Here is a 55,598-nt window from a genome sequence, read left to right as displayed (position 1 = left end):
CGCCGTCGGGCCCCAGCCGGAGGCGCATTGCAGGGTGAGGGCGAGGCCCAGCGCGATGCAGAGCCCATTAGCGGCCAGCCAGAAGGGCCGGGACGCCCGACGCACGGCGGCCTGCAGCTCGTCCGCGGTCTTGCCCGCCGCCTCGGCGGCGCGATCCGAGATCGGCAGGAGCCAGGGCTCGGTCGGCAGGGCGTGGGCACCGGCCATCTCGTGGGAGCCCGGCAGGCCTTGGAACAGTCCGTTCGACATGTCCGTCCTCCAGATTCGTCCGTGATGTCCCGGCTTACCGGGCCATTCGTTCATCTCCAGTTAAGGGAAGAATATGGCTGATGCAAGGTCACGAGGCCTGTCCGGAGCCTCCCGGACCGCCCGTACGGCGCCGCCAAGCTTCCGCGCGATCCCGTCAAACTTCTGAAACGAAACACTTTTCCAGAGAGCCTGTGACATCGGCGCATCGGAGTACCGATCCGGTCGCGCGGCGGCGATTCCGGATCCGGCCGTTCAGGAAGGCCGGACTTTCCTGAACGAATCCGTTCAGGAAACCGTTCATCCGGCCCCGATCAGCCGGATCGCGGCCTCCCGCTCGAACAGGTAGAGCAGCACCCGCAGCGCCTGTCCCCGCGGGCTCTTGAGGCCGGGATCGCGCTCCACGATCATCCGCGCGTCGTCGCGGGCGGCCTCCAGCAGGGCGGCGTCGCTCTCCAGCCGCGCCAGCCGGAAAGCGGCCATGCCGGATTGGCGGGTGCCGAGCACCTCGCCCTCGCCGCGCAGCTTCAGGTCGGCCTCGGCGATGCGGAAGCCGTCCTCGCTCGCGCGCATCATCTCCAGCCGGGCCCGGGACACCTGCCCGAGGGGCCCCCGGTAGAGCAGCAGGCACGAGGAGGCCTTCGAGCCGCGCCCGACCCGGCCGCGGAGCTGGTGCAGCTGCGCCAGCCCGAAGCGCTCCGCGTGCTCGATCACCATGATGGTGGCCTCGGGCACGTCGACCCCGACCTCCACCACCGTGGTCGAGACCAGGAGCTTGGTCTCCCCGGCGGCGAACCGCGCCATGGCGGCGTCCTTCTCGGGGCCGGGCATCTTGCCGTGGATCAGCCCGACCGCGTCGCCGAAGTGCTTCCGCAGATCGTCGAAGCGCTCGGCCGCGGCGGCGAGGTCGACGAACTCCGATTCCTCCACAAGGGGGCAGATCCAGTAGACCCGCTCGCCCCCGGCGATCGCCCGGGCGAGGCCGGCCACGACCTCGTCGATCCGCTCGGTCGGCAAGGTGATCGTCCGGATCGGCTGGCGGCCGGCGGGTTTCTCGTCGAGGATCGAGACGTCCATGTCGCCGAAGAAGGTCAGCGCCAGGGTGCGGGGGATCGGCGTCGCGGTCATGACCAGGAAGTCCACCGCCTCGCCCTTGGCGCCGAGCGCGAGGCGCTGGTGGACGCCGAACCGGTGCTGCTCGTCCACCACCGCGAGGCCGAGGTCGCGGAACGTCACCGCCTCCTGGAACAGGGCGTGGGTGCCGACCAGGATGTCGATCTCGCCCGCGGCGAGGTCGGCCAGCGTGCTCTTGCGCTCCGCGGCCCGGTCGCGGCCGGTCATCAGGCGCAGGCGCAGGGGGCCGGCCAGCGGCCTCAGCCGCTCGAAATGCTGCCGCGCCAGGATCTCGGTGGGCGCCATCAGGGCGGCCTGACGCCCGGCCTCGACCGCCGAGGCCATGGCGAGCAGGGCCACCGCGGTCTTGCCCGAGCCGACATCGCCCTGGAGCAGGCGCAGCATCCGCCGGGGCGCCGCGAGGTCGGCGCGGATCTCCGCCACCGCCCGGCCTTGCGCGCCGGTCAGCGCGAAGGGGAGGGCGGCCTCGAGGCGCCCGCTCAGGGCGCCGTCGCCGGCATTGACCCGGCCGGCCTTGCGCCGCTGGCGGGCGCGCAGGAGCGCCAGCGCCAGCTGCGAGGCGAGGAGCTCGTCGTAGGCGAGCCGCTTCCGGGACGGCGTCGCGGGCGGCGGCTGGAGCGGGTCCTCGGCCTTCGGCGGCGCCTCCTCGGGGCGGTGCTCGAGGCGGAGCGCGTCCGCGAAGGCGGGCAGGCGGTTCCGCTCCAGCCAGGCCGGGTCCTGCCATTCCGGCAGGACCGGCAGCCGGTCGAGGGCCGCGACCGCGAGCTTGTTGATCGCCCGGGAGGTCAGCCCCTCGGTGGCGCCGTAGACCGGCTCGACGGCGGGGAGTTCCGCGAGGCCCGCCTCGTCCGCGATCCGCGACGGGTGGACCATCTGGCGGGTGCCGTCCCAGAGGTCGATCCGGCCGGTGATGTAGCGGTGCGACCCGAGCGGCAGCATCTTCTCCACCCGGGCGCGGGGCATGCCGAAGAAGACCAGGGAGATGTCGCCGGAGGCATCCTCCACCAGCACCCGGTGCGGGCGCCGGCCGGGCCCGGCCTGGGCCGGGCGGTGCGCCACCACGGTGACGCCGATCGTCACCGGCTCGCCGGTGGGGGCCTCGCTGATCGAGCCCATGAGCTTCCGCGCCACGCCGCCCTGGGGCAGGTGGAACAGCAGGTCCACGACCCGGGCCTCGCGCTCGGGGGTGCCGAGCAGCTTCTCGATGAGCGGCGCCATCTTCGGCCCGATCCCCGGCAGGGCGCGGGCCGGCGCGAAGAGCGGGTCGAGGATGCTCGGCCGCAGGGGCGGGGCGACGGCAGGCGCGGGGGCGGCCTCCGCCGCCGGCGCCTCGGCCGCGTCGGAATCCTTCAAGGCCGGGTCCTGAGTCGCGCGTGCATCTGTCATGGCGGTTCGGCGGACATGGTGCCGGAGGCGCCTTATCATCCGGTGCATCCCGGCGCGCCAGTGCGGCAGGATGGAGACCGAATCCGGAGACCGAATCCATGGCCCGCGACTTCCTGCCGGGTTTCGACCGGCACCGGATCGAGACCGCGCCCGGCGTGACGATCAACGCCCGCTCGGCCGGGTCCGGGCCGCCGGTGCTGCTCCTGCACGGCCACCCGCAGACCCTGTCGACGTGGCTCCACGTCGCGCCGCGCCTCGCCGAGCGGCACGCCGTGGTGGCGATGGACCTGCGCGGCTACGGCGATTCGGCCAAGCCCCCGGGCGGCGAGCGCCACGTCGCCTATTCCAAGCGCGCCATGGCGGCCGACGCGGTGGCGGTGATGCGGGCGCTCGGCCACGAAAGGTTCGCGGTGGTCGGCCACGATCGGGGCGGGCGCGTCGCCCACCGCCTCGCCCTGGATCATGCGCAGGCCGTGGACCGGATCGCCGTGTTCGACATCGCGCCGACCGCGACCATGTACGCGCGCACCGACAAGGATTTCGCCACACGCTATTTCTGGTGGTTCTTCTTCATCCAGCCCTGTCCCCTCCCGGAGACGCTGATCGGGGCCGATCCGGAATACTTCCTGCGCCACCACGTCGAGGGCCAGTCGAAGACCCCCGGCTCGACCCCGCCGGAGCTCTTCGCCGAGTACCTGCGCTGCTATTCCGACCCGGCCTGCCGCCACGCGATCTGCGAGGATTACCGGGCGGCCGCCGGGATCGACCTGGAGCACGACGCGGCCGATGCCGAGGCCCGGATCACCGCGCCGCTGCTGGCGCTCTGGGGCGCGAAGGGCGTGGTCGGCCGGACCTACGACGTGCTGGAGACGTGGCGCGAGAAGGCGACCGACGTCTCGGGCCGGGCGCTGGATTGCGGTCACACCCTCCAGGAGGAGCGGCCGGACGCGGTTCTCTCGGAGCTTGCGGCGTTCCTGGGTTGACGGGCTGCGGCGCCGTGGCCCCGCGTCGCCGGTCTTGGCAGATCCGCTGAAAAGCGCAGATACGAGACGTGCCGGGCTCGCGAACAGCGTCCCCGGTTGATGACTTCGACACCGCCGTCATCGCGAGCGGAGCGAAGCGACCCAGGGTGGCACCACGCTTCCTGACGTCCCGCTGCCCCGGGTCGCTCCGCTCGCGATGACGGGGCCGCGCATCAACCGGAACCTTGGGAAGCCCGACGCCACACTGTCCCGAGTGGGACGCGTCGATCGTGCAGGACACCATGCCGGAGGACACCAACACCGTCTTCGAGGTCGCCGTGGTCGGGGCCGGGGCCGCGGGGCTCGCCGCCGCGCTGGCGGTCGCCCGCGAAGGGATCCCCACGGCGCTGGTCGGGCGCCACGCCCCGGTGGCGGACGGACGGACCGTCGCGCTCCTCGACGGGTCGGTGCGCTTCCTGGACGCCCTCGGCGCCTGGGAGGCGGTGGCGCCGCACGCGAGCCCGCTCTGCACGCTGCAGATCGTCGACGACACCGGCAGCCTGTTCCGGCCGCCGCCGGCGCGGTTCCGCGCCGCCGAGATCGGCCTCGACGCCTTCGGGTGGAACGTCGAGAGCGCCCGCTTGGTCGAGAGCCTGCGCGCCCGCGCCCGGGCGCAGGACAACCTCACCCTGGTCGAGGCGGACGCCGCCGGCGCCGTGCCCGGCGAGGCGGCGGCCCGCGTCGCGCTGGCGGACGGGCGTGCCGTCGAGGCCCGGCTCGTGGTGGGGGCCGACGGGGCCCGCTCGCCGCTGCGGGCCGCCAGCGGCGTCCGCGTGCGCGACTGGACCTACCCGCAGAGCGCCATCACCACGATCCTGGCCCACGCGCGCCCGCACCGCGACGTCTCCACCGAGTTCCACACCCGGTCGGGGCCCTTCACCCTGGTGCCGCTGCCCGGCGGCCACCGGTCCAGCCTCGTCTGGGTGACCGGGGAGGGGGCGGCCCGGCGGCTCGCCGCCCTCGACGACGCGGCGCTGGGGCAGGCGGTGGAGCGGCAGGCCCGGGCGATGCTCGGCGCCATGCGGGTCGACGGCCCCCGCGGCCTCGTGCCGATGCGCGGCCTCGCGGTGGCGACCCCCGTGGCCCCGCGGCTGGCGCTGATCGGGGAGGCGGCCCACGTCTTCCCGCCGATCGGCGCGCAGGGGCTCAATCTCGGCCTGCGCGACGCCGCGACCCTGCGCGACGCGGTGCTGGCCGCCGCCCGCGACCGCCGCGATCCCGGCGCGCGCGCCGTGCTCGACGGCTACGCGCGGGCGCGCCGCGTCGACACGGCCGCGCGCACCGCCGCGGTCGATCTCCTCAACCGCAGCCTGCTCACCGACCTGCTGCCGGTCGACGCGCTGCGCGGTCTCGGTCTGCTGGCGATGACGCAGCTCGGACCGCTGCGGCGCCTGGTGATGCGGGAGGGCGTGCTGCCCCGGATCGGCGCGCCGGAGCTGATGCGCGCCGCGCGCTAGGACCGTTCCCGATCGTCTCGCGCCAGCGGCGCCCCCTTTCCCGCGCGGGAGAGGGGACCCGCGCCTCGTGCGGCACCGGCAGCGACAGGGAGCGGTCGGACGGCGTTTCCCGGAGGCGGCCTCAGGCCCGGCGCGAGCGCCCGGACGCCGCGACCTCGGCGCGCGCCGGAGGGGGCCTCAGAGATCCGGCTGGGCGGCGACGTAGGCGCCGAGCCGGGTCGCGAGATCGACCGGGCCGCCGCCCCGGGCCTCGCCCGAATCACCGATGAGGATCACCGGGATGCCGCGCTCGCGCAGCTGGCCGCGGAGGCGGGCCGCGCGGCGGGCGTAGGCGGGATTCCGGCGGGTGGGCGCCTGGAGCAGCACGGCCGCCGGACGGGCGATTACGGTCAGGACGTCGTCGGCCGCCTCCATCGAGGCGGTCACGCTCGCGTATCCGAGGCTGGCCAGCTCGCCCGAGAGGGACCGGTCCACGGCGCGGACGCCGTCGTCGACCACGAGCACTTGTTGCAGCGCACCCATAAGCTTGAGCGGTACTCCATCCCGGACGGCTTGGAAAGATAGCCGTCACGACAATCCGATGCAGAACCCGCGAAGAGGCGGATCGGATCCGTCGGTTCGTGTGCAGATGCGAGATTATCCGCGCCGCCTGAGTGCCGGATGAACCGGCGATCGTCCGCCGTTCAGGCGGAGGGGACGGTCGCGACGGTGGCGGCGATCGCCGCGACCGCCCCGTTCGCGCCCCCGTCCGCGCGGAGCGGGCGGAAGCCCGTGCTTCGCCACGCCAGGGGGTCCGTCGCCGGGATCGCGCCGCGGGTGAGCGGGGAGGCCGCGCAGGCCGCCCCCCGGCAGGCGAGGTCGCCGTCGGCGCCGGCGGCGAGGTCCAGGAGGTCGCGGGGCAGGAAGGCCTGCCCGGGCTCGGCCAGGGTCGCGGCGAGGTCGTCCGGGCCGGGGCGGGTCAGCACGAGCGCCTCACCCAGGACCAGCGAATCGAGGCGCTGCGGGCCCGCGGGCCCGGCGCCCCGCGGGGTCAGCCGGGCGGGCGCGCGGTGGACCACGTCGAGGACCCGGACGGTCCAGGGCAGCGGCAGGGCGGCGAGGGCCGATTCGACCCGCGCCGGGACCACCAGCCGGGTCGGAACCGGCCGCAGCAGGGCGGCGCGGAACCCGGTCTCGTCGAAGGGCAGAACGGTCTCCAGGCCGGCGCCGGCCGCCAGGGCGGTGCCCAGGCCGGTCACGAGGCCGCGCAGGTCGTGGCCGGGCAGGAGCGTCAGGACCCGCTCGTCCGCGGTCAGGGGCAGCGCGTCGAGATGGGCGGCGACCGCCGCCGCCAGCGCCGCGGCGGTGCGGTAGACCGGCCGGCCGGGATCGCCGCCCGCGAAGGTGACGAGGCCGCGGCCCGGCGCCGGCTCGACCACGCCCCGCTCCAGGGCCATCGCGTCGAGGCTGATCACGCCGTCCGGCACGCTCGGGCCGAAGGCCGCGAGGTAGCGCAGGGCGAAATGGCGCATGGCCGCGCGGGTGAGGTCCTCGGCGGGCCGGCGCGCGCCGCGGCGGCCCTCCGTCAGCACGGCCACGAGGCCCGCGGCCTCGATCCCGGCGGAGAGCTCCGCCTCGTCCCAGAGGGCGGGCATCGCGCAGGGCAGGTGGCCGGCCGCCTCGACGGCGAGGTGGGCGAGGGCCGATTCGGCACCGCCCGAATACCACAGCCCGATCCGGCTGCCGGCCGGGAGCCGCCACGCGGCGATCCCGCGGGCGAGCCGCCCGACGATCTCGGCGGCGGCCGCGTAGGTCCAGGTGATGGACGGGCGCCCGCACCACGCGACCCGGTCCCCCGAATCACGCAGGAGGGTGCGCTGCGGGCCCGCCAGGGCGGCGGCGAACAGGCGGGTCGCGAGACCGTCGGACAGGCGTCCGGACAGGACTCCGGACAGGCCGTCGGGCGCGTCCTCGGATCGCGCGGACGCGTCCGGTGCGGCGTCTTCCGCCCACTCCGCCACCGCCAACGCGCTCAAACCCGCCGCCCCCGCCGATCCTGCAGAACGCCTATCATCTCGGCCCGACAGGGTTAACCGACCGCTAAGAGCGGCCGCGCCGCCGATCGCTGCCGATCGCTGCCGGAGGGCGTCCGGAAGGCCTTCGGCGGCGTCCGGCGGCGCGGCCCGATCACGCGCTCGTGCCTCGCGGCCGCGCAACGTCGCGCTTGCGGCCGGGCGGATGGGAGCCTATCGGGGGCCGGGCGCGGTCGGGACGGTTGCGACAGCTTCCCCGGCCGCGGTGTCATGCCTTCGCCTCATTCGAGGGGAAAGGCAGGCCGCCCGGTCGCCGGGGAGAGGGATGCGCGCAGACGGCGCCCGTCCCGCCCGATGGCCGGACCGATTCATCCGGAGTTCCGGGCGGCGCGCCAACGCGGCGGGCAGCCGGACGCTCCGGCGGACCTGCCGCCAGGCCGGCTCCGCATCCTGCCAGCCACACCACGTCTCTTCCAAGGGGTCAGAGCCGATGTCCTTCACCCGCACCGCGACGCTCGCCCGCGCCGCCCTCCTCGGCCTCGCGGGCCTCGGCCTCGCGGCCGCGCCGGCCCTGGCGCAGCCGAAGAAGCCCGCCGCGCCCGCGCCGGCCGCCCCGGCGCCGACCGCCCCGGGCACCCCCGCGGCCAACACCCCGGCCGCCCAGACGGGCCCGCAGATCGTCGCGGTGAAGTCCGAGCCGAGCCAGGCCGACTGGACCAAGGTCTGCGGCAAGGACCAGGGTTCGGGCACCGACATCTGCTACACGACCCGCGACTTCGTGTCCGACCAGGGCCAGCCGGTGCTGGCCGTGGCGGTCTACGAGATGAAGAACGCCGCTCAGAAGCAGGAGGTGCGCGTGGTGCGCTACCTGCTGCCGCTCGGCCTGCTGCTGCAGCCGGGCATCCGCTTCAGCGTCGACGGCCAGGCGGCGACCGCCGGCCGCTTCGCGGTCTGCTTCCCGAACGGCTGCTTCGCCGAGGCCGGCGGCGTCGATGCCGGCGTGATCGCCGCGATGAAGAAGGGCACGACCCTGAACGTCTCGGTTCAGAACCAGACCCAGCGCGAGGTCACCTTCGCGGTGCCGCTGGCCGGCTTCGGCAAGGCCTTCGACGGCCCGGCCATCGACCCGAAGGTCCTCGAGGAACAGCAGAAGAAGCTCCAGGCGGAGCTGGAGAAGCGCTCCGAGGATATGCGCAAGAAGCTCGAGCAGCAGCAGGGCGCCGCCCCGGCCGCCGGCGCGGCCCCGGCGCCGGCCCCGGCCGCCAAGTAAGCGCCATCGACCCGCCGCGCGGCGGGTCCGTACCGGGGGCCGGGCCGCGAGGTCCGGCCCTTCGCGTTCGAGCCGCCCGGCGACGGGACCTAACGCGTCCCCGGGGTCGCCGAAGCCGGCTGGACGATCAGCACGCGCAGGTCCTGGTCGGGCACGTAGTCCCGGGCCTCCCAGCGGAACGTGGTCGGCCCGGTCTTCCGGATGTCCGTGCGGCAGAAGCTCACGACCGCCTCCGGGCTGCCCTTGTCGACCGTCAGGGTGAAGCGCCCGATCGGCGCGGCCCAGTTGCGCGCCGTGGTGACGATGTAGGGCACCACGGTCGCCCGCAGGGTGCCGCCGGGATCCGGCGCCTTCGCGTGCAGGCGCCGGATCGCCGCGAGCCCCGCCTCGTCCAGGCAGTAGGTCGCCCGGTAGGCCGCGCGAGACGCCGCCTTCGGCTCGAGCAGGTGGAAGCCGGTCACCGGCGCGTAGCTGTGCGTGATGCGGACCTCCTGCCCGGGCGGGAAGGTCTGGAGCCAGTGGAACTTGGCCTCGCCGCGCCACAGCCCCTCGGTCATCCGGTCCGGCGTGTCGGGGACGTCGGGGAAGAGCCCGGCCTTGACCAGCGCGGCCCATTCGGGCGCGCCGATCCGCTTGGCCGCCGCGCTGATCGCCTCGAAGCGCAGCGGGTTCAGCGGCAAGCCGTGACGGCGCAGCAGGTCCGTCACCTCGCGCTCGCCCACGAAGGCGCGCTCCTCCAGCTCGGGCTCGAGGGGCTTGCCGTCCACCGTGACGGTGAAGCCGACGAAGTTCGGGCTGTCGGGCCGGGGCAGCGCCAGGGCCGAGAAGCTGAGTTCCCGCCCGTCGATCGGCGGCAGCGGGAAGGCGATCCGGACCGTGCGCGCCTCCTGAACCTGATTGCGGAACAGGTAGGACACGTCGATCCGGTCGCGGGCGATCGACAGGTCCTCGCTCACCAGCGCGATCCCGGGCTCGCGCCGCAGGACGAGGCCGCCGGCATCGAGTTCGGCCGCGCTGTCGTTGGCGCGCGCCGTGCCCGTGAGCAGGCCAGCGAGCAGGCCAGCGCGCAGGAACGCGGCGGCGAAGCGGGGTTTGGCGACTATCGGGCGGGCTCGTCCGACGGCACGGGCCGTCGCGGCAGACGAGCGCCCGCCGCTTGCCAGGACCTTCACGGACCGGGCGCCTCAGTTCGTGGCGCGGTCGCGCATCCGGTACGCGCCGGCGGCGTCGCGCTCGAACATCTCGGCGATGCCGGCGTGGCGCAGGGCCTCGCCCGACGTGTCGGGCAGGAGGTTCTGCTCCGACACGTAGGCCACGTACTCGGTCTCGGCGTTCTCGGCGAGCAGGTGGTAGAATGGCTGGTCCTTGCGCGGCCGGACCTCCTCGGGGATCGACAGCCACCACTCCTCGGTGTTGTCGAACACCGGGTCGACGTCGAACACGACGCCCCGGAACGGGTAGATCCGGTGGCGCACCACGGCGCCGATCGCGAATTTCGCGGTTCTCAGTGTTACGTCCGACATGGTTCAACCCGTCCAGATCGGACAGATAGGTCCGATGACGGATCGTGTCACCCGGTCGCCGCGGAAGTCGGCGTTTCGGCGGCGCGGGCCAGACGGTCCCGGACGGCGATCGCCTCCGGCAGCGGCCGCCACGGGGCGGTCATCTCGGCGATGCGCCCGGCCGCGTCGAGGCGCCACTCGTCCATCCCGTCGAGCCGGTGCGGGCCGGCCGCCGCGCCGAAGAAGGCGGCGGCGTGCGCGGGGCCTTCCAGGATCGCGCGGCTCTCGAAGGCGTCGACCACCGGCCGGATCGCCGCCGTCCCGCGCACGGGCTCGGCGGCGAGCGGGGTGTTGAGCACGCCCCCCCCTCGGCCATCTGCGCCAGCATGGCGTCCCGGTCCTTCGCCGCCAGGACGGCCGCGAAGGCGCGAACGCGGGTCAGGTCCATCGGAGGTCTCCTACGGGATCCGGATGCCGAGCTCGGTCGCGATCGCCCGGGCGGTGGCCTCGCGCCGGGCCGTGATGTCGGCCGCCGCCGCCCGCACCCGCGCCACGGTGTCCGGGGAGGCCGTGTGGGGCGTGCCGCTGTCGAAAGGGGGCTCGGGGGCGTACTGGATGCCGAGCTGGATGGTCCGCGCGGCCTCCTCACCGCGCAGCGCGGCGGCGAGTTGCAGCGCCCCGTCGATGCCCGCGGTGACGCCGGCCGCGAACACCCAGGTGCGCCCGTCCGCGTCGCGGTCGATCACCACGCGCGCGTCCACCGGCTCGGCGCCGAAGAACGGCAGCAGGTGCACGGCGTTCCAGTAGGTCGTGGCCCGCCGCCCGACCAGCAGGCCGGCCGCGCCGAGGATCAGGGCGCCGGTGCAGACCGAGAGGACGTGGCCGGCCCCGGCCGCCTGGTCGCGGATCCAGCCGAGCACGGCCGGGTCCCGCATCAGGGCCTCCTGGCCCGTGCCGCCCGGGACGTGCAGCACGTCGAGCCGCGGGGCTTCCGCGAGCGTGGCATCCGGCAGCATCCGGAGGCCGCGGACGTCGCGGACGGGCTCCGGGCCCGGCGCGTAGACCCGGTAGGTGCTGTTGGGCACCCGGGACAGGACCTCGAACGGGCCGGTGAGGTCGATCTGGTCCAACCCCTCGAACAGGAGCGAGCCGATCTGCAGGTGGGTGTCGGGCGGGATCATGCCGGGCCTCCGTGGTGGACAGGGTGATCCTAGCGCGTCAGGATCTGGCCGAAATGCCAAAGAGCCCTCGTTTCTCGCCAGAGCCGCCGCGCCCGGTCGAGGTGCTGGCCTTCCCGTCGGTGCAGCTCCTCGACGTGGCCGGGCCGCTCCAGGTCTTCGCCACCGCCAACGAGCACGGCGGCGCCGGGATGCCCTACGCGCCGCGGGTGATCGCGGCCGGCGACCCGGGGCTCACCGCCTCGGCGGGCCTGCGGCTGGTCGCCGACCCATTGCCGGAACCCGAAGCGCCGGTGGACACGCTGGTGATCGCGGGCGGCCCCGGCGTCGTCGCGGCCTGCGACGACGCCGCCCTGGTGGCCTGGGTGCGGGCCCGGGCGGGCCGGGCCCGCCGGGTCGCTTCGGTCTGCACCGGCGCGTTCCTGCTCGGGGCGGCGGGGCTCCTCGACGGGCGGCGGGCCGTGACCCACTGGAAGCATTGCGGGGCGCTCGCCGCCCGCTACCGGCGCGCCCGGATCGAGCCCGACCCGATCTTCGTGCGCGACGGCCCGGTCTGGTCCTCGGCGGGGGTGACGGCGGGCATCGACCTGGCCCTGGCGCTGGTCGAGGAGGATCTCGGCCGCGCGACCGCGCTGACGGTGGCGCGCCACCTCGTGATGTTCCTCAAGCGCCCCGGCGGGCAGGCGCAGTTCAGCGCGGCGCTGGCCCTGCAGGCGGGCGAGGAGCGGTTCGGGCGGCTCCACGCCTACGTCGCCGAAAACCTGGCGGGCGACCTGTCGCTGCCGGCGCTGGCCGCGGCGGCCGGGATGAGCGCGCGCAGCCTGAGCCGGCACTATCACGCGGCGACCGGTCTGACCCCGGCCAGGGCCGTGGAGCGCCTGCGGGTGGAGGCGGCGCGGCGCGCGCTGGCCGAGACGGCGCAACCGGTCAAGCGCGTCGCCCGGACCTGCGGCTTCGGCTCCGAGGAGACGATGCGGCGCAGCTTCCTGCGGCACGTCGCGGCGACACCGCAGGAGTACCGGGCGCGGTTCGGCGGGTGATCACACGGTCTCGCGGCGTTCAAGAGCCGCCAGGATGGTCTCGCGCACGCCTTCAAGATGTTTGTGGATGTCCGCATTCGGGATGCGGAGGAGGGCGAAGCCGAGCGACTCAAGGATTTCGGTCCGCGCGGCATCCCGAGCGATCTCGGCGTCCGTCGAATGCGTCGCCCCGTCCACCTCGACGATGAGTCCGGCCTCGATGCAGGCGAAGTCGATGATGAATCGGTCGATCGGGTGCTGTCGGCGAAACTTCCAGTCGTTCAGGGCGCGGTTTCGCAGGACGCGCCAGAGCTTGGCTTCGGCCGAGGTTTGAGTGCGGCGCAGGTTGCGGGCCTGCGGGATTGACTTATTCACCGCCCGGCTCCGGCAGTTCGGCCGCTCATTCAGCGAATGATTTGGCCGTTCCGCTTGCGTGGGCCTGTCTCGACGAACCTCTCGGATCGGACGTCGACGCTGGCGGCAAAGCGCGACGCGCCCCCTCTCCCGTGCGGGAGAGGGTTGGGGTGAGGGTCGAGAAAGTCCAGGATAGGGCACGCCGTCGACGCGCGTGTAGGCACACGCCTTCTTCGGACAGACTTGATCCCTCACCCTGTCCCTCTCCCGCACGGGAGAGGGGACCCGCTCTTCATCCTGCCGCTGCTGTGCCGCACACGATGCGCCAATCGAGTAGTCCGCACGGGAAAGGCGTATCGCGGGCTCGGTAACCCTCACCCCAGCTTGTACACTGCCGCCAGCTCCGGGTCCTTCGCGGCCACGAGCTTCGCCAGGTCCACGATGACCTTGGCCTGCTTCCAGGTGGCGTCGTCCTGCATCTTGCCGTCGAGCATCACGGCGCCGGTGCCGTCCGGCATGGCCTCGACGATCCGCGCCGCGAAGGCCACCTCGGCCGGGTCCGGCGCGAAGACCCGCTTGGCGATCGCCACCTGGCTCGGGTGCAGCGTCCAGGCGCCGGCGCAGCCCATCAGGAAGGCGTTGCGGAACTGCGCCTCGCAGGCATCGCCGTCGGAGAAGTCGCCGAACGGGCCGTAGAAGGCCTTGATGCCGTTGGCCATGCAGGCGTCGACCATCCTGGCGATGGTGTAGTGCCAGAGGTCCTGCTGGGCGGTGGCGCGGGGGGCATCGCCGGAGGGATCGCTGAGCACCCGGTAATCCGGGTGGCCGCCACCGACCCGGGTGGTCTTCATGCCGCGCGACGCCGCGAGGTCCGCCGGCCCGAGGCTCATACCGTGCATCCGCGGCGAGGCCGACGCGATCGCGTCGACGTTGGCGACGCCCTCGGCGGTCTCCAGGATCGCGTGGACCAGGATCGGCTTCGTCACCCCGTGGCGCGCCTCGAGCTGGGCGAGCAGCTGGTCGATGTAGTGGATGTCCCACGGTCCCTCGACCTTGGGCACCATCACGACGTCGAGCTTGTCGCCGACCTCGGCCACGATCGTGAACAGGTCGTCCAAGATCCAGGGCGAGTTGAGGGCGTTGATCCGGGTCCAGAGGCCGGTGCCGGTGGCGGCGAAATCGGTGGCCTGGGCCATGGCGACGAAGCCCTTGCGGGCCGCCTCCTTCTGGTCGGCCGGGACCGCGTCCTCGAGGTTGCCCAGCACCACGTCGACGGTCCCGGCGAGATCCGGCACGCGGGCCCGGACCTTGTCGTTGTGGGGCGGCACGAAGTGGATCATCCGCTCCAGCCGCACCGGCAGTTCGCGGAACGGGGCCGGCGCGCCGGTGGCGAGGGGCTGGAAGAAGCGGCGGGGCAGTTTCATCGGGTGCCTCTTGTCAGGGCTGGCGTCTGAGCCCCGTTAAGGCAGCTTGGGCGGGCGCGTAAAGCCGCGCCGCGCGGAAGTGATCTCGGACTTTCGTGACGCTCGGGCTTCCGGCCCGGCGCGCCGCAGGGCCCGCGGAGCCTCAGCCCCGGCCGCCCCGGCGCCCGGCGAGGCCGATCCGGTTGAGGATGCCGCCGCCGTCGCCGCTGCCGGCCACCACCACGAGGCGCCGGACCTCGCCCCGCAGGAAGGCCTGCAGGAAGCGGTTGTAGTCGCGGAACGAGACGCAGCCGTTCGAGGCGCCGGGCTGCCGCAGCATGTAGGTGTGGGCCAGCAGGCCGTCGCGGCCGTGGATCGCGGCGCTGCCGCCCACCGGGTTGAGCCGGATCGCCCGGACCCCGTGGAACAGGCGCTCGCGCTCGGTCAGCGTGTAGGTGCCGGGCGGGGTCGAGCCGCGCATGCGCAGGTGGACGTAGCGCGGGTTGTCCATGTGCTCGCCGAGGCCGGAATGGGCCTCCAGCACCTCGCCGGAGGGCAGCGTCACCGTGCGGGCGGTGATGTCGTAGACGGCCGTTCCGGCCACCGAATCGGGCTCCGGGCTGATCCGGGTGCGCGGCGCCTCCTGCGGCAGGGCGTCCGGGCTGGCATAGGCCAGTGCCTGACGGGGCTCCTGGCGGCTGTCCTGGCGGTTGTCCTGGCGGTTGTCCTGAGACGGCGCCGCGGCGCCGACGCCGAACAGCTTCTCGAAGAAGGACGGCTCCTCGGCCATCGCGGCGCGGAACACGTCGCGGGTCCGGGGCAGGGCGCGGCTCGCCACCCGCGCGGGCGGCGCCGGTGCGCGCCGCAGCTCGGGCGGGCGGGCCACCGGCAGCGGCACGAGGGCGGGAACAGGGGCGGGGGCGAGGGCGGCGGGCGTGGGCTCGGCCGCGGCCATCCGGACCGGCGCCCCCGTCCCCTTCTCGCCGGTCCTCTCGCCGGTCCTGTCCGCGACTCTCTCGGCGACTTTCTCTGCAGCTTTGGCCTGGGCCATCCGGACCTGGGCGGCCCGCGCCCGCTCCGCCTGCGCGACCTGCCGGGCGATCTCCCGGACCGCCGGGGACGGGGCGGCGGCGGCGACCTGAAAGCCGGCGACCGGCGGGGTTTCGCCCCCGAAGGCCGTGGCGGTGCCGGCGCCCAGCGCCGGGCTCCGGTCGAGCATCCAGGCGAGGCTCGGCCGCGGCGCCGCCGCGGCCTGCGGGACCGGGACGGCGGCCGGCCCGGCCGCCGCGACGGACTCCGCCTCGGGGCGGGCCGGCCCCTGCGGGTGGCTGAACACGGCCCAGCCGGCGAGGCTCACGCCGGTGAGGGCGATGAGCGTCGTCAGCCGGGCGCGGCGACGGGCGCGCCGCATGGCGCTCGGGTAGGGCGCCCGGGTGCGGACGACCGGGTCGTAGGCGGTCTCGACGTAGCTGGGGCGCGGGGGCGCCGGTCGCCGGGTTTCCGCGCTCGGATACGCGGTCTGGAACGCGGCGAGGGACAACGCAGCCTGGGCCATTCGGGAACTCGCGTACGCGCTTCCCCTAGGCAGCCGCCGCCGTTCGCCCGCGAGAGCCGTTCTCGCGCACGTGGCCCGGGTCACCCGTCTGGGGAGGACATCAACCGTCCACCCCATTAAGCCGTGCTGTGGTTAATCTCCGCTAAAGAGACAGTTTCCGCGGGCGTTCCCGTGTTGGGACACAGCCTCAGGTGGCCCGATTCGGCGCGTCCCCGGCCGCGTCGGCCGCCGGCTCCATCGGCCCGTGCCGGCGCGCGACCAGCAGGCAGAGCAGGGCCACCGGCACGCCGATGAGGGACGTGCCGACGAAGAACCACGCGAACCCGGTCCACTCGATCACGAAGCCCGAGAACCCCGCGAGCAGGCTGCCGGGCAGGGCGCAGAGCGAGGTCAGCAGGGCGTACTGGCTCGCCGCGTGGGCGGTGGCCGAGAGCCGCGACATGTAGGTGATCAGCACGATCGACGCGAAGGCGTAGGCGAAGCCGTCGATCCCGACGGTCAGCGCGAAGGTCCAGAACGCCGCGCCGCCGTGGCCGCCGTGCCAGGCGAGGTAGGCCAGCGCGAGGTGGGAGGCCGAGGCCGTCACGGTGCCGATGAGCAGGCTCGCCATCATGCCGATCCGCGGGATGATGGCGCTCGCCAGGAAGGTGCCCCCGAGCGCGATCCAGAAGCCGAACAGCTTCGTCACCGTCGCGATGTCGGTGTTGGTGTAGCCGAGCGTCTTGAACAGCGGGATCGCCATGGCATTCGAGACGTAGCCGGGCATCCGGAAGCCCGCGACCAGCGCCAGCACCGGCAGGGCGAGCGGCCCGAGCCGGGCGAGGAGATCGCGGATCGGCGCCCAGACGGTCTCGACGAAGCCGCCGGTGGCGGGGGTCTCGGGGACGGGGGGTTCGGGCGCCAGCAGGGCCGCGACCGCGCCGGGTGCCATGAGCGCGGCCATGCACAGGTAGGCCACGCGCCAGCCATACGCGTCGGACAGGTAGAGCGCGCCGGCGCCGGCCGCGAGGTTGCCGATCCGGAAGCCGATCTCGGCCCAGGACGACATCAGCGCCTGCTGCTCGGGCGGCGCGGCGGTGATGCGCCAGCCGTCGATCACCACGTCCTGGGTGGCGCCCGCGACGCCGAGCGCCAGGGAGAACGCCACCGTCCAGGCGAGCCAGTGGGCCGGGTCGCCGAAGGCGACGCCCGCCAGCGCCAGGGCGACGAGGATCTGCGTGGCGACGATCCAGCCGCGGCGCCGCCCGAGCCAGCGGCCGATGAGCGGCGCGTCGTGGCGGTCGAGGAAGGGGGCCCAGAGGAACTTGAGCTTGTAGGCGATGGTGAGCTCGCTCATCAGCCCGATCGTGGCGAGCGGCACCTTCGCCTGGACGAGCCACGCCGACTGCGTCGCGTAGACGAGCAGGAACGGGATACCCTGCGCGAAGCCGAGCCCCAGCACCGCGGCGACGCGCCGGTCGGTGAACAGGGGCGTGAGGAAGGCGCCCGGCGCGGCCTTCACCGGCTCGGGCGCGCCGGTGATCGGCGCCGGGTCTGCCATCCACGCGTCTCCTCAAGCCGCCCCGCAGGATGAGGGGGCTCGCCGGGGCGCGACGCCCCCGCCCCTCACGCCGCCTTCTTCCCCCGCTCGGCGATCTTCACGAGACTGCGCAGCACCTCGGTGGCGGTCTTGAGCCGGGCCGGGACCGTGGTCAGCTCGCGCACGAACACCACGCTCATGTCGGGCCGCACCTTCGCGAACGACGCCTGCTCGGCGACGAAGGCCACGAGCCCCTGCGGGTTGGCGTACGACCGGTCGCGGAAATGGACCACCACGCCCTTCGGCCCGGCCTCGACCTTCTCGACGTTGGCCTTGAGGCACAGGATCTTGATCGTGCCGATCTTGAGGAGCTGCTCCACCTCCGGCGGCAGCGGCCCGAACCGGTCGATCAGCTCGGCACCGAAGCCCTCCATCTCGGCATCGTCCTGGATGGTGGCGAGCCGCCGGTAGAGCGCCAGCCGGACGCCCAGATCCTCGACGTAATCCTCCGGGATCGTGACCGGCGCGCCGAGCGCGATGGTCGGCGACCACGCCTCCTCGGGCACGTCCTCGATGCCGGCCTTGAGCGCGGTGACCGCGTCCTCCAGCATCTGCTGGTAGAGTTCGTAGCCGACCTCCTTGATGTGGCCCGACTGGGCGTCGCCGAGCAGGTTGCCGGCGCCGCGGATGTCGAGGTCGTGGGAGGCGAGCTGGAAGCCCGCGCCCAACGTGTCGAGGCTCTGGAGCACCTTGAGGCGCTGCTCGGCCTGGGCGGTGAGCTGGCGGTTCGCCGGGGTCGTGAACAGCGCGTAGGCGCGCGCCTTCGAGCGCCCGACCCGGCCGCGCAGCTGGTAGAGCTGCGCGAGGCCGAACATGTCGGCCCGGTGGACGATCAGCGTGTTGGCGGTGGGGATGTCGAGGCCGGATTCCACGATCGTGGTCGAGAGCAGGACGTCGAACTTGCCCTCGTAGAAGGCCGTCATCACGTCCTCGAGCTGGCCGGCCGCCATCTGGCCGTGGGCCACCGCGACCTTGATCTCGGGCATCTCGGCGTCGAGGAATTTCTTGACCTCGGCCAGATCCTCGATCCGCGGCACGACGTAGAAGGACTGGCCGCCGCGGTAGCGCTCGCGCAGCAGGGCCTCGCGGATGGTCAGCGGGTCGAACGGCGTCACGAAGGTGCGCACCACCAGCCGGTCGACCGGCGGGGTGGCGATGATCGAGAGCTCGCGAACCCCCGTCATGGCGAGCTGGAGCGTGCGCGGGATCGGCGTCGCCGAGAGCGTCAGCACGTGGACGTCCGCCTGGAGCGCCTTCAGCCGCTCCTTGTGGGCGACGCCGAAATGCTGCTCCTCGTCCACGATGATCAGGCCGAGATCCTTGAAGGCGATGTTCTTCGCCAAGAGGGCGTGGGTGCCGACCACGATGTCGACCGTGCCGGCGATGAGCCCGGCGCGGGTCTGCTTCATCTCCCCCGCCGAGACGAAGCGGGAGAGCTGCGCCACCTGGACCGGCAGCCCTTTGAAGCGCTCGGCGAAGGTCCGGTAGTGCTGGCGGGCCAGCAGCGTGGTCGGGACGATCACCGCCACCTGCTTGCCGGAGATCGCCGCCGCGAAGGCGGCGCGGAGCGCCACCTCGGTCTTGCCGAAGCCGACATCGCCGCAGACCAGCCGGTCCATCGGGCGGCCGGCATTGAGGTCGTCCAGCACCGCGTCGATGGCGTTGGCCTGATCCTCGGTCTCCTCGAACGGGAAGCGGGCGGCGAACTCGCCGTAGAGCCCCTCGGGCGCCTGCAGGGACGGGGCCTTCCGGACGAAGCGCTGGGCCGCGACCTTGATCAGCTCGCCCGCCATCTCGAGGATGCGGCGCTTCATCTTGGCCTTGCGGGCCTGCCACGCGCCGCCGCCGAGCCGGTCGAGGGCGACCTCGGAATCCTCCGAGCCGTAGCGGGTCAGGAGCTCGATATTCTCCACCGGCAGGAGCAGCAGGCCGCCGGTGTATTGCAGCTCCAGGCAATCGTGCGGGGCGCCGGCGGCGTGGATCGTCTTGAGGCCCACGAACCGGCCGATGCCGTGGTCGGCGTGGACCACGAGGTCGCCGGGCTGGAGCGCCTGCACCTCCAGGATCACGTCCTGGGGCCGCTTGGCCTTGCGCTTCTGGCGGACCAGCCTGTCGCCCAGGATATCGCCCTCGGAGACGACGGCGAGTTCGCCCGCGGTGAAGCCCGCCTCCAGGCCCCAGACGGCCACGGCCGCGTCGGTTCCGCGCTTGAGCGCGTAGACGTCGGTGAGCCGGGTGATCGCCACGGGCTTCCTCAGGCCGTGGTCGGTGAGCACGCCGCAGAGCCGGTCGCGGGACCCGTCGGACCAGGCTCCCAGGATCACGTGATGACCGGATCCCTGGAGATCGCGGATATGCGCCACCGCGGCGTCGAACACGCTGGCATTCTCGTCGGCCCGCTCGGGGGCGAAGCTCCGTCCGGCCTTGGCGCCGCAATCGATCACCGCGCGCTCGGACGATTCGGGCTGCGCGAACGGGGTCAGCCGCGCCACGGTGGCGGTGCCGATCCGCTCCTTCAGCTCGTTCGGCGTCAGGTAGAGGGCGCGGGGCGGCAGGGGCTTGTAGGGGGCGACGCCGGGCTGCGGCGTCTTCATCGCGCCCTCGCGGGCCTGGTAATAGTCCTGGACGAGCGCGATTCGCTCGGCGGCGGCGTCCTCCACCTGCGGGTCGAAGACCAGCGGCACGCCGCCGAGGTAGTCGAACAGCGTGTCGAGGTGGTCGTAGAACAGCGGCATCCAGTGCTCGAGGCCGGCGTAGCGCCGCCCCTCGCTCACCGTCTCGTAGAGCCGGTCGTCCCGGGTCGCCGCCCCGAAGCTCTGGATGTAGTTCTGGCGGAAGCGGCGGATGGTCTCCGTGGTGAGCTGGACCTCGCTCATCGGCATCAGGTCGAGCGAGCGGAGCTGCCCGGTTGTGCGCTGCGTCTCCGGGTCGAAGGCGCGGATCGATTCCAGCGTGTCGCCGAAGAAGTCGAGGCGGATCGGGGCCGGCAGGCCGGGGGGCGACAGGTCGAGGATGCCGCCGCGGACCGCGTACTCGCCGGTGTCGCGCACCGTCCCGGTGCGCAGGAAGCCGTTGGCCTCGACCCAGGCCACCACGTCGTCCATCGACACGACGTTGCCGATCGCCGCCGAGAACGCCTCCTTGGCGATGTGGGCGCGGGGCGGGACCCGCTGCACCAGGGCGTTGACCGTGGTGCAGAGGATGCGCGGGCGGTCCTCGGCCGAGCGGGTGCGGGCGAGGCGGGCGAGCGCCGTCATCCGGGCGGCGGCGACCGCCGTCGTCGGCGAGACCCGGTCGTAGGGCTGGCAGTCCCAGGCCGGCAGGCTCATCACGTCCATCTCGGGCGCGACGAAGCCGAGGGCCGCCTGGAAGGCCGCCGAGCGCCCGGAATCGCGCGCCACGTGGACCAGCACCGCCGGCGCGTCGACGGTGGGCGCCAGGGCGCGGGCGAGGTCGGCGAGCGCCAGCGCGTCGAAGCCCTCCGGGGCGTTCGCCAGGACCGGGCTGTCGCCGCGCTTCAGGGCGTCGATCGCCCGGGCGAGCGCGGAGGATTTCGGCAGCGCGAAGCGCGCGACCTGCGGCTTGGCGGCGGGGGGCTTCGGCTGAGGCTTGGCCATCGGGTCTTTCGCGGGAAATCCCGCCGGGCGCGTCAGGGGAGGAGGTCGGGTGGCGTTAGCCGATCGGGCCGCCGCGATAAAGCGTCCCCGCGGTCACGGCTGAACGCATCCTATATGGCGGTTCTGCCGCGGCATGGAACGGCTGTTCGGCCGCGCTTCGGGGACACGCATGGCCGGGCCCAGAGCACCTTGCGGATCAGCCTCTCCCAGGAAGGAAGAGCCGGCCCCATCGTCTTTGCGAGCGCAGCGAAGCGATCCAGCGGCGCCGCACCTTCGGACGTTGCGCTGCCCTGGGTCACGTCGCTGCGCTCGTGATGACGGAGCGCGCGGCATCGGCCGAGAGCTTCAATGGCCGAGAACTCCGATCGGATGAGACGGAAGCCCGCGGCTTACGCCCCTCAGGCGTCCGGCCCGACAATCTCCGCCAGCGCCGCCTCGACCCGGCCGCGGAAGAAGTCCGCGTTGGGCATGTGCTCGGTCATCGCGGCGGCGCGCGCCGTCGCCTGCCGCAGGATCTCGGCGCGGAGCGCCGGATCGGAGCGCTCCATCATCTCCAGCATGATGCGCACCACCAGCTCGGTGGCGATCGACCGGGCCGGGTGATCGTAGTTGGGCTTCGGTTCGTCCATCGCGGGCTCTCTCGACCGGTCGCTCTCAGGAGTGGATCGGCGCGTCGTGCCGGTGGAACGCCCGCACCCGCCGCCAGACCGACGTGTCGTAGTTCGTGGGCGTCTCGACCTCGCCGGTCAGCCACTTGAACAGGTCGCGGTCCGGCACCTCGATCAGCGCCTCGAACTGGTCGAGCTCCGCCTCCGACAGGTCGCCGATCTCGGCATCGGCGAAGCGGCCCATGATCAGGTCCATCTCGCGGATGCCCCGGTGCCAGGCGCGGTAGAGGAGGCGGCGGCGGCGCGGATCGAGGTCGGCGCTCGTGCGGGTGGTGCCGGACATGGATGTCGGACCTCGGCTCAGGGAATGGCAGGGCCTAGATAGGCGTCCGGGTCCGGCGGATCCAGAACGAGGCCGCGGCCGGGCGGGTTACAACCGGGGCGCGAGAGGCCAAAAACGAATTGCCTCCGGCGGGCGGTCCGTTATCTCGGGCTGCAACGCCCCGGACGGGGCGGCGAGCGGGAGTCCAACGATGCCGAAGGCGATCCGGGTCTACGAGTACGGCGGTCCCGAGGTGATGCGCTTCGAGGACGTGCCCCTGGCCGAGCCGGGCCCCGGGCAGATCCGGGTCAGGCAGGCCGCCATCGGCGTCAACTTCATCGACATCTACTTCCGCACCGGCGCCTACAAGTCCCCGCACATGCCCTACACCCCCGGCAAGGAGGGCGCCGGCACCGTCACGGCGGTGGGCGAGGGCGTGACCCAGTTCAAGGCCGGCGACCGGGTCGCCTACGGCTCGGTGGCGGACGGCTGCTACGCCGAGGAGCCGGTGATCCCGGCCTCGGCGGCCGTGCCGATCCCCGACGGGGTCGACGAGAAGACCGCCGCCGCCATGATGCTCAAGGGCCTGACCGTCGAGTACCTGCTGCACCGGACCTACGCGGTGAAGCCCGGCGACACGATCCTGTGGCAGGCCGCCGCCGGCGGCGTCGGCCTGATCGCGTGCCAGTGGGCCAAGCACCTCGGCGCCACCGTGATCGGCACCGCCGGCAGCCCCGAGAAGGCGGAGCTCGCCAAGCAGAACGGCTGCGACCACGTCATCCTCTACCGCGAGGAGGACGTGGCCAAGCGCGTGCGCGAGATCACCGGCGGCAAGGGCGTGCCGGTGGTCTACGACGGCGTCGGGCAGGCGACCCTGATGGGCTCCCTGGACAGCCTCGCGCCGCTCGGCCTGCTGGCGAGCTTCGGCTCGGCCTCCGGGGCGATCACCGGGCTCGACCTCGGCCTGCTGGCCCCGCGCGGCTCGCTCTACGTGACGCGCCCGACGCTCGCGACCTTCTCGTCGAACCGCGCCACCCTGGAGGAGGCGGCCGCCCGCCTGTTCAAGGTGGTCCGCGACGGCGCGGTGAAGATCGCGGTCAACGCCACCTACCCGCTGGCCGAGGCGCAGCAGGTGCACCGCGACCTCGCGGGCCGGGAGACCACCGGCTCGATCGTGATGCTGCCGTAGGGACCGACCGTGACGCCCGGCAACGCCGACCTGCTCCTCGTCGTCGACGTGCAGGTCGACTTCCTGCCGGGCGGGGCGCTCCCCGTCCCGGGGGGCGACGCGGTGATCGGCCCGATCAACGACCTCCAGCACCGCTTCCGGCACGTGGTGCTGATGCAGGACTGGCATCCGGCCGATCACGTCTCCTTCGCCGAGACCCATCCGGGGCGGGCCCCGTTCGAGACCGTGACGCTGCCCTACGGGCCGCAGGTGCTGTGGCCGCGCCACTGCGTCCAGGGCAGCCCCGGGGCCGCCTTCGCGCCGGACCTCGCCACCGACCGGGCGAGCCTGGTGGTGCGCAAGGGGCTGGATCCGCGGGTCGACAGCTACTCGGCCTTCCTGGAAGCCGACCGGGCCACGCGCACCGGCCTCGCCGGGGCGCTCCGGGAGCGCGGCATCACCCGCGTCGCGGTGTGCGGCCTCGCCACCGATTTCTGCGTCGCCTGGAGCGCGCTCGACGCGCGCGACGCGGGGTTCGACGTCCTCGTGGTGGCGGACGCGGTGCGCGGGATCGACGTGGACGGGTCGCTCGCGCGGGCCTGGGCGCGGATGGAGGCGGCGGGCGTCCGCCGGATCGCGGCGGCGGAGATCGGCTGAGGGCGTGCGGGGACCGGGAGGCGAACCGCCGCACGCCGCGCGGGAGACCGGCCCCGCGCCGACGCGTTGGCCCGACATCAGCATCCGACAGGAGCCTGCATGTCATCCAAGCACCCGAAGACCGACACGCCCACGGACGCCGACCTCAAGGGCAATCCCGGGATCGGCACCTCGAAGGGGATGAGCGGCGCCGACCCTGCGGATCTGCAGGCGGATTCGACCTTCGAGGGCGACGTCGACAACGAGACGAAGCTCGATGGCGGCATCGACCCCGACCACCGGCCGCGCAAGAACGCGTGACCGGATGCCCCTGCCGGTGCGGCCCGGGTCGATCTCAGCGACTGCGCGCCGGCGCCTTCGGCCGCTGCGGTGCGGGGGCTGCGGGCCTGGCGCTCGGGCCGCCTGCCGGAACGTAGACCTGGGCCGGGCTCGCGGTGTAGCCCCGGAGCTGGGCCGCGTTGGCGGCCCCGAAAGCGGATGTGCCGTCCGCGCGGGCGGCGCCCGCCGCGAGGGCCGATAGAAGCGCGGCGGCCAGGGCCAGGCGGGCGTGCTTCGGCATCGACAGGGTCCTTGTGTTCGCGCGGGCTCGAGAAACCCTGATCCGGACCGGATCGCTCCGCTCTGCGATCGACCCGGCCTTCCCGACGTGCGGAACCGCACAGGCGCCGTGTCGTGCATGACGGCGGCGGCTCCATCGCTTTCCGGTTGATGCTTCCCCACCGTCGTCGTTGCGAGTGGAGCGAGGCGATCCAGGGCCAGAGCCACGCTGACCGATGTCCTGCTGCCCTGGGTCACTTCGCTGCGCCCGTGATGACGGAGCGTGGGCCTGCCCCGGAGGCCGTGTCAGAGCGCCAGCCCGAGCTGGAGCGGCGCCTCCGGCGCGTCCTGCGCGAAGCCCGACAGCGACACCCCGATCAGCCGCGCGCTGCGGCGCAGGGGGAACAGGCCGGCGAGCAGGTCGAGGCCGATCCGCTCCAGGGCGGCCCGGTCGGCCACCGGCACGGCGAGGGACTTCGCCCGGGTGACCTGCGCGAAATCCGAGAACTTGAGCTTCAGGGTCACGGTCCGGGCGCGCATGCCCTTGGCGTCGGCGCCCGCCCAGACCTTGTCGAACAGCGGCGCCAGCCGGGCGGCCAGGACCTCGAAAGCGGCCGTGTCGTCCGAGAAGGTGGTCTCGGCGCCGATCGACTTGCGCACCCGGTGGGCGCGCACCGGCCGCGCGTCGATGCCCCGGGCGACCGCGTGGTAGTAGGCGCCCGCGGAGCCGAAGGTCTCGCGCAGGCGCTCCGGCGTCCAGGCGCGCAGATCCGCCCCGGTCTCGATCCCGAGCCGCTTCATCTTCGCCTCGGTGACCGGGCCGACGCCGTGGAACCGGCCGATCGGCAGCGCCGCCACGAAGTCCGGCCCCATGGCGGGGGTGATGACGAACAGGGCGTCGGGCTTGCGGTGGTCGGACGCCACCTTGGCGAGGAACTTGTTGTACGAGACCCCGGCCGAGGCGACGAGCCCGGTGCGCTCCAGGATCTCGGCCCGGATCGCCTTCGCCACGGCCGTCGCCGTCGGGAGGCCCTGGAGGTTCTCGGTGACGTCGAGATAGGCCTCGTCGAGGGCCACCGGCTCGATGATGGCCGTGTGCCGGGCGAAGACCGCCCGGATCTCCTCGGAGACCGCCCGGTAGACCTCGAAGCGCGGCTTCACGAACAGCAGGTCCGGGCACAGCCGCCGCGCGGTGGCCGACGGCATGGCGGAGCGGACACCGAATTTTCGGGCCTCGTAGCTCGCAGCGGCCACCACCCCGCGCTCCCGGGAGCCGCCGACCGCCAGCGGCCGGCCGCGCAGCGATGGGTCGTCGCGCTGCTCCACGGAGGCGTAGAACGCGTCCATGTCGATGTGGATGATCTTTCGGAGCGCGACCTCCGGATCCATCGCCGCCTCGGGTCCCGACCAAGTTCCTGATCTGTTCCGAAAGACCGCGCGGGGCGGGCGGGGTCAAGCCGCGCCGGACGCGGCGTCAACAGGAGTCCGGTCCGCGCCCGTCGCGAGAGCAGCGAAGCGACGAGAGGGCAGTGCGACGTCCCCGAGCGCAGCGCATCCCTGGATTGCTTCGCTGCGCTCGCAAAGACGGGGTCTGCCGTCAGGCGACGCTGCCGTAGAGGTCGTAGGCTTCGGCCCGGTCGATCTTCACCGTGACGATGTCGCCGACCCGCACCGGGCGCCGGAACGCGGCGTGGACATTGCCGTCGATCTCCGGCGCGTCGGCCTTGGACCGGCCCCGCGCCACCCCGCCCTCGACGGAATCGACGATGACGGGCAGCCGCTTGCCGACCTTGGCCCGCTGCAGCCGGAGCGCGATGCCGTTCTGGGTCTCCATGAACCGGCGCTTGCGCTCGGCCTTCACCGCTGGCGGCACGAGGTCGCCCAGCGCGTTGGCGGTGGCGCCGGCCACCGGCTCGTACTCGAAGCAGCCGACCCGATCGAGCTTGGCCTCCTGCAGCCAAGCGAGCAGCTCCTCGAACTCGGCCTCGGTCTCGCCGGGGAAGCCGACGATGAAGGTCGAGCGGATCGCGAGGTCCGGGCAGATCTGCCGCCAGCTGCGGATCCGGTCGAGCTGGCGCTCCTGGTTGCCGGGGCGGCGCATGCGCTTGAGCACGGAGGGGCTCGCGTGCTGGAGCGGCATGTCGAGGTAGGGGAGCACCTTGCCCTCGGCCATCAGCGGGATGACCTCGTCCACGTGCGGGTAGGGGTAGACGTAGTGCAACCGCACCCAGGCGCCGAGCTCGCCGAGTTCCCGGGTCAGGTCGTAGAACTTCGCCCGGACCTGCCGGTCGCGCCACGGGCTCTCGCTGTAGCGGATGTCGACGCCGTAGGCGCTGGTGTCCTGGCTGACGACCAGCAGCTCCTTCACGCCGGCCTTCACCAGCTTCTCGGCCTCGCGCAGCACGTCGGCGGCAGGGCGGCTGACGAGGTTTCCGCGCAAGCTCGGGATGATGCAGAAGCTGCAGCGGTTGCTGCACCCCTCCGAGATCTTCAGGTAGGCGTAGTGGCGCGGGGTGAGCTTGATCCCCTGCGGCGGCACGAGGTCGAGGAATGGGTCGTGGGCCGGCGGCACCGCCTCGTGGACGGCCGCCACCACCGACTCGTAGGCCTGGGGCCCGGTCACCGCCAGGAGGTCGGGGTACTTCTCGCGGATCTCCTCCGGCTGCGCGCCCATGCAGCCAGTGACGATGACGCGGCCGTTCTCCGCCATGGCCTCGCCGATGGCCGAGAGCGACTCCGCCTTGGCGGAATCGAGGAAGCCGCAGGTGTTGACGATCACCACGTCGGCGCCGTCGTGCCGCCGGGCCAGCTCGTAGCCCTCGGCGCGCAGATGGGTGAGGATCCGCTCGGAATCGACCAGCGCCTTCGGGCATCCCAGCGAGACGAACGAGATTTTCGGGGCGGCGCCGAGAGCGGGGCCGCGGGGAGCGGGCGTGGCGGTCATGGCATTCGGGTCGGACAGTCCGGCGGGGCGATCGGCCGCCCGGCGCACGGGACCAGGATTTCGGGGTCGCGCTCCTATACAGGCTCCCGCGCCTCCGCGCGAGGCCGGCCGCCGCAGGGGTGCCCGGCCCTGCGCGCGAGCCTGAGCCTAGGCGCAGATCCTATCGTTACGGCAGAGCTTTGCGGCGGTCTCCTCAGACCCCACATCAGGATTGGGCGGCGCGGCCCTGCGCCCCGGACACGGCCCGCCCGCGCGCGGCGGCGGGGCCTGCGTGGAACTGCCGCTTCCCCCGCGGCATCGCCTGTGCGACGGCAGCGCACGACGCACAGCTCGAGGATGGCGGCCCCGAACCCGGTCATGTGGACCCGAGAGATCCCCTTCATCGATCCCGTCGCGGCGGCGGCGCGGCTGCGAGCCCTGCCCGGGCTCGCCTTCCTCGACAGCGCCATGCGGCACGACCCGCTGGGGCGGCACTCGATCGTGGCCGCCGACCCGTTCGCGCGGTTCCGCTACCGCGACGGGCGCGCGACCCTCGACGGGCGGCCGGTGGCGGGCGGCCCGATGGCCGCGCTCCGGGCCTGCCTCGAACCCTACCGGCTCGAGGCAGGCCCGGAGCCGTTCCCCGGCGGGGCGATCGGGTACCTCGCCTACGACCTCGGCGCGGCGCTGGAGCGGGTGGCGCCGCCCGCCCGGCGGGCGGGGCTCACCGACGACATCGCGCTGAACCTCTACGACACCGCGCTGGTCGTCGACCACGCCGCCGGCACGGGCCGGCTCGTCGCCACGGGTTTCCCCGAGACCGCGCCGGACGCGCGGCGGGCCCGCGCGGAGGCGCGGCTCGCCCGCTTCGCCGACCTGCTCGGCGGCGCGGAGCCGCCGGTCCCGGCCCCCGCCCGGCCGGCCCAGCCGCTCGCGTGGCGCTCGAACTTCGACCGCCAAAGCTATGAAGAAGCAGTCGAAAAGGTCCGCACCTACATCCGGGCCGGCGACATCTACCAGGCCAACATCGCCCAGCGCTTCGTCGCCGACCTGCCGGCCGGCTTCGACCCGTTCGCCCTCTACCGGCGGCTGCGCGAGACCAACCCGGCGACCTTCGGGGCCTACCTGGAACAGGAGGGCCTGACCGTCGCCTCGTCCTCGCCGGAGCGGTTCATCCGCCTCGACGGGCGGCACGTGGAGACGCGCCCGATCAAGGGCACCGCCCGCCGCCTCGACGACCCGGCGGCCGACCGGGCGGCGGCCGAGGCGCTCCAGGCCAGCGTCAAGGAGCGGGCCGAGAACGTCATGATCGTCGACCTGCTGCGCAACGACCTGTCGCGGGTCTGCCGGCCGGGCACCGTCGCCGTGCCGACCCTGTGCGGCCTGGAGACCTACGCCAACGTCCACCATCTGGTGTCGGTGGTGACCGGCGACCTCCGCGACGGGCTCGACGCCCTCGACCTCCTGGAAGGGACCTTCCCGGGCGGCTCGATCACGGGCGCGCCGAAGATCCGCGCCATGGACATCATCACGGAGATCGAGGGCGACGCGCGGGAACTCTACTGCGGCGCCATCGGCCGGATCGGCTTCGACGGGGCGCTCGACACGTCGATCGCGATCCGCACCGTGTTCATGGACGACCGGCAGGCGGTCCTGCAGGCCGGGGGCGGGGTGACGCTGCTGTCGGAGCCCGGCCCGGAATACGACGAGACCCTGGCCAAGGCCGCCCGCGTGTTCGAGGCCTTCGCATGATCCTCGTCCTCGACAATTACGACTCGTTCGTCTTCAACGTCGTCCGTTACCTGGAGGAGCTCGGCGAGACGGTCCGGGTCGTGCGCAACGACGCGCTGGACGTCCCCGGCATCCGGGCGCTGGAGCCGGAGGCCCTGGTGGTCTCGCCCGGGCCCTGCACCCCCGCGGAGGCCGGGATCTCCCTGCCGGCGATCCGCGACCTGTCGGGCGCGGTGCCGATCCTCGGCGTCTGCCTCGGCCATCAGGCGATCGGCGCGGCCTTCGGCGGCACGGTCGCGCGGGCACAGCGCCCCCTCCACGGGCAGATGACGCCGATCGCCCATACCGGCGAGCGCCTGTTTTCCGGAATCCCGGCGCCGATGCCGGTCGGGCGCTACCACTCGCTGGTCGTGAATCCCGGCCCCGACATGGAAAGACACCTCTCGGTCGACGCGGTCTCGCAGGAGGGGGAGGTGATGGCGCTGTCGCACCGGACCCACCCGACCTACGGCATCCAGTTCCACCCGGAATCGGTCCTGACCGAGGGCGGCCACGCCCTGTTCGCCAATTTCCTGGATCTCGCCCGCGCGTGGCGGGATAGGCCGGAGGGGCGCCGCGATGCTGTGGCGTGACGGGGCGCTTCTGCCCGGAACCACGGCTCCGCTCGACCACACCGACCGCGGCCTGACGCTCGGCGACGGCCTGTTCGACACCGCACTGGCGCTCGGCGGCCGCGTCGCCTTCGAGGACGCCCATATCGCCCGGCTCGTGGCCTCCGCGGAGACGCTGGGGATCCCCGCCGAACCCGAGCGGATCCGTGCGGCCATGCGGGACCTCGCGGGTCAGGGGGAGCGGCTCGCGATCCGGACCACGCTGACGCGCGGCTCCGGCCCGCGCGGCCTGAGGCCGCCGGACGCGCCGAACCCGACCCTGTTCGCCACCGCGGCCGCGAGCGCCAGGGCCGCGTCCTTCGCGCCCCTGCGCCTGTGGCCGACGGCCATCGCCCGCAACGACACCTCCCCCGCCGCCCGCCTGAAGACGCTGGGCTATCTCGACGCGGTGCTGGCCGCCCGCGAGGCCGCCGCCGCGGGGTTCGACGAGGCGCTGTTCCGCAACACCCGGGGCCGCGTCGCCTGCGCGGGCACCGGCAATCTCTTCGCCCTGTTCGGCGCCAATCTGGTGACGCCCCCGCTCGGGGACGGCGTGCTCGCCGGCATCGTGCGGGCGGAGGTGCTGGGTCTCGCCGCCGGATGCGGGCTGCGGGCCGAGGAACGGTCGCTCGGCCTGCCCGATCTCCTCGGCGCGGAGGCCGTGTTCCTGACCAACTCCCTGCGGCTCCTGGCCCCCGTGACGGCCATCGGCGACACGGCCTTCCCGAGCGCCGGCCCGGGCGCCGGCCATCCGGCGGTGACCCGCCTCGTGGCGGCCCTGCGCGCCCGCGTGGCGCAGGCCTGCGGCGTCACGGAGGACGCGGTCGCGTGACCGAGGGAGCGATCGAGGCGTCAATCGAGACTTGGCGGCGCCGGCTGCGCTACGCGCTCGCGGCGACCTACGGGTTCATCGGCGTGGTCCACCTCGTGGCGACCGACGCGATGCTGCCGCTCATGCCCGACTGGGTGCCGCAGCCGCGGCTCGTCATCCTGGCGACCGGCCTGTGCGAGATCGCGGGCGCGGTCGGCCTCCTCACCGGGCGGTTCCGCCGGGCGGCCGCGCTCGGCCTCGCCCTCTACGCGGTCTGCGTCTACCCGGCGAACCTCAAGCACGCGTTCGAGCACGTCCACGTCGAGGGCATCCCGGATTCCTGGTGGTACCACGGGCCGCGGCTCGCGTTTCAGCCGGTCTTCGTCTGGGCGGCGCTCTGGGCCGGCGGCCTGATCGACTGGCCGTTCGGCGGCCGCCGCGGGTCCGGACAGGGCGCGACCGAGATCTCCGGTGATCCGGCACGGCCGCCGAAAGGTCCGGATCCCGACGCGCCGGCAACCATCCGCGAACCTTGATCACAGGATCCCGGGATCCCCGGATCCCGGCAGGCTTTGATCCCAGGATCCTGGCCGATCGACCGGCCGGAAGCCGCCGCGCGGGCCGGAAGACCGGTCGGCCCGGCGGCGATACGGGCGGACGACATGCCGAAGCGCCGCGACCCGGGCCGATCGCCCCCGCCTCCGCCGGACGCGGTGCCGGAGACCGTGCCGGACCGCGACGCGGTGGAGCGCGCCCTGGAAACGGTCCTCGACCGCCTGCGCCCGAAGCCGGGCGGCGCACCGCGGGGCAGCCGGAAGCCGCGCCCGGACGGGGCGGGCGGCTGAGCCCCGAAAGGTTCCTCCACAGGGCGAAGATATCGCCCGGATACGGCCGGCCGGACCGGAGTTCCCCGGAGGACGCCGCCGAACATGGCGCGTGGACCCCAGCGGAGACAGACCGAATGGCCAAGCAGAAGACGCTGCAGGACGCCTTCTACGAGACCCTGAAGGACGTCTACTACGCCGAGAAGCAGTCGGTGAAAGCCCTCAAGAAATCCGCCAAGGCGGCGGAGCACGACGAGCTGCGCCAGGCCTTCGAGACCCACGCCGAGGAGAGCGCCCAGCAGGTGGAGCGCCTGACGCAGGTCTTCGAGATCATCGGCAAGCCGGCCCGGGCCAAGACCTGCGAGGCGATGCAGGGCATCGTCTCGGAGATGGAGGAGGATCTCGACGACTTCGCCGACAGCCCGGCCGCCGACGCGGTGCTGGCCGCCTGCGCCCAGGCGGTGGAGCACTACGAGATCGCCCGCTACGGCACCCTGAAGACCTGGGCGGCCCAGCTCGGCTACGCGGACGCCGCCCAGCTCCTGGACGAGACCCTGCAGGAGGAGAAGCGGACCGACGCGCTGCTCTCGAAGATCGCCGAGTCGATCAACGCCGCGGGCGAGCCCGGCGGGGCGGAGCCGGACGCGGAGCCGTCGAAGGGCCGGGGGAAGAAGGCCGCCTGACCGCGCACCGGCCGCGCGGGCGGGCCGGCGCCTCCGGGCGCCGGTTCGCCGCCGCCCCGCGGGGGCGTCAGTTCGCCGTCAGTTCGACTTCTCGATGGCGCTCAGCGGCGTCCAGTAGCAGCGATCCTGCGTGTCCTTCAGGGCGAGGCAGCCGTAGCTCATCGTCCGGGACTCGAGCCGGACCTCCTCGCCGGGCTTGAACGACCGGCACTCGCCGCTGGCGAGGCTGCCCTGCAGCAGCTGGCCGAACCCGGACTCGTCGCCCGCCATGACCAGCTTGAACAGGCGGTCCGTGACCTCCTGGGTGTGGCAGCCGAACCGCTCCTGGAGGATCGTCTCGGCCGCGGCGGGCCGGGACAGGGCGGCGGTGACGGCGAGGGCGGCGAGGACGGGCAGGGTGAAGCGCATGCGCGGAACATATCCGCGCGCCGCGACGTGTCGAGCCCTCGCCGCGCGGGGGCGCCGCGGAGGATCGCCGCGGAGGATCGCCGCGAAGGCAGCCGCGAAGGCAGCCGGCCCGGTCGGGCGGCGCGTCCGGGCGAGAGCCGATCCGCGCTACCCGGCGACGGGCCTGACCACGACGTCCTCGGCGTAGACGAGGGTTGCCATGACACCGGACCGGATCCGATCGAAGACCGCGTCGAGATCCCCCACGCTCTGCATCAGCACGGCGCACGAGAGGGCGACGATCTGCGGGGTGCGCTCCGTCCCTTCGGCGAGGAACTCGCGGATCGCGTCGACGAGGGACGCGGTGGCGTCCGCCTCCTCGGTGGCACCGAGGACGTGCAGGCAATCCTGCCGCAGGGACACGAGATCGCCGTCCACGACCGAGACCCATTGCCGGTCGTGATCGTAGATGAGCCAGCGCACCGACCCCGCCGCCACGGGGGCCAGTCCCGCGAGGTAGCGCCGAGCGGCCGCGTCGTCGAACATGGCACGGGTTTAACGCCCGACCGCCGGAACGCCAACGCGTCGGATCACCGTTTCGGAGCCCGACGGATCCGCCGCGACGAGCCGGCATCTCAGGCCGCGAGCGAGCGGGCAGGGCGGGGCGGCCTGACAGCGCCGCTACGCCTGTCCCGCCGCCTCGTCGCGCTTGGCCGCCCGCCACGCCGCCTCCATGGCGGCGAGGTCGGAGCGGCCGAGGGCGCCCCCGGACGCCGCGAGATGGCGCGCCATGGCGGCGAAGCGGCGCTCGAACTTGGCGGTGCCGTCGCGCAGGGCCGTCTCCGGGTCGATCCCGGCGTGCCGCGCGAGGTTCGCCACCGAGAACAGGAGGTCGCCGATCTCCTCGGACAGGGCCTCCGGGTCGCCCGCCGCCAGGGCCTCGGCGACCTCGTCGGTCTCCTCGCGGACCTTGTCGACGACCTGGGCGGCGTCGTCCCAGTCGAAGCCGTAGGCGGCCGCCCGCCGGGAGATCTTCTCCGCCCGGGCGAGGGCCGGCAGCGCCAGCGCGACGCCGTCGAGGGGGTCGGGCGCCGGGTCCGGCGCGAGCCCCGCGTCCCGCCGCTCCGCCTGCCGGGCCGCCCGCTCCTGCGCCTTGATCGCCGCCCACTGGGCCTCGACCGCCGCGGGGTCGCGCAGGGGCGAGCCGGCAGGCAGGGGCGCGCCGTCCGGGGTGAAGACGTGGGGGTGGCGCCGGACCAGCTTGTCGCCGATGGCGCGGGCCACGTCGTCGAACGCGAAGGCGCCCCGCTCCTCGGCCATGCGGGCGTGGAACACCACCTGGAGCAGCAGGTCGCCGAGCTCGTCGCGCAGGTCGCCGAGGTCCCCCCGCGCCACCGCGTCGGCGACCTCGTAGGCCTCCTCGATCGTGTAGGGCACGATGGTGGCGAAGCTCTGCGCCACGTCCCAGGGGCAGCCGGCGACGGGATCGCGCAGGGTCGCCATCAGGCGCAGGAGCCGGCCCAGGGGCGCCTCCGCGGCGGGATCGGCGTCCCGCCCCCCGCTCGCCCCGGACCGGCCCGCCTCGCGTGTCTCGCTCATGCGGACGGGGTTAGCGCACGGCGCGGCGCAGGGAAATGCGTCTCGCGGATCGCCGGTCCTCAGCGCCGGGCCTCAGACCCGGCGGGGGTCGCGCTCGCGTACCCGCTCGGCCTGCAGGCCGTTCAGGTAGCCGGTGAGGCGGCCGCTGACCGCCGGGTCGGCGCACTGCACCCAGAGCGGCGCCGGGAGGGCGCGGACGGGCAGGCGCAGCAGGAAGGCCTCGGCCGAGAGGGCCGCCTCCCGCTCGGAGGCGGCGGCCAGGAGGCGCGCCCCCGCCTGCGTGCCGATCAGGATCGCGATCGTGCTCATGGCAGCTCTCCCGGCAGCTCGCTCGGCCGCGCTCTCGGCCGCACTCTCGGCCTCTCCGGGCCGCGCCCGTGCGGGACAACGGCGCGCGGGCCGCGGGCGTTGCACGGCGCGCCGATCCGCGCGGGTTCCGTCGGGGCCCTCAGCTCGTCGGTCGGACGCAGAGCGGCTCCCGGGCCAGCGCCAGGGTGAACGACCACAGGATCCGGCCGAGGGAATCGGTCAGCACCGCCCCGGTCAGGAGCATGTTGGCGGCGGTCCGGCACAGGTCGCGGGCGCGGCGGATCGCCGCCTCCGCGTCGTCCGCCTCCAGGCGGTCGCTGGCGAAGGCGAGGCCGCAGCGGCCGTCCGCGTGCTCGAGGGTGCGTCGGAGGTGATAGGCCGGCATCGCTTGGACCCACGCGAGGCGAATCACCGGCCGCCCGCGGCGCGGGCGGGAGCGGCTGGCCAAGCTAGCGGCCCGGCGCGGGCCCGCGACTGATCCAGATCAAGCCGACGCGCATCCGCCGCTGCCCGGTCACGTCCCGGTGTCGCAGGCTGTCGCAGGGTACGCCCGCCGCCGCCGGCCGCTGCGGGAGGTCCGCGCGAGGCCGTGCCGGGTCTTGTTCCAGCGCAGCGGCGCCCGGACCAGCTCGATCAGCGCCAGCCACGCGGCGAGGCTGACCAGCAGGAAGTAGACCGGCATCCACGGGACCGACCGGGCGAGGTCCCCCCAGCCGCGCCGGGCGCAGCCGACGAGGGCGGGCAGGACCAGGGCGGCGAGCCCCGTCCCGAACAGCGTGATGGCGAGCCCCGTGGAGAGGTTGTCCAGGAAGACGGGGGCGGCCGGGATGTCCCGGACCAGGAAGGACCACGCCGCCGCGGCGAGGCAGGCCGGGTAGGCGAGCGCCGAGACCACCGTCCCGGGGACCAGGGCGGCGGCGCAGAGCGTCTCCAGGCCGCCGAGCCTGCGGGCGTTGGCCAGCGGGTGCCGCCCGTGGGTGAGGCTCGTCTGGACCAGGCCCTTCAGCCAGCGGGTGCGCTGGCCGAGCCAGGGCCCGAGGCGGGCCGGCGCCTCCTCGAAGGTAGGGCTGGGAAGGTCGCCGACGGTGTAGCCCGCCAGCGCGAGGCGCAGGCCGAGATCCGCGTCTTCGGTTACGTTGTGGGCGTCCCAGCCGTGCAGAGCCCGCACCACGACGGTGCGCAGGTGCATCGAGGTGCCGCCCAGCGGGACCGGCAGGCCGCAGCGGGCGAAGGCCGGGTTCAGCACGTCGAACAGCCCGGCATATTCGAGGGCGAAGGCACGGGCGAGGCGCGAATCGCCGGCATTGTCGATCACGAGCCGCCCCTGGAGGCAGGCGGTCCGCGCGGGCAGGCGCGCGAACAGGGCGGCCGCCAGCCGCAGTTGCCCGGGATCGGGCACGTCCTCGGCGTCGTAGACCGTGATCAGGGTGCCGCGGGCCAGCGGCAGCGCGGCGTTGAGCGCCCGCGGCTTGGTGCGCGGGCCGCCCGGCGGCACCGTGATCACCTCGAACCGGGCCGGGAGGGTGTCGCGGGGGAGGGCCGCGGCGGTCTCCGCGTCGTCCGCCTCGAGCAGCAGCTTGATGTCGAGCTTGGCGGCCGGATAGTCGAGGGCGGAGAGCGCCCTGAGCAGGTCCGGCACCACCGCCGCCTCGCGGTGGAGGGGGACGAGGATCGTGTAGACTGGCAGGTCGGCCTCGGCGAGGGGCACCACCGCCTCCGCGGCGACCGGTGCCGCGATGGCGAGGGCCGCGATCCGCAGGGTCGCCATGGCCAGGAACAGGACCTGCCCGGCCGTCATCACCGCGCGCGCCAGCGGGGCCGGCAGCGCCGCGCACAGGCAGAGCGCGGCGGTCCCGCCGAGGGCGAGGACCAGCAGCCAGCGGAAGGCCGGCTCGGGGGCGGCCGCCCACTCGGGGCCGTGCCGCCGCAGGTCGTGCGCCGCGTGATCCGCCACCTGCCCGGGCACGGACGCGAACACGGCCTCGCGCAGGCGGGTAGGGCTGGTGATCGCCGGCACGGCGGCGTGGCCAGCGGCGCGGCCGGCGGCGTCGAGGAGGTCCGCGATCGCCCGCCCGCGGGGCGCCAGGACCCAGGGCGCCACCGCGCCGGGCGCCAGCGGCGCGAGGCCGGCCACGAGGCTGTCGGGGAAGCGCAGGCCCAGGCCGAACGGGATCGGGCCGTCGAGGTAGGGGGCGCCGAGCGCCCGGGCCAGGGCCGCGTAGTAGGCCGATTCCGCGATCAGGCCGGCATTCATCAGCGCGGTCGCCGCGTCGGTCCCGGCCGCGGTCGCCGCGGCGGCGGCCCGGACCAGCAGCCGCGCGTCGACGCCCTCGTCCAGCAGGAAGGCGATCTCCGGCGGCAGGCCCTCCGGCCCCGCGGGCGGGCGCTGGAACGACACGCCGCGCGCTCCCCCGGCGGCCCGAGGACGTGGTAGAGGAGGGGGGTGAGCCAGTCCCCGCCCCCGCGCTCCGAGAGGAGCACCGCCCCGTCCCCGTCGTCAAGAGGCGATAGGACAGCCATCCCATCCCGGATCGCGGCGGCCGCGGTCGCGGCGCTCCTCGCGGGGCCGGCCGCCGCCGCGGCGCCCCCGGCCGCGCCGGCCACGGGCGTCACCGCCACCCCCGCCGTCACGATCCCGGATTTCTGGAACCCGCGCAGCCGGGGCGAGCGGATCGAGGCGCCGCAGACCGGCCGGGCGGTCCGCTTCCTCACGGACGACGAGTTCCCGCCGCTGCACTTCGCCGGCCCCGACGGCAACCCGACGGGCTTCGTGGTCGAGCTCGCCCGGGCGGTCTGCGAGAAGCTGACGATCACCTGCACGGTGCAGGCGCGCCGCTTCGACACCCTGCTCGACGCCCTCGACGGCAAGCAGGGCGACGTGGTCGCGGCCGCCATCCCGCTGACCGCGTCCCTGCGGTCGCGATTCCTGGCGACGCGGCCGTATTTCCGCTGGCCGGCGCGCTTCGCGGCCCGGGCCGACAAGGGCCTGCCGGTCCCCTCCGCGGCGGCGCTCGCCGGCCGCAGCGTCGGGGTCATCGCCGGCAGCGCCCACGCGGCCTACCTCAAGGCGTTCTTCCCGAAGGCCGTGCCGAAGGACTTCACCGATCTCACGGCGGCCGAGAGCGCGCTCAAGCGCGGCGAGATCGACTACCTGTTCGCCGACGGCCTCAACCTCGCCCTGTTCGTCGGCGGCCAGGACGCGGAGAGTTGCTGCGCGCTCACCGGCGGCGACTACCTCGAGAACCGCTATTTCGGGGAGGGGATCGGCCTGATCACCCGCCAGGAGGACGCCGCCCTCTCCCGGGCGCTGGACGACGCGCTCCAGCGGGTCTGGGACGACGGCAAGTACACCGAGCTGTACCTGCGGTTCTTCCCCGTCAGCCCGTTCTGAGGGCTTTCGTCGCCAGCAGGAATGGGGATCCTGCTGCCGGGCTTCGGTTGTCGGACGGCACGCGGACGGCACCGTGGCGGATCTGCTCGAGCGGGCGGTGGCGAAGGCGCGACCCGTCCCCGGATCTCCAGGACGAGAGCGCGCGGCTCATGCTGGCCTTCGCGGGGGACGAGGCCCCGGTTTACCGGTTCACCCCGGAGGAAGAGGCGGAGCTCGACGAATCCGGGGCCGCCGAGGCGCGCGGCGATCGCGCCACCGATGCGGAGATCCGCGCCATCTGGGCCAAGGTTCGGCGCCGAGAGCCTGTTCGACTCGGGACTTCCCCTCCTCGCCCTCATCCTGAGGTGCCGCGCAGCGGCCTCGCAGGAGAGCTCCAGCCAGCGCAGCGGTCACTGGAGGGCTCCTTCGAGGCCTCCGCTGCGCTGCGGCACCTCAGGATGAGGGCGAGATTCGGAGATCCGGGATTCGCGACTCGGCCTGGCACGCGCAGGAAGCCGAGCGGATCGGGCGTGCGTCTGCCAACCCGAAACCGGCCCACACTGTCATAGGCCGCACGCACTGGCCTCACGCGCGAGCCCGCGATGGAACCCCGCATTGCACCTCCGGGCGTTCCGCTCCGATGCGAACCGCTCTAGGGTGCGCGCTCCCCAACGCGTTCAGCCCTGAAGATCGTCTCCAACGACATGCCCGCCGCTCCCCCAGCCCTGACCCTCGACGCCGACGTGATCGAGGCCGCCGCCAACGCCGCCGCCTGGCCCTTCGAGGAGGCGCGCAAGCTCGTGGCGCGGCTGGAGAAATCCGGCAAGACCGAGGTGCTGTTCGAGACCGGCTACGGCCCGTCGGGCCTGCCGCATATCGGCACGTTCGGCGAGGTCGCCCGCACCTCCATGGTGCGCCACGCCTTCCGGGTGCTCACCCGCGACGCGGCTCCGACCCGGCTGATCGCCTTCTCGGACGACATGGACGGGCTGCGCAAGGTTCCCGACAACGTCCCGAACCGGGAGATGCTGGCCGCGCACCTCAACCAGCCGCTCACCCGCGTGCCGGACCCGTTCGGCACCCACGACAGCTTCGGCGCGCACAACAACGCCGAGTTGCGCCGCTTCCTCGACGCCTTCGGCTTCAGTTACGAGTTCCGCTCGGCGACCGAGTGCTACCGCGCGGGCGTGTTCGACGCGACGCTGCTGCGCGTGCTGGAGCGCTACGATTCCGTGATGGAGATCATGCTGCCGTCGCTGCGGGCCGAGCGCTCGGCGAGCTACTCGCCGTTCCTGCCGCTCCACCCGGTCACCGGCCACGTGATGCAGGTGCCGATCGACGAGGTGAGGGCGGAGAGCGGCACGATCGTGTGGCGCGATCCCGCCACGGGCGAGCGCTACGAGACTCCGGTGACCGGCGGCCACGCCAAGCTGCAGTGGAAGCCCGACTGGGCGATGCGCTGGGTGGCGCTCGGCGTCGATTACGAGATGGCCGGCAAGGACCTGATCGATTCGGTCAAGCTCTCGGCCAAGATCGCCCGGGCGCTCGGCGGCGAGCCGCCGGAGGGCTTCAACTACGAGCTGTTCCTCGACGAGAAGGGCCAGAAGATCTCCAAGTCGAAGGGCAACGGCCTGACGATCGACGCGTGGCTCACCTACGGCACGCCGGAATCGCTCGCCCTGTTCATGTACAACAAGCCGCGCGAGGCCAAGCGCCTGTTCTTCGACGTGATCCCCCGGCACGTCGACGAGTATATCGGCTTCCTCGACCGCTACGCCGGCCAGGACGCGAAGCTGCGGCTGGGCAACCCGGTCTGGCACCTCCACGCCGGCAACCCGCCGGAGCCCGAGAAGGTCGAAGGCGCGAGCCTGACCCTCGCGATGCTGCTCAACCTCGCCGCGGTGGCCAACACCGAGGACCCGGCGGTGCTGTGGGGCTTCATCCGCCGCTACGCGCCGCAGACCGGGCCGGAGACCCATCCGGGCCTCGACCGGCTGGTGAAGCACGCCCTGAAGTTCTTCTCGGACTTCGTGCGGCCGGCCAAGACCTACCGGGCGCCGACGCCCGAGGAGCGGGCCGCCCTGGAGGACCTGTCGGAGACGCTCGGGGACCATGCCGGCTCGACCGACCCGGAGGCCCTGCAGGCGGCGGTCTACGAGGTCGGCCGGCGCCACTTCCCCGACACGTCCGGCAAGGCCAAAAGCCCGGACGGGCGGCCCGGCGTGTCGCAGGCGTGGTTCACGAGCCTCTACAACGTGCTGTTCGGCGAGGCGCGCGGACCCCGGTTCGGCTCCTTCGTGGCCCTCTACGGCGTCGACGAGACCCGGGGCCTGATCGCCTCGGCGCTGTCGGGGGCGCTGGTCGCCGAGCACGAAGCCTTCGCGGCCGGCAAGGCCGCCCCGGTCGCGTGAGGGCGCAATGATCGTCGACGATCTCGCCGCGCTGGAGGCGCTCTACAGCGCGCCCCTGGCACCCGCCTCGACGGTGAAGGTGGCGGCCGCGATCACGCCGGACTACGCGGCGCTGATCGCGGCCTCGCCCTTCGCGGTGCTGGCGACCGCCGGTCCCGAGGGGCTCGATTGCAGCCCGCGCGGGGACCGGCCGGGCTTCGTGCGGGTCGCCGACCCGCGCACGCTGATCCTGCCCGACCGGCGGGGCAACAACCGGATCGACTCGCTCCGCAACGTCGTGCGCGACCCGCGGGTGGCGCTGCTGTTCCTGATCCCGGGATCCGGCACGACGCTGCGGGTGAACGGCCGGGCGGTGATCTCGGCCGACCCGGACCTGCTCGCCTCGTTCCGGGTCGACGGCCACGCGCCGCGCACCGCCCTCGTGATCACCGTCGCGGAGGTGTACTTCCAGTGCGCCCGGGCGATCATCCGGGCCGGGCTGTGGGATCCGGAAGCCCGCGTCGACCCGGGAAGCCTGCCGACGCCGGGGGCGATCCTGGCGGCGCTGACCGCGGGCGAGGTCGGCGGCCAGCGCTACGACGCGGAATGGCCGGAGCGGGCGGCCAAGTCGATGTGGTGAGGGTGGCGTCCTCGACATCCCCGTCCTTGCGGGCGGAGCGGAGCGATCCGGTGTCGCGCCACCTTCGGGGATGTCGCGCCGCCCTGGGTCGCTTCGCTGCGCTCGCGATGACGGAGCGTCACCTCATCCCACCAGCGCGAGATCCCGCGTCTCGGTGTCGGGGATGACGTCGACCTCGACCTTGAGGCGCTGCTTGCCCGAGCCGCTGACGATGCCGTCGACCGGCGCCACGTCGCCGTAATCGCGGCCGCGGGCCACCACGATGTGGTCGTCCCGCACCGCGACGCCGTTGGTCGGGTCGAGGCCGAGCCAGCCGGTGCCGCACCAGACCGCCACCCAGGCGTGGCTCGCATCCGCCCCGCGCAGGCGCGGGCGGCCGGGCGGCGGCACCGTGCGCAGGTAGCCGCTGACATAGGCCGCGGGCAGGCCCATGCCGCGCAGGGCCGCGATCATCACGTGGGCGAAGTCCTGGCAGACCCCGGCCCGGAGCGCGAAGGAGTCGGCGAGCGGCGTCGAGACGGTGGTGGCCTTGGAATCGAAGCGGAAATCCCGGCCGATCCGCAGCATCAGGTCGTGGGCCGCCCCGTAGGCGCTGCGGCCGGCGGCGAAGCTCGGCCGCGCGTAGTCGGTGATCGCGGGCAGCAGCGGCACCCGGCCGCTCGGGAACAGGAAATGCACCGGCGCCCGGCCGCCGAGGTCGCGCCCGGCGAGAACGGCGTCGCGGACCCGCTCCCAGGCCATCCCGGATTCGGGCGGCGGCGGGGCCGGGCGCTCGACCCGCACGGTGGAGAGCGCCTCGACGCTGAAGGTGGTGTGGGGCGTCTCCAGGGTGATCGCCACCGCGTCGATCCCGAGATAGTCGCGCCGCATCACCGCGCGGGCGGGGCTCGGGTCGATCGTGACCGCGCTCGCCAGCACGCTCTGGCCCTCGCAATCCTGCGGCTTGAGCCGCAGGGTGCAGCGGGCGAAGTGCACCGGCCGGCCGTAGCGGTAGGCGGTGCGGTGGCGCAGCGTGTAGATCACGCGAGCCCCGTCAGCTTCTCGGGGCGCAGCGCGTTCGGCCCGGTGGGGAAATAGCGGGCCGCGATGCCGTCGGCGAGGCGCTCGAGGTCGGTCGCGAGCGCGGTCAGGCGCACGGCGTCGAAATCCGCGGCCTCGCCGCTGCGCAACTCCGCCAGGATCCGGGTCGCGAGGCGGCAATGGGGCTCGGGGATCCCGTCCGCGGCGAGCGCCGGCAGGTCGGCGAGGTGCCGGGTGATCGCCTCCGCCTGGAAGGCGATCGAGCGCGGGTTGTAGGGGTCGAGCAGCACCATGTCGCGCACGGGGTCGAGGGCCGCCCCCTGCAGGTAGCGCCGCCCGTAGCTGATCTGCGAATCGCACAGGGACAGCATCACCCCGAGGCAGCCGGGGGTCGCCTCGTCGTTGGCGAAGGCCAGCGCGAAGGCGCCGGTGTTGATCGCCCGCTCGATCCGCCGCCCGAGCTCGATGAAGTGCCAGCCCTCGGCGCGGCTCATGTTCTCGTGGGTGAGGCCGGCGAGCGCCGCGAGCTGGCTCAGGGCCCGCTCGGCCCGGCCCGCGAGCTGCGACTCGGTGAAGGCCCGCTCGGTGTTGAGGGACAGGAACTCGTTCAGGTCGGCGAGCACCCGCCACGCCTCGCCCGACAGGCGGGCGCGGAGCGCGGCGGCGTTGCGGCGGGCCGCGATGATGTGGGACCGGGCCGAGCCCGGCCGGTCGCGCCCGGCCAGCGCCTCCTGGGCGAGGCGGGCGGTCGGCAGGTCGGCGGCCGCGATGGCGCCCCACTCGTGCAGCAGCGCCCGGAGCGCCAGGGCCGCCGGCGTGTCGAGGGCGCCCGAGATGTCGGTCCCGACGGCGTCGCCGACGCTGCGCAGGTGGGCCAGCACCAGCCGGATCACCGCCTCGCCGCGCTCCAGGTAGCGGCCGAGCCAGAACAGGCCGTCGGCGGCCCGGGCGGGAAGGTGCCCGCCGACCCGCCGCACCCGCGGCGCCGCCTGCGTGCCGATCAGGGGCGCGGCGACCGGCTCCTCGGACAGGACCCAGACGTCGGCGGAGCGGATGCCGAGCCGCAGCTCGATCGGGTCGACGTCCTCGCGCTCCGAGACCCGGCAGAAGCCGCCGGGCATGACCTGCCAGCCGAGGGGCGTCCGCGCGGCGAAGACGCGGACCACGAAGGGGCGGGGCGTCAGGAACAGGCCGTCCGGGCCGCGCTCCCAGCCCGGCATCGTCGAGAGCGGCGCCGCCTCCTGGGCGACGTAGTCGAAGGGCCGGTCGCGCAGGGCCGCCACGACCCGCTCGCGCTCGGCTGCCAGGACCGGGCCGGCCAGGATCGCGTCGCGCCCCGCCCCGCGCTGGGGCGTGGCGGCCGGGCGCAGGATCAGGCTGTCGAGGTTGGCCCGCGCGTGCGCCAGGCCCTCGAGGTCGCCGCACCACCACGTGCGCGGATGGCCGAGCCGCAGGGGCTCGCCGAGGACGCGCCGGGCGATGCCGTCGAGGTAGGGGGCGAGGGCGGCCGACTCGACGAGCCCCGCGCCCGGCATGTTGGCCATCACCAGGGAGCCGTTGCGCAGGGCGTCGAGGATGCCGGGCACGCCGAGGCGCGAGGCCGGGTTCAGCTCCAGGGGGTCGAGGAAGTCGGCGTCGATCCGCCGCCACAGGGCGTCGGCCCGCTTCAGGCCCGAGACGGTGCGCACGTGCAGGCGCCCGTCGCGCATGACGAGGTCGTCGCCCTCCACCAGCATCAGGCCGAGGTAGCGGGCGAGCGCCGCCTGCTCGACGTAGGTGCTGCTGTAGGGGCCGGAGGTCAGCAGGCAGATCCGCGGGTCGGCGCGCTCCGCCCCCAGCGCCAGCCCGTCGCGGAACGCCTGGAAGAAGGCCGGCAGGCGCTCGACGTGGAGGTCCTGGAAGAAGTCCGGGAAGGTCCGGGCCAGGACCATGCGGTTCTCCAGCGCCCAGCCGAGGCCCGAGGGCGCCTGGGTCCGGTCGGCGAGCACCTGCCAGCGCCCGTCCGGTCCCCGGCCGAGATCGGCCGCGTAGAGCTTGAGGTAGTGGCCGCCGGGGGGCGCGACCCCGTGGAGCGGGTGCAGGAACTCGGGCGTGCCGGCCACGATCGCGGCGGGGAGAAGCCCCTCGGCGACCAGCCGGCCCTCGCCGTAGGCGTCGGCGAGGATCGCCTCCATCAGCTCCGCGCGCTGGACGATGCCGGCGCTGAGCGCCGCCCATTCCGGCCCCTCGATCACCAGGGGCAGGCAGCCCAGCGGCCAGGGGTGCTCGCGCTGGTCGCCGGCGATGCGGAACGAGATGCCCGCGTCCCGGATGTGCCGCTCCGCCGCGACGAACCGGGCCATGATCTCCGGCTCGGTGAGGCCGCCGAGACGGTCGAGCAGGCGCGGCCACGCCCCGCGGGGCGCGCCGTCGGCGCCCAGGAACTCGTCCGGCCGGCCGGGGGCGGGGCGGTAGCCCGCGCTCCAGCGGGCGACGCGCTCGCGCGCGCCCTCCGGCCGCTCGGCCCGGCCGCGGCTGCCCGCGAGCGCCGCCTCCATCACGGATCCCGGGTCATCGCGGCTCGCGGATCCACGCAGCGTGGACGACGACGCGGCCGCAGAGCGGAGCGCGGGTCCCTCTCCCGCACGGGAGCGGGGGCGGGGGCGGGGGCGCGTCGCGCTCTGTCGACCGCGCCGGTGTCCGCCCCGGATGTCCGAACATCGCGGGTCATTGCGGGGCCGGCGTCCGCAGGTCGAGGGTCAGCGGGAACTCGGCGCTCGATTCCGGGCGGGGCATCTCCAGCCGGCCCGGCGTGTGGCCGTTCGGCTGGAACCGGGCGAGGCGCCGCCCCTCCGCCTCGTAGGCGTTGACCGGGTGGGTCTCGTAGTTGCGCCCGCCCGGATGGGCGACGTGGTAGCGGCAGCCGCCGAGGGAGCGGCCGCTCCAGGCGTCGAGGATGTCGAAGGTCAGCGGCGAGTGCGCGGGGATCGTCGGATGCAGGGAGGAGGCCGGCTGCCACGCCTTGAAGCGCAGGCCCGCCACGGCCTCGCCGCCGCGGCCGGTGGAGGTCATGGGCAGGCGGCGGCCGTTGCAGGCGATGACGTGCCGCTCGGGCACGAAGCCCTCGACCCTGACCTGCAGCCGCTCGACCGAGCTGTCCACGAAGCGCACGGTGCCCCCGCTGGTCCCTTCCTCGCCCATCACGTGCCAGGGCTCCAGCGCCTGGCGGAGTTCCATCCGGACCCCGCCCTGCTCGACCGTGCCGAAGACCGGGAACCGGAACAGGGCCTGCGCCTCGAAGGCGACCGGATCGAAATCGTACCCCGCCGCCCGGAGATCCTCCAGCACCGCGAGGAAGTCGGACCAGAGGAAATGCGGCAGCATGAACCGATCGTGGAGGTTCGTGCCCCAGCGGACACAGCCGCCGGTCTGCGGCTCGCGCCACAGCCACGCCACGAGGGCGCGGAGCAGGAGCTGCTGCGCGAGGCTCATCCGCGCGTCCGGCGGCATCTCGAAGGCGCGGAACTCCAGGAGGCCGAGGCGCCCGGTCGGCCCGTCCGGCGAGTAGAGCTTGTCGATGCAGATCTCGGCCCGGTGGGTGTTGCCGGTGACGTCGACGAGGATGTTGCGGAAGATCCGGTCGACGAGCCAGCGCGGGATGTTGGGCGCGTCCGGAGCCGGCACCTGGGCCAGCGCGATCTCCAGCTCGTAGAGCCCGTCGTGGCGGGCCTCGTCCATGCGCGGCGCCTGGCTCGTGGGCCCGATATAGAGGCCCGAGAACAGGTACGAGAGCGCGGGGTGGCGCTGCCAGTAGAGCACGAGGCTCTTGAGCAGGTCGGGCCGGCGCAGGAACGGGGAATCGTCCGGCGTGACGCCGCCCATGACCACGTGGTTGCCGCCGCCGGTGCCGGTGTGGCGCCCGTCGGTCATGAACTTTTCCGCGCCGAGCCGGGTCTGGCGGGCCTCGGCGTAGAGGTCGGTGGTGATGGCGACCGCCTCCCGCCACGAGGCGGCCGGGTGGACGTTCACCTCGATCACGCCGGGATCGGGCGTCACCTTGATGACGCCGATCCGCGGGTCGTAGGGCGGCTCGTAGCCCTCGAGGTGGATCGGCAGCTTCAGCGCGGCGGCGGCGGCCTCGAGGTGGCCGGCGAGTTCGAGATACTCGTCGGCGCGCTGCACCGGCGGCATGAACACCCGCACCACCCCGTCGCGGGGCTCGAACGACAGGGCCGTGCGCACCGCCACGCCGGTGACGCCGGCGCCGTTGACCACCGCGGCGCCGGGGTGTCCGTCGGGGAGGGCGGCGCGGGGCTCCAGGGGATCCTGCGGCTGGTAGTAAGGATAGTGCTCCGGCGGCACGTAGGGCAGGGACGACAGCGGCAGGCGGAAGCCCACCGGCGAGTCCCCCGGCACCAAGAAGGCGGCGCCGCGCCGGAAGTCCCACTTCTCCGAGATCCAGACGCGGTCGGCCTCGCCGCCCTTGCCGGTGGGCAGGCTCGCCAGCGGCAGGACGTAGCCGGCCGCCTCCCCGAGGCCCCGCGCGTAGACCCGCCTGATCCGGGCGTCGAACTCCACCGAGCCCGACTTGGCGTCGGCCGGCGTGACGTTGACCGGCAGCTCCGCGGACTTCCGCTCCCAGAGCTCCCCGTCCTCGAAGGCCGGGAAGACGTAGTCGGCGAGGCCGAGGCGGCGGGCCAGCGCGTCGGCGAGCGCCTCGGCCTGCGCGATGGTGGCGTGCCCCGCCTCCCCGGCGGCCACCTCCGGCGCGATCAGGTCCGGATCGCGCCAGATCGGCTTGCCGTCCTTGCGCCAGTAGAGCGCGAAGGCCCAGCGGGGCAGGCTCTCGCCGGGATACCACTTGCCCTGACCGTAATGGAGCAGCCCCCCCGGGCCGAACCGGTCGCGCAGGCGCCGGATCAGCCGGTCGGCGAGCCCGCGCTTGGTCGGGCCGACGGCCGCGATGTTCCACTCGGGCGATTCGAAATCGTCCACCGCCACGAAGGTTGGCTCGCCGCCCATGGTCAGCCGCACGTCCTGCGCGGCGAGGTCGGCGTCGACCCGCTCGCCCAGCGCGTCCATGGCGGCCCAGACGTCCTCCGAGAACGGCTTGGTGATCCGCGGCGTCTCGGCGACGCGGGTGATCGTCATCGCGAAGTCGAAGGTGGTCTTGGCCGGCTCCATCGCCCCCGAGATCGGCGCGGCGGAGTGGTAGTGCGGCGTCGCGGCGAGCGGGATGTGGCCCTCGCCGGTGAGCAGGCCCGATGTGGCGTCCATGCCGACCCAGCCGGCGCCCGGCAGGTAGACCTCGGCCCAGGCGTGCAGGTCGGTGAAGTCCGCCGACGCGCCGGTCGGCCCGTCGACCGCGGTCGTGTCGGGCACGAGCTGGATCAGGTAGCCGGAGACGAACCGGGCGGCGAGGCCGATCCGGCGCAGCACCTGCACGAGCAGCCACGCCGAGTCGCGGCAGGAGCCGCTCTTCAGCCGCAGGGTCTCGGCGGGGGTCTGCACGCCCGGCTCCATGCGGACGCCGTAGGCGGTCTCCCGGGCGATCAGGCCGTTCAGCGCCACCAGGAACTGGACCGTGCTGGTCTCCTCCGGGAGACGGGCCAGCAGCGCCTCCATCTCGGGACAATCCGCGTCGACGGGCGTGAGATACGGGGCCAGCTCCCCGGCGAGGGCGGGGTCGTACGCGAAGGGCCGGACCTGGGCGTAGTCCTCCACGAAGAAGTCGAACGGGTTGATCACCGCCATGTCGGCCGTGAGGTCGACCTCGATCCTCAGCTCGTCGGTCTTCTCGGGGAAGACCAGGCGGGCGAGCCAGTTGCCGCTCGGATCCTGTTGCCAGTTCAGGAAGTGGTTGGCGGGCGTCACCGTGAGCGCGTAGGCCGGGACCTTGGTACGGGCGTGGGGGGCCGGGCGCAGGCGGATCACCTGGGGCCCCAGGCTGATCGGCCGGTCGTAGCGGTAATGCGTGACGTGGTGCAGGGCGGCTCTGATCGACACGATGGCTCCGTCGGAAGGATCGAACGCGGTCGCGCTGCCGGTCCCTGGCGCCGGCGCCCACCGCACGGTTATGCGACACGGATCGCGCAACAAGCAATTTCCGTGCGTCGCCCGTCCGTCCGGGGCGCTGGCAGGAACTTTGCCGCCCGGCCCCGCTTGACCGGCAGGTGGGCCGGCCGCCGGCCCGGGACCGCGCGATGAAGATCTTCCAGTGCCAGGCCTGCGACCAGCCGGTCACCTTCGAGGCGACCGCCTGCGAGAGCTGCGCGCGGCCGCTGGGCTACGCCTGCGCGGTCCACGAGGTCTCGGCGCTGGAGCCGCAGGGGCTCTCGGCCCACCCGCTGATGGGCGGCGCGCAGATCTTCCACGCCTACGCGGATCCCGGCCGGCGCTACCGGCTGTGCAACAACGCCCTCGCGCAGGCCTGCAACTGGCTGGTGCCGGAGGACAGCCCCGACATCTACTGCACCGCCTGCCGCCACAACCGCGTGGTGCCGGACCTGTCGCAGCCCTGGAACCTCGCCCGCTGGCGCCAGATCGAGGCGGCCAAGCACCGGCTGTTCTACTCGCTGCTGCGCCTGGAACTGCCGCTCGCCACCCGCGCCCAGTACACGGACGGGCTGGCCTTCGACTTCCTGGTCGACCCGTCCGAGAGCGTCTCCGGCGGGCCGCCGGTGCTGACGGGCCACATCAACGGCCTGATCACCATGAACATCGCCGAGGCCGACGACGTCGAGCGGGAGCGCCGCCGGATCCTGTTCGGCGAGCATTACCGCACGCTGCTCGGCCATTTCCGGCACGAGATCGGGCATTACTTCTGGTACCTGCTGGTGCTGAACAGCCCCGACTGGGACGCCTTCCGGGCGCTGTTCGGCGACGAGCGCCGCGACTACGTCCAGGCGCTGCAGGACCACTACGCGAGGGGCGCCCCCGCCGACTGGGACGAAGCCTACGTCTCGGCCTACGCCACGGCCCATCCGTGGGAGGATTTCGCCGAGACCTTCGCGCATTACCTGCACATCGTCGACACGGTGGAGACCGCCTCGACCTTCGAGCTGCACGTGCGCCCGCGCCTGCGCCAGCGGGGGCCTTCCGGGCCGCAGGCGCCGACCGTGATCGACTTCGACCCGTACAACACGGCCGACCTCGACCGGCTGATCGCCGCGTGGCTGCCGCTCACCTACGCGATCAACTCGCTGTCCCACAGCATGGGCCAGCCGGCGCTCTACCCGTTCAAGCTGACGCCCGCGGTCATCGCCAAGCTCGCCTTCGTGCACGAGCGGGTCTACGCCTCCCGCACCGGCACCCTGCCGGATGCCGGCGCGGCGGGCGCCGAGATGCTCCGCGCGGTGATCCTGGGTCTGCGCCAGAAGGTGGCGGCGCCGACGGCGTGAGGGTGGCGGTCGCGGCAGACACAACGTCTCGACGCGATGACGGTCGGAGGAGCGCCTCACGCCCCCCCGTGCCGCTCCGCGAAGGCGCGGAACGCCGCGAGCGTCTCGGCGCTGACGTGGTGCTCGATCCCCTCCGCGTCCCGCCGCGCGGTCTCGGGACTCACGCCCAGCGCGCACAGGAAGCGCTCGACGATGCGGTGGCGCTCCCGGGCCTGGGCGGCGAGCCGGCGGCCGGCCTCGGTCAGGAACACGCCGCGATAGGGCCGCTGCTGGACGAACCCGTCCTCGCACAGGCGCTTCAGCATCTTGGCGACGGTCGGCTGCGCCACGCCGAGCCGGGCCGCGATGTCCACCTGCCGCGCCTCGCCGCCGTCGCCGATCAGGTCGTCGATCAGCTCGACGTAATCCTCCACGAGTTCCGAGCGCCGGGCCTCGCGGGCCTGGCGGAAGCTCTCCACGTGGCGCTCGGGATCGACCAGCGCGGTCTCGGGCGAGCCCGGCTCGGACGGTTCCTGCATCGGCTCTCCCCCACCGCGGCTCGCGCGGGCCGCCCCGACCCCTGTCTAGCAAACACCGCCACCTCGAGGGGAGTCCCGCGGGGCCGATACCGGCGGCCGCTGCCAGCCCCTTGAATCCAACCCCTTGAATCCTGGCCGCGAACCCTGAATATAGCCTCCGCTATATCTTTGAGGAGAGGGTTCGAGCATGGTGGCGCCGAACGCCGCGACGGCCCCCGGGCGCGCCGCGCCCGGGGCGATGAGCCGGCGGACCGAGGGCGCGATCCGCGACGTCCTCGACGGCCGTCCCGGCGGCCGGGCCCGGTTCCTGCTGTTCGCCGGCCCCGCCGTGACGGCGTCGATCGCCTACATGGACCCGGGCAATTTCGCGACCAACATCCAGGCCGGCGCCCGCTACGGCTACGGCCTGCTCTGGGTGGTGCTGCTCGCGAACCTGACGGCGATGCTGTTCCAGGCCTTGTCGGCCAAGCTCGGCATCGTCACGGGCAAGAACCTCGCCGAGCACTGCCGGGACGCGACGACGCGGCCGGTGCGCCTCGCCCTGTGGGGCATCAGCGAGGTCGCCGCCATGGCGACCGACCTCGCGGAGTTCCTCGGCGGCGCGATCGGCCTGTCGCTGCTCACCGGCATGCCGCTCATGGCCGGCATGGCGATCACCGCGGTGGTCACCTACGCGATCCTGCTCCTGGAGCACGAGGGCTTCCGGCCGCTGGAGATCGCCATCGGCGCGATGGTCGGCACGATCGGCCTCTGCTACGCGGTCGAGCTCCTGATCGCGCCCGTGGCCTGGGGCGAGGCCGCCAAGGGCCTCGTCACCCCGCGGATCCCGGACGCGCAGGCGCTCACCATCGCGGTCGGGATCATCGGCGCCACCGTGATGCCGCACGCGCTGTTCCTGCATTCGGGCCTGACCCAGGGCCGGGGCAATCCCCGCACCGAGGCCGACCGGCGCCTGCTGGTCCGCTACTCGAACCGCGAGGTGGTGGTGGCGCTGCTGCTGGCGGGCCTCGTCAACATGGCGATGGTGATCATGGCGGCGGCCGCCTTCCACGTCGGCCACAGCGAGGTGGCGGAGATTGGCGAGGCCTACCGCACCCTGACGCCGCTCCTCGGGCCCGCCGCGGGGGCGGCCTTCCTGGTGTCGCTGCTCGCCTCCGGGATCTCCTCCTCGGTGGTGGGCACGCTCGCCGGGCAATTGGTGATGCAGGGCTTCACCGGCTGGCGCATCCCGCTCCTCGTCCGCCGGCTCGTGACCATGCTGCCGGCCTTCGCGGTGGTGGCGATCGGCGTCGACCCGACGCAGGCGCTGGTCCTGTCGCAGGTGGTGCTGTCACTCGCCCTGCCGGTGCCGATGGTGGCCCTGGTGGTGTTCACCCGGCGCCGCAGCGTGATGGGCCCCTTCGCCAACGGGCCGCTCACCCAGGCCGCGGCCGTGGCGGGGGCCGCCCTGGTGCTCGCCCTCAACATGGTGCTGCTGGCGGTCGCCTTCGGGGTGCCGGTGCCGGGGCTGGAGTGAGAGCTTCGCCGGCAGATCCACCGGCAGCCCTGCCGACAGCCCCGCCGACGGCCCCGCTCAGGTCGCCCGCACCACCACCTCCACGAGGTTGGCGCCCCCCGAGCGGATCCCGGCCTCGATCGCCGGGGCGATGTCGGCCGCCCGGGTCACCCGCCGGGCGGGCACGCCCATCGAGGCGGCCAGCGCCGGGAAGTCGATCCGCGGGTCGGTGAGGTCCATGGCGATGAAGCGGTTGGCGCGCACCGAGGCGTAGTGCGCCTGGCCCTTCATGAAGGTCTTGAGGATGTTGTACTCGGCGTTGTTGATCACCACGAAGGTGACCGGCAGCTTCTCGTGCGCCGCCGTCCAGAGGGCCTGCGGCGAGTACAGCGCGGCCCCGTCGCCGACCACGCAGACCACGGGCGCCCGGTCGAGCCCGAGGGAGAAGCCGACCGCGGCCGGCATGCCCCAGCCGAGCACGCCGCCGCGCATCGCCGCGTACTGGTGCGCGGAGGGGCTGTCGAGGAAGGTGCGCAGGTGGGTGAGCGTCGCGGGCGCCTCGTCCACGATGGTGGTCTCGGCCCCGACCGCGCGGGCCACCTCCCGGGCAGCGACCAGCGGCGCGATCACCGGATCCTCGAAGGCCGCGTCGGCGGCGGCGGCGAGCTTCGCCCGGCGCTCGGCCCGGGCGGTCACCGCCTGGGCGCGCAGGCCCGCGAAGGCGTCGGCCCGGTCGGCGAGGCGGGGCGCGAGCAGCGGCAGCAGGGCGTCGAGGGAGGCGCGGATGTCGCCCACCGTCGACAGGCAGGTGGCGTAGGTGCGCCCGAGGTCGCGCACGTCCGCCGAGAGCTGGAACACCTGCACCCCCGGCGGCACCGCCGAGACCTCCGAGTAGAGCACGGTGATCAGCGACTTGCCGCCGAGCGCGAACACCGCGTCGTAGCGCCCGAGGATGTCGGCGATGGCGTCGGCCCGGGTCGGCAGGTTCCCGGCCCAGAGCGGGTGCGCGGTGGGGAAGGGGATGTGGGCCGGCCAGGACGAGCCGTAGACCGGCGCCGCCAGCAGGTCGGCGAGCGCCACCATCTGCGCCGAGGCGTCCGAGGCGTCGATCTCGTCGCCCGCGATCAGCGCGAGGCGGCCCGGCGCGATGGCGGCGAGCTTCTCCGCGAGGCGGTCGAGGGAGCCCGCCACGGCCCGCTGGTCGATGGTCGAGGTCTCGCCGGCCGGCACCGCCGACAGCGCCTCCATCACGTCCATGGGCAGGGACAGGAAGACCGGCCCGGAGGGGGCGGCCCCCGCGTCGTGGAAGGCCCGGCGCAGCAGGATCGGGATCTGGTCCGGGCTCGTCACCTCGCGGGCCCACTTCATCACCGGGTCGGCGATGGCGACGAGGTCGCCCATCAGCAGCGGGTCGGTCAGGGCGTGCCGGAGATCCTGCTGCCCGGCGGTGACCACCAGCGGCGTGCCGGAGACCTGGGAATTCACCAGCCCGCCCATGGCGTGGCCGAGGCCGCCCGCCGTGTGCAGGTTGAGGAAGGCGGGCCGGCGGGCGCCCTGCGCGTAGCCGTCCGCCATCGCCACGGCGGTCGCCTCCTGCAAGGCGAGGATGTAGGCGATGTCCGGCGCCTCGGTGAGCGCGTCGATGAGCGGCAACTCGGTGGTGCCGGGATTGCCGAAGATGTAGCGCACGCCCTCCGAGCGCAGCACCTCCACCAGGAGGTCGGCGCCCCGGCGGCGGCCGGCGGTCTCCACGGTCTCGATCGGCATGCCCTGTCCTCTCCGACGGAATCAGCCGGAGGCTACCCCATGGGCGGACCGGGGCAATGCCGGCACCGCCCCGCGCCGCCCCGCGCCGGGCGGCGACCAATCGGCAACCGATCGGCAGCCTTTTCGGCGTAGCCTCCGGCCGGGACGCGCCCGCGCCCCCGGGCGCAGGCCCGCCGATCCACGCCACCGACCAGGACGACACATCATGCGGATCGCGGCGCCCCTCGCGCTCCTCGCCACCCTGGTGGCTCCCCCGATAGCCCTCCTGGGCCTCGCCGCGGGCGCGCGGGCGCAGGGGCTCGAGCGCGGGGCCCAGGAGGGCGCCTCGCGCGGCGAGGAAATGGCGGGCCCCCTCGGGGCGATCGTCGGCGGCGCGATCGGGGCGGCCGTGGGCACCGCCAACGGCATCCTCGGCGTCGACCGGCGGGAGCGGTTCCGCATCTACGCCCGCGGCGAGCGCCGCCCCTCCATCGCGCTCGCGGGACCCGTGCGGGTCGGCACGGTGCTCCCGGAGGACGGCATCGTGTACTACGATGTCCCGCGGGAGTTCGCCCTGCCGGATTACAGCTACACGATCGTCAACGACCACCCGGTCCTCGTCGACCCGCGGTCGCGCCGGATCGTGGAGGTGATCGACTGACGGCCCGGGCGGCCCGGGCGGCCGGGGATCCGGCGCGAGGGAGAGGGCGAGCCGATGCCGAGAAGGGTGGGGATCCGGGCGGTGCTCCCGTCGGCGCTCCCGGTGACGGGCCTGGTGACGGGATGAGCGCGCGCGACGCCGCGGATGCCGGACGGCGGCACTGGTTCTACGACAGCCGGATCCTGGTCTGCACGTTCTGCCTGCTCGCGGTCATGGTCATCTTCTGGCAGGTGAGCCGGTTCGAGGGTTTCCAGCCGATCTTCACCTGCGCGCGGAATCAGGACGTCGATCGCGACCTCCTCTCCGTCGGGATGCGCGCCTGCATGGGCGACGCGCCCTCGCAGGCCGCCCAGGCGCGCTGCATGCACGTCGTCTACCTGCTGGCCTGCACGGACGAGCGGTGGCGCTGACGTCGCCGCGCGCGGGTCCGTCCGCGGCGGGGCGGGTTCCGCTCAGGCGCGCAGCTCCGCCACGAAGGCCCGGATGAACGGCGGCAACCCGTCGAGGTCGCGCAGGCACAGGGTCAGGTCGCGCCGCGCCCAGGCGTCGGCGAGGGGCACCACCGCGAGGGCGAGGCCCTGCGCGGCGCGGGCGGCGGCGCTCTCGGGCAGGATCGCCAGCCCGACCCGCGCCTCGACGAGACGGCAGACGGCGTCGAAGTCCCGGAGCTGGACCCGCAGGCGCATCGGCCGCCCCTCGCGCACCGCCTGGGCGACGAGGAAGCGGCTGATGGCGCTGCGCCGGTCGAGGCCGACGAGGTCGTGGCCGAGCACCTCGGCGAACGGGATCGTCCCGCGCGCGGCCAGGGGATGGTCCCGGGCCGCCACCAGCACGAACCGGTCCTCCCGGAACGGGAAGGTCTGCAGCGAGCCGGTATCCACCGTGCCGGACAGGATGCCGAGATCGGCCGCCCCCTCGGCCACCAGCCCGACGATCTCCTCGGAGGTGCGCTCGTCGATCTCGACGCCGATCCCGGGGTGATCGGCCAGGAAGGCCGAGAGCGCCTCCGGCAGGAACTCGGTGAGCGCGTTGGTGTTGGCCAGCACCCGGATCTGCCCGAAGGCGCTCCCCGAGAAGGCCGCCATCTCCTCGCGCAGGCGCTCCACCCCGGCCAGGACCTCCCGGGCATGGACGAGGAGCGCGCGCCCGGCCGGGGTCGGGCTGACGCCCTGCCGGCCCCGGGTCAGCAGGGCGGCGCCGAGGGATTCCTCCATCAGCCGGATCCGCGTCGAGGCGGCCGCCAGGGCGAGGTTCGCCCGCGCGGCCCCGTGGGTGATCGAGCCGGCCTCGACCACGTGCCGGAACAGGCCGAGATCGACGAGATCGAACCGCATCATCGCGAAGGCGCCTCCCGCCGCGCCGTCCGGCCGGCGCGTCCCGGGCCGCCCGGGACCCGTCCTGATCCGCGTCTCCGTCGGGGGGCTTGGCGACCGCGTCAACCCCGCCATCCCGGGGCCGCGCCGGGGCCGCCGCGGCGATCCCGGTTACAGACACGCCGATCCCTCAGGCGCCCCGGAGCGGGCGAAGCCAACTCTCCGCGGGTCGATCGCCGCGGCCCCACCGGTCTCCGACAAACGAAGACCCGAATTCGCACCCGCCAAGGCTCCGAGTAAAGTAAATCTCCTCAATATAGCCGAGAACGACGATTTACCGCCCGTTAATGCCGCATCCTTCAATGCTGCTCGACAGTCTTGCGAGGCGTCGCGGCGATGGTTCCTGTGTCGACATACCCGGTCCGGCTGCCGCCCCGGGATCGCCTGCGCCGGCCCGGGAGCCGCTGATGGACGCGCTCCTCGTCGACGACAGCGCCACCATGCGGATGCGGCTGCGCCTCCTGCTGGAGGCCAAGCCCGACGTGTCCGTCACCGATCACGGCGACCCGGTCGCCGCCATGGTCGAGGCGCGGACGCGGGCCTTCGACCTCGTCCTGGTCGACTGCCACATGCCCGACATCGACGGGATCGCCTTCATCCGGCAGATGCGGACCATCCCGCACTACGCCCAGGTGCCCATCGTGATGGTCACCAGCGACATCTCGGACGCGGTGCGGCTCGCCGCCCTGGAGGCCGGAGCGACCGATTTCCTCGACAAGTCCATGCAGGGCGTCGAGCTCACCGTCCGCCTGCGCAACCTGATCCGGCTCGCCCGGGCGGTGCGGCGGCTGGCCGAGCAGGCCGCTTGGCTCGACGGCGAGGTGGAGGCCGCCCTGCGCCACATGCGCGAGCGCGAGGAGGAGATCATCTTCCGCCTCGCGCTGGCGGTCGAATACCGCGACAACGACACCGGCGATCACACGTGGCGGGTGGCCCGCTACAGCCAGATCGTGGCCGAGGGGCTCGGGCTGGCGCCGGAGATCTGCCGCAACCTCTACCTCGCGGCGCCGCTGCACGATGTCGGCAAGGTCGGCATCCCGGACGGCGTCCTGCTGAAGCCCGG

Annotated in this window: 51 protein-coding genes (2 of these 51 cut by a window edge); 21 read left to right on the top strand and 30 right to left on the bottom strand. The window is 73.8% G+C overall.

Annotated elements, in window-relative coordinates:
* Positions 1-249, bottom strand: partial view of a hypothetical protein gene (locus ACQKQD_RS21115; RefSeq protein WP_012318646.1) — the 5' portion only. The gene continues 75 nt to the left of window position 1, outside the view; the window shows 249 of its 324 coding nt (coding positions 1-249); it begins with the start codon at positions 247-249; its stop codon lies beyond the left edge, outside the window.
* 297 nt (positions 250-546) lie between these two features.
* On the bottom strand, positions 547-2,766 hold the full coding sequence (gene recG, locus ACQKQD_RS21110) for an ATP-dependent DNA helicase RecG (RefSeq protein WP_427509465.1): 2,220 nt from the start codon (positions 2,764-2,766) through the stop codon (positions 547-549).
* Between the two features lie 98 nt (positions 2,767-2,864).
* On the opposite strand from recG, the gene ACQKQD_RS21105 reads away from it, so the two are divergent.
* Together ACQKQD_RS21105 and ACQKQD_RS21100 are read left to right on the top strand one after the other, a co-directional pair.
* Positions 2,865-3,749 carry an alpha/beta fold hydrolase gene (locus ACQKQD_RS21105; RefSeq protein WP_427509464.1) on the top strand — a complete coding sequence of 295 codons (885 nt, stop codon included), beginning with the start codon at positions 2,865-2,867 and terminating at the stop codon, positions 3,747-3,749.
* 281 nt (positions 3,750-4,030) lie between these two features.
* Positions 4,031-5,245: a UbiH/UbiF family hydroxylase gene (locus ACQKQD_RS21100; protein ID WP_427509538.1), complete on the top strand. Its 1,215-nt coding sequence runs from the start codon at positions 4,031-4,033 to the stop codon at positions 5,243-5,245.
* 177 nt (positions 5,246-5,422) lie between these two features.
* Here ACQKQD_RS21100 and ACQKQD_RS21095 read toward each other — a convergent pair whose 3' ends face one another.
* Together ACQKQD_RS21095 and ACQKQD_RS21090 are read right to left on the bottom strand one after the other, a co-directional pair.
* Complete coding sequence (locus ACQKQD_RS21095; RefSeq protein ID WP_020093275.1) at positions 5,423-5,767, bottom strand: hypothetical protein; 345 nt, start codon at positions 5,765-5,767, stop codon at positions 5,423-5,425.
* A 161-nt stretch (positions 5,768-5,928) separates the two neighbouring features.
* A complete protein-coding gene (locus ACQKQD_RS21090; protein WP_427509463.1) occupies positions 5,929-7,260 on the bottom strand; it encodes an AMP-binding protein in 1,332 nt (443 codons plus the stop codon).
* A 487-nt stretch (positions 7,261-7,747) separates the two neighbouring features.
* Between ACQKQD_RS21090 and ACQKQD_RS21085 the strand changes: the two genes are divergently transcribed.
* On the top strand, positions 7,748-8,527 hold the full coding sequence (locus tag ACQKQD_RS21085; protein ID WP_020093277.1) for an invasion associated locus B family protein: 780 nt from the start codon (positions 7,748-7,750) through the stop codon (positions 8,525-8,527).
* 89 nt (positions 8,528-8,616) lie between these two features.
* Here ACQKQD_RS21085 and ACQKQD_RS21080 read toward each other — a convergent pair whose 3' ends face one another.
* The 4 genes from ACQKQD_RS21080 to ACQKQD_RS21065 form a co-directional block, all read right to left on the bottom strand.
* The gene (locus ACQKQD_RS21080) at positions 8,617-9,699 is read right to left on the bottom strand and encodes a DUF4424 domain-containing protein (RefSeq protein ID WP_427509462.1); all 1,083 of its coding nucleotides are present in this window, start codon (positions 9,697-9,699) and stop codon (positions 8,617-8,619) included.
* A gap of 12 nt (positions 9,700-9,711) precedes the next feature.
* Positions 9,712-10,050, bottom strand: a complete 339-nt coding sequence (gene hspQ, locus ACQKQD_RS21075) for a heat shock protein HspQ (RefSeq protein ID WP_012318638.1) — start codon at positions 10,048-10,050, stop codon at positions 9,712-9,714.
* Positions 10,051-10,097: 47 nt separating this feature from the next.
* Complete coding sequence (locus ACQKQD_RS21070; protein ID WP_427509461.1) at positions 10,098-10,388, bottom strand: hypothetical protein; 291 nt, start codon at positions 10,386-10,388, stop codon at positions 10,098-10,100.
* A 99-nt stretch (positions 10,389-10,487) separates the two neighbouring features.
* Complete coding sequence (locus tag ACQKQD_RS21065) at positions 10,488-11,210, bottom strand: DJ-1/PfpI family protein (protein WP_020093280.1); 723 nt, start codon at positions 11,208-11,210, stop codon at positions 10,488-10,490.
* Between the two features lie 53 nt (positions 11,211-11,263).
* Here ACQKQD_RS21065 and ACQKQD_RS21060 point away from each other — a divergent pair, with 53 nt between their 5' ends.
* Positions 11,264-12,247, top strand: a complete 984-nt coding sequence (locus tag ACQKQD_RS21060; protein WP_427509460.1) for a GlxA family transcriptional regulator — start codon at positions 11,264-11,266, stop codon at positions 12,245-12,247.
* Here ACQKQD_RS21060 and ACQKQD_RS21055 read toward each other — a convergent pair whose 3' ends face one another.
* From ACQKQD_RS21055 to ACQKQD_RS21025, 7 genes are all read right to left on the bottom strand, one after another.
* A complete protein-coding gene (locus tag ACQKQD_RS21055) occupies positions 12,248-12,601 on the bottom strand; it encodes an endonuclease domain-containing protein (protein ID WP_427509459.1) in 354 nt (117 codons plus the stop codon).
* 353 nt (positions 12,602-12,954) lie between these two features.
* Positions 12,955-14,004 carry an HpcH/HpaI aldolase/citrate lyase family protein gene (locus ACQKQD_RS21050; RefSeq protein WP_427509458.1) on the bottom strand — a complete coding sequence of 350 codons (1,050 nt, stop codon included), beginning with the start codon at positions 14,002-14,004 and terminating at the stop codon, positions 12,955-12,957.
* Positions 14,005-14,146: 142 nt separating this feature from the next.
* Positions 14,147-15,538, bottom strand: coding sequence for a DUF2778 domain-containing protein (locus ACQKQD_RS21045; RefSeq protein ID WP_427509457.1), 1,392 nt, complete (start codon positions 15,536-15,538; stop codon positions 14,147-14,149).
* A gap of 187 nt (positions 15,539-15,725) precedes the next feature.
* Complete coding sequence (locus ACQKQD_RS21040; RefSeq protein WP_427509456.1) at positions 15,726-17,078, bottom strand: AmpG family muropeptide MFS transporter; 1,353 nt, start codon at positions 17,076-17,078, stop codon at positions 15,726-15,728.
* 65 nt (positions 17,079-17,143) lie between these two features.
* Positions 17,144-20,734, bottom strand: coding sequence for a transcription-repair coupling factor (gene mfd, locus ACQKQD_RS21035; RefSeq protein ID WP_427509455.1), 3,591 nt, complete (start codon positions 20,732-20,734; stop codon positions 17,144-17,146).
* Positions 20,735-21,132: 398 nt separating this feature from the next.
* Entirely contained in the window at positions 21,133-21,363 is a 231-nt protein-coding gene (locus tag ACQKQD_RS21030; protein WP_020093287.1) for a hypothetical protein, read from the bottom strand.
* 25 nt (positions 21,364-21,388) lie between these two features.
* The gene (locus ACQKQD_RS21025; RefSeq protein ID WP_020093288.1) at positions 21,389-21,685 is read right to left on the bottom strand and encodes a succinate dehydrogenase assembly factor 2; all 297 of its coding nucleotides are present in this window, start codon (positions 21,683-21,685) and stop codon (positions 21,389-21,391) included.
* Positions 21,686-21,875: 190 nt separating this feature from the next.
* Here ACQKQD_RS21025 and ACQKQD_RS21020 point away from each other — a divergent pair, with 190 nt between their 5' ends.
* From ACQKQD_RS21020 to ACQKQD_RS21010, 3 genes are all read left to right on the top strand, one after another.
* Entirely contained in the window at positions 21,876-22,853 is a 978-nt protein-coding gene (locus tag ACQKQD_RS21020) for a quinone oxidoreductase family protein (RefSeq protein WP_020093289.1), read from the top strand.
* A 9-nt stretch (positions 22,854-22,862) separates the two neighbouring features.
* Positions 22,863-23,489 carry a bifunctional nicotinamidase/pyrazinamidase gene (pncA, locus tag ACQKQD_RS21015; protein WP_042672749.1) on the top strand — a complete coding sequence of 209 codons (627 nt, stop codon included), beginning with the start codon at positions 22,863-22,865 and terminating at the stop codon, positions 23,487-23,489.
* Positions 23,490-23,588: 99 nt separating this feature from the next.
* Complete coding sequence (locus ACQKQD_RS21010) at positions 23,589-23,789, top strand: hypothetical protein (protein ID WP_020093291.1); 201 nt, start codon at positions 23,589-23,591, stop codon at positions 23,787-23,789.
* A 34-nt stretch (positions 23,790-23,823) separates the two neighbouring features.
* Here ACQKQD_RS21010 and ACQKQD_RS21005 read toward each other — a convergent pair whose 3' ends face one another.
* The 3 genes from ACQKQD_RS21005 to rimO all read right to left on the bottom strand — a co-directional run bounded on the left by ACQKQD_RS21005 (position 23,824) and on the right by rimO (position 26,970).
* Positions 23,824-24,048: a hypothetical protein gene (locus tag ACQKQD_RS21005; protein WP_091978295.1), complete on the bottom strand. Its 225-nt coding sequence runs from the start codon at positions 24,046-24,048 to the stop codon at positions 23,824-23,826.
* 284 nt (positions 24,049-24,332) lie between these two features.
* Positions 24,333-25,415, bottom strand: a complete 1,083-nt coding sequence (dinB, locus tag ACQKQD_RS21000) for a DNA polymerase IV (protein ID WP_427509454.1) — start codon at positions 25,413-25,415, stop codon at positions 24,333-24,335.
* 208 nt (positions 25,416-25,623) lie between these two features.
* On the bottom strand, positions 25,624-26,970 hold the full coding sequence (rimO, locus tag ACQKQD_RS20995) for a 30S ribosomal protein S12 methylthiotransferase RimO (protein ID WP_427509453.1): 1,347 nt from the start codon (positions 26,968-26,970) through the stop codon (positions 25,624-25,626).
* A gap of 357 nt (positions 26,971-27,327) precedes the next feature.
* Here rimO and pabB point away from each other — a divergent pair, with 357 nt between their 5' ends.
* The 6 genes from pabB to ACQKQD_RS20965 all read left to right on the top strand — a co-directional run bounded on the left by pabB (position 27,328) and on the right by ACQKQD_RS20965 (position 31,648).
* On the top strand, positions 27,328-28,701 hold the full coding sequence (gene pabB / locus ACQKQD_RS20990; protein WP_091926323.1) for an aminodeoxychorismate synthase component I: 1,374 nt from the start codon (positions 27,328-27,330) through the stop codon (positions 28,699-28,701).
* Positions 28,698-29,312, top strand: coding sequence for an anthranilate synthase component II (locus ACQKQD_RS20985; protein ID WP_354455415.1), 615 nt, complete (start codon positions 28,698-28,700; stop codon positions 29,310-29,312). The genes pabB and ACQKQD_RS20985 overlap by 4 nt, the downstream gene beginning before the upstream one ends.
* Positions 29,299-30,162, top strand: coding sequence for an aminotransferase class IV (locus ACQKQD_RS20980; protein ID WP_020093297.1), 864 nt, complete (start codon positions 29,299-29,301; stop codon positions 30,160-30,162). The genes ACQKQD_RS20985 and ACQKQD_RS20980 overlap by 14 nt, the downstream gene beginning before the upstream one ends.
* Positions 30,159-30,677 (top strand): DoxX family protein, encoded by a 519-nt coding sequence (locus ACQKQD_RS20975; protein WP_427509452.1) that lies wholly within the window; start codon positions 30,159-30,161, stop codon positions 30,675-30,677. Before ACQKQD_RS20980 ends, ACQKQD_RS20975 begins: the two co-directional genes overlap by 4 nt.
* Before the next feature lie 126 nt (positions 30,678-30,803).
* Complete coding sequence (locus tag ACQKQD_RS20970) at positions 30,804-30,986, top strand: hypothetical protein (RefSeq protein ID WP_026604943.1); 183 nt, start codon at positions 30,804-30,806, stop codon at positions 30,984-30,986.
* 116 nt (positions 30,987-31,102) lie between these two features.
* The gene (locus ACQKQD_RS20965; RefSeq protein ID WP_042672733.1) at positions 31,103-31,648 is read left to right on the top strand and encodes a ferritin-like domain-containing protein; all 546 of its coding nucleotides are present in this window, start codon (positions 31,103-31,105) and stop codon (positions 31,646-31,648) included.
* Positions 31,649-31,726: 78 nt separating this feature from the next.
* On the opposite strand, the gene ACQKQD_RS20960 is transcribed toward ACQKQD_RS20965, so the two are convergent.
* The 6 genes from ACQKQD_RS20960 to ACQKQD_RS20935 form a co-directional block, all read right to left on the bottom strand.
* Complete coding sequence (locus ACQKQD_RS20960) at positions 31,727-32,056, bottom strand: hypothetical protein (RefSeq protein ID WP_042672732.1); 330 nt, start codon at positions 32,054-32,056, stop codon at positions 31,727-31,729.
* A gap of 147 nt (positions 32,057-32,203) precedes the next feature.
* Positions 32,204-32,581: a hypothetical protein gene (locus ACQKQD_RS20955; protein WP_042672730.1), complete on the bottom strand. Its 378-nt coding sequence runs from the start codon at positions 32,579-32,581 to the stop codon at positions 32,204-32,206.
* Between the two features lie 135 nt (positions 32,582-32,716).
* Positions 32,717-33,634, bottom strand: coding sequence for a nucleoside triphosphate pyrophosphohydrolase (gene mazG, locus ACQKQD_RS20950; RefSeq protein ID WP_427509451.1), 918 nt, complete (start codon positions 33,632-33,634; stop codon positions 32,717-32,719).
* A 72-nt stretch (positions 33,635-33,706) separates the two neighbouring features.
* The gene (locus tag ACQKQD_RS20945; protein ID WP_091926320.1) at positions 33,707-33,943 is read right to left on the bottom strand and encodes a hypothetical protein; all 237 of its coding nucleotides are present in this window, start codon (positions 33,941-33,943) and stop codon (positions 33,707-33,709) included.
* 139 nt (positions 33,944-34,082) lie between these two features.
* A complete protein-coding gene (locus ACQKQD_RS20940; RefSeq protein ID WP_042672728.1) occupies positions 34,083-34,328 on the bottom strand; it encodes a hypothetical protein in 246 nt (81 codons plus the stop codon).
* Between the two features lie 129 nt (positions 34,329-34,457).
* A complete protein-coding gene (locus tag ACQKQD_RS20935) occupies positions 34,458-36,341 on the bottom strand; it encodes a glycosyltransferase family 2 protein (protein ID WP_427509450.1) in 1,884 nt (627 codons plus the stop codon).
* A gap of 45 nt (positions 36,342-36,386) precedes the next feature.
* Between ACQKQD_RS20935 and ACQKQD_RS20930 the strand changes: the two genes are divergently transcribed.
* The 3 genes from ACQKQD_RS20930 to ACQKQD_RS20920 all read left to right on the top strand — a co-directional run bounded on the left by ACQKQD_RS20930 (position 36,387) and on the right by ACQKQD_RS20920 (position 40,343).
* Positions 36,387-37,334: a transporter substrate-binding domain-containing protein gene (locus tag ACQKQD_RS20930; RefSeq protein WP_354455408.1), complete on the top strand. Its 948-nt coding sequence runs from the start codon at positions 36,387-36,389 to the stop codon at positions 37,332-37,334.
* 683 nt (positions 37,335-38,017) lie between these two features.
* Positions 38,018-39,724, top strand: a complete 1,707-nt coding sequence (locus ACQKQD_RS20925; RefSeq protein WP_427509449.1) for a lysine--tRNA ligase — start codon at positions 38,018-38,020, stop codon at positions 39,722-39,724.
* A 7-nt stretch (positions 39,725-39,731) separates the two neighbouring features.
* The gene (locus ACQKQD_RS20920) at positions 39,732-40,343 is read left to right on the top strand and encodes a pyridoxamine 5'-phosphate oxidase family protein (RefSeq protein WP_020093309.1); all 612 of its coding nucleotides are present in this window, start codon (positions 39,732-39,734) and stop codon (positions 40,341-40,343) included.
* 123 nt (positions 40,344-40,466) lie between these two features.
* Here the strand turns inward: ACQKQD_RS20920 and ACQKQD_RS20915 are convergent, their stop codons facing one another.
* From ACQKQD_RS20915 to ACQKQD_RS20905, 3 genes are all read right to left on the bottom strand, one after another.
* Positions 40,467-41,366 carry a transglutaminase family protein gene (locus ACQKQD_RS20915; protein WP_091677708.1) on the bottom strand — a complete coding sequence of 300 codons (900 nt, stop codon included), beginning with the start codon at positions 41,364-41,366 and terminating at the stop codon, positions 40,467-40,469.
* Entirely contained in the window at positions 41,363-43,900 is a 2,538-nt protein-coding gene (locus tag ACQKQD_RS20910) for a circularly permuted type 2 ATP-grasp protein (protein WP_427509448.1), read from the bottom strand. The genes ACQKQD_RS20915 and ACQKQD_RS20910 overlap by 4 nt, the downstream gene beginning before the upstream one ends.
* Before the next feature lie 169 nt (positions 43,901-44,069).
* Positions 44,070-47,348, bottom strand: coding sequence for a DUF2126 domain-containing protein (locus ACQKQD_RS20905; RefSeq protein WP_427509447.1), 3,279 nt, complete (start codon positions 47,346-47,348; stop codon positions 44,070-44,072).
* Between the two features lie 197 nt (positions 47,349-47,545).
* Between ACQKQD_RS20905 and ACQKQD_RS20900 the strand changes: the two genes are divergently transcribed.
* Positions 47,546-48,742: a zinc-binding metallopeptidase family protein gene (locus ACQKQD_RS20900; RefSeq protein ID WP_026604947.1), complete on the top strand. Its 1,197-nt coding sequence runs from the start codon at positions 47,546-47,548 to the stop codon at positions 48,740-48,742.
* Between the two features lie 56 nt (positions 48,743-48,798).
* Here ACQKQD_RS20900 and mntR read toward each other — a convergent pair whose 3' ends face one another.
* Positions 48,799-49,260 (bottom strand): manganese-binding transcriptional regulator MntR, encoded by a 462-nt coding sequence (mntR, locus tag ACQKQD_RS20895; RefSeq protein ID WP_020093314.1) that lies wholly within the window; start codon positions 49,258-49,260, stop codon positions 48,799-48,801.
* 187 nt (positions 49,261-49,447) lie between these two features.
* Between mntR and ACQKQD_RS20890 the strand changes: the two genes are divergently transcribed.
* A complete protein-coding gene (locus tag ACQKQD_RS20890; protein WP_020093315.1) occupies positions 49,448-50,776 on the top strand; it encodes an Nramp family divalent metal transporter in 1,329 nt (442 codons plus the stop codon).
* A gap of 57 nt (positions 50,777-50,833) precedes the next feature.
* Here the strand turns inward: ACQKQD_RS20890 and ACQKQD_RS20885 are convergent, their stop codons facing one another.
* A complete protein-coding gene (locus ACQKQD_RS20885; RefSeq protein ID WP_091677460.1) occupies positions 50,834-52,522 on the bottom strand; it encodes a thiamine pyrophosphate-binding protein in 1,689 nt (562 codons plus the stop codon).
* A gap of 205 nt (positions 52,523-52,727) precedes the next feature.
* On the opposite strand from ACQKQD_RS20885, the gene ACQKQD_RS20880 reads away from it, so the two are divergent.
* Positions 52,728-53,162: a DUF1236 domain-containing protein gene (locus ACQKQD_RS20880; RefSeq protein ID WP_427509446.1), complete on the top strand. Its 435-nt coding sequence runs from the start codon at positions 52,728-52,730 to the stop codon at positions 53,160-53,162.
* A gap of 122 nt (positions 53,163-53,284) precedes the next feature.
* Positions 53,285-53,572: a hypothetical protein gene (locus ACQKQD_RS20875; protein WP_020093318.1), complete on the top strand. Its 288-nt coding sequence runs from the start codon at positions 53,285-53,287 to the stop codon at positions 53,570-53,572.
* A gap of 42 nt (positions 53,573-53,614) precedes the next feature.
* Here ACQKQD_RS20875 and ACQKQD_RS20870 read toward each other — a convergent pair whose 3' ends face one another.
* Positions 53,615-54,499 carry a LysR substrate-binding domain-containing protein gene (locus ACQKQD_RS20870; RefSeq protein WP_091677452.1) on the bottom strand — a complete coding sequence of 295 codons (885 nt, stop codon included), beginning with the start codon at positions 54,497-54,499 and terminating at the stop codon, positions 53,615-53,617.
* A 443-nt stretch (positions 54,500-54,942) separates the two neighbouring features.
* On the opposite strand from ACQKQD_RS20870, the gene ACQKQD_RS20865 reads away from it, so the two are divergent.
* On the top strand, positions 54,943-55,598 hold the 5' end (the start) of the coding sequence (locus tag ACQKQD_RS20865; protein ID WP_427509445.1) for an HD domain-containing phosphohydrolase. It continues 796 nt past the right edge of the window; 656 of the gene's 1,452 nt are visible here — the first part of the coding sequence; its start codon is at positions 54,943-54,945; its stop codon lies beyond the right edge, outside the window.

Source organism: Methylobacterium sp. NPDC080182 (assembly GCF_050281105.1).
Taxonomy (GTDB): domain Bacteria; phylum Pseudomonadota; class Alphaproteobacteria; order Rhizobiales; family Beijerinckiaceae; genus Methylobacterium.
The sequence above is the reverse complement of the archived record's forward strand: the minus strand, read 5'-3'. Positions and strand labels throughout refer to the sequence as shown.

Coding starts and splice junctions, on each gene's coding strand:
- ACQKQD_RS21040 (WP_427509456.1), bottom strand. CDS start 17,078: ATGGCAGACCCGGCGCCGATCACCGGCGCGCCCGAGCCGGTGAAGGCC.
- ACQKQD_RS21060 (WP_427509460.1), top strand. CDS start 11,264: ATGCCAAAGAGCCCTCGTTTCTCGCCAGAGCCGCCGCGCCCGGTCGAG.
- ACQKQD_RS20940 (WP_042672728.1), bottom strand. CDS start 34,328: ATGCCGGCCTATCACCTCCGACGCACCCTCGAGCACGCGGACGGCCGC.
- ACQKQD_RS21005 (WP_091978295.1), bottom strand. CDS start 24,048: ATGCCGAAGCACGCCCGCCTGGCCCTGGCCGCCGCGCTTCTATCGGCC.
- ACQKQD_RS20955 (WP_042672730.1), bottom strand. CDS start 32,581: ATGTTCGACGACGCGGCCGCTCGGCGCTACCTCGCGGGACTGGCCCCC.
- ACQKQD_RS20960 (WP_042672732.1), bottom strand. CDS start 32,056: ATGCGCTTCACCCTGCCCGTCCTCGCCGCCCTCGCCGTCACCGCCGCC.
- ACQKQD_RS20890 (WP_020093315.1), top strand. CDS start 49,448: ATGGTGGCGCCGAACGCCGCGACGGCCCCCGGGCGCGCCGCGCCCGGG.
- ACQKQD_RS20965 (WP_042672733.1), top strand. CDS start 31,103: ATGGCCAAGCAGAAGACGCTGCAGGACGCCTTCTACGAGACCCTGAAG.
- pabB (WP_091926323.1), top strand. CDS start 27,328: ATGTGGACCCGAGAGATCCCCTTCATCGATCCCGTCGCGGCGGCGGCG.
- ACQKQD_RS21030 (WP_020093287.1), bottom strand. CDS start 21,363: ATGGACGAACCGAAGCCCAACTACGATCACCCGGCCCGGTCGATCGCC.
- ACQKQD_RS20980 (WP_020093297.1), top strand. CDS start 29,299: ATGCTGTGGCGTGACGGGGCGCTTCTGCCCGGAACCACGGCTCCGCTC.
- ACQKQD_RS21020 (WP_020093289.1), top strand. CDS start 21,876: ATGCCGAAGGCGATCCGGGTCTACGAGTACGGCGGTCCCGAGGTGATG.
- ACQKQD_RS20925 (WP_427509449.1), top strand. CDS start 38,018: ATGCCCGCCGCTCCCCCAGCCCTGACCCTCGACGCCGACGTGATCGAG.
- ACQKQD_RS20910 (WP_427509448.1), bottom strand. CDS start 43,900: ATGGAGGCGGCGCTCGCGGGCAGCCGCGGCCGGGCCGAGCGGCCGGAG.
- recG (WP_427509465.1), bottom strand. CDS start 2,766: ATGACAGATGCACGCGCGACTCAGGACCCGGCCTTGAAGGATTCCGAC.
- rimO (WP_427509453.1), bottom strand. CDS start 26,970: ATGACCGCCACGCCCGCTCCCCGCGGCCCCGCTCTCGGCGCCGCCCCG.
- ACQKQD_RS20900 (WP_026604947.1), top strand. CDS start 47,546: ATGAAGATCTTCCAGTGCCAGGCCTGCGACCAGCCGGTCACCTTCGAG.
- ACQKQD_RS20870 (WP_091677452.1), bottom strand. CDS start 54,499: ATGATGCGGTTCGATCTCGTCGATCTCGGCCTGTTCCGGCACGTGGTC.
- ACQKQD_RS20945 (WP_091926320.1), bottom strand. CDS start 33,943: ATGAGCACGATCGCGATCCTGATCGGCACGCAGGCGGGGGCGCGCCTC.
- ACQKQD_RS20875 (WP_020093318.1), top strand. CDS start 53,285: ATGAGCGCGCGCGACGCCGCGGATGCCGGACGGCGGCACTGGTTCTAC.
- ACQKQD_RS20880 (WP_427509446.1), top strand. CDS start 52,728: ATGCGGATCGCGGCGCCCCTCGCGCTCCTCGCCACCCTGGTGGCTCCC.
- dinB (WP_427509454.1), bottom strand. CDS start 25,415: ATGGATCCGGAGGTCGCGCTCCGAAAGATCATCCACATCGACATGGAC.
- ACQKQD_RS21100 (WP_427509538.1), top strand. CDS start 4,031: ATGCCGGAGGACACCAACACCGTCTTCGAGGTCGCCGTGGTCGGGGCC.
- ACQKQD_RS20970 (WP_026604943.1), top strand. CDS start 30,804: ATGCCGAAGCGCCGCGACCCGGGCCGATCGCCCCCGCCTCCGCCGGAC.
- ACQKQD_RS21085 (WP_020093277.1), top strand. CDS start 7,748: ATGTCCTTCACCCGCACCGCGACGCTCGCCCGCGCCGCCCTCCTCGGC.
- ACQKQD_RS21105 (WP_427509464.1), top strand. CDS start 2,865: ATGGCCCGCGACTTCCTGCCGGGTTTCGACCGGCACCGGATCGAGACC.
- ACQKQD_RS21065 (WP_020093280.1), bottom strand. CDS start 11,210: ATGATCCCGCCCGACACCCACCTGCAGATCGGCTCGCTCCTGTTCGAG.
- mntR (WP_020093314.1), bottom strand. CDS start 49,260: ATGCAGGAACCGTCCGAGCCGGGCTCGCCCGAGACCGCGCTGGTCGAT.
- ACQKQD_RS21010 (WP_020093291.1), top strand. CDS start 23,589: ATGTCATCCAAGCACCCGAAGACCGACACGCCCACGGACGCCGACCTC.
- ACQKQD_RS21095 (WP_020093275.1), bottom strand. CDS start 5,767: ATGGGTGCGCTGCAACAAGTGCTCGTGGTCGACGACGGCGTCCGCGCC.
- mazG (WP_427509451.1), bottom strand. CDS start 33,634: ATGAGCGAGACACGCGAGGCGGGCCGGTCCGGGGCGAGCGGGGGGCGG.
- hspQ (WP_012318638.1), bottom strand. CDS start 10,050: ATGTCGGACGTAACACTGAGAACCGCGAAATTCGCGATCGGCGCCGTG.
- ACQKQD_RS20885 (WP_091677460.1), bottom strand. CDS start 52,522: ATGCCGATCGAGACCGTGGAGACCGCCGGCCGCCGCCGGGGCGCCGAC.
- ACQKQD_RS20985 (WP_354455415.1), top strand. CDS start 28,698: ATGATCCTCGTCCTCGACAATTACGACTCGTTCGTCTTCAACGTCGTC.
- ACQKQD_RS21025 (WP_020093288.1), bottom strand. CDS start 21,685: ATGTCCGGCACCACCCGCACGAGCGCCGACCTCGATCCGCGCCGCCGC.
- ACQKQD_RS21045 (WP_427509457.1), bottom strand. CDS start 15,538: ATGGCCCAGGCTGCGTTGTCCCTCGCCGCGTTCCAGACCGCGTATCCG.
- ACQKQD_RS20920 (WP_020093309.1), top strand. CDS start 39,732: ATGATCGTCGACGATCTCGCCGCGCTGGAGGCGCTCTACAGCGCGCCC.
- ACQKQD_RS21050 (WP_427509458.1), bottom strand. CDS start 14,004: ATGAAACTGCCCCGCCGCTTCTTCCAGCCCCTCGCCACCGGCGCGCCG.
- mfd (WP_427509455.1), bottom strand. CDS start 20,734: ATGGCCAAGCCTCAGCCGAAGCCCCCCGCCGCCAAGCCGCAGGTCGCG.